The 56420-nt window shown below is 68.8% G+C and carries 50 protein-coding genes; 15 read left to right on the top strand and 35 right to left on the bottom strand.

Annotated features, from left to right (window positions below; all coding sequences use genetic code 11):
• The 9 genes from D8S75_RS00005 to D8S75_RS00045 all read right to left on the bottom strand — a co-directional run.
• Positions 1–104: GTP-binding protein (locus D8S75_RS00005; protein WP_229726451.1), on the bottom strand; the 104-nt coding region annotated here is incomplete at its 3' end.
• A gap of 225 nt (positions 105–329) precedes the next feature.
• A complete protein-coding gene (gene fusA / locus D8S75_RS00010) occupies positions 330–2432 on the bottom strand; it encodes an elongation factor G (protein ID WP_119963894.1) in 2103 nt (700 codons plus the stop codon).
• Positions 2433–2585: 153 nt separating this feature from the next.
• Complete coding sequence (gene rpsG / locus D8S75_RS00015; RefSeq protein ID WP_005798541.1) at positions 2586–3059, bottom strand: 30S ribosomal protein S7; 474 nt, start codon at positions 3057–3059, stop codon at positions 2586–2588.
• A gap of 168 nt (positions 3060–3227) precedes the next feature.
• Entirely contained in the window at positions 3228–3605 is a 378-nt protein-coding gene (rpsL, locus tag D8S75_RS00020; RefSeq protein ID WP_015012185.1) for a 30S ribosomal protein S12, read from the bottom strand.
• Positions 3606–3788: 183 nt separating this feature from the next.
• Positions 3789–4958: a D-alanyl-D-alanine carboxypeptidase family protein gene (locus D8S75_RS00025; RefSeq protein WP_119963895.1), complete on the bottom strand. Its 1170-nt coding sequence runs from the start codon at positions 4956–4958 to the stop codon at positions 3789–3791.
• Between the two features lie 64 nt (positions 4959–5022).
• A complete protein-coding gene (locus D8S75_RS00030; RefSeq protein ID WP_119963896.1) occupies positions 5023–5658 on the bottom strand; it encodes an alpha/beta hydrolase in 636 nt (211 codons plus the stop codon).
• Positions 5659–5742: 84 nt separating this feature from the next.
• On the bottom strand, positions 5743–6093 hold the full coding sequence (locus D8S75_RS00035) for a (2Fe-2S) ferredoxin domain-containing protein (RefSeq protein ID WP_119963897.1): 351 nt from the start codon (positions 6091–6093) through the stop codon (positions 5743–5745).
• A gap of 9 nt (positions 6094–6102) precedes the next feature.
• On the bottom strand, positions 6103–7200 hold the full coding sequence (locus tag D8S75_RS00040) for a VanZ family protein (RefSeq protein WP_119963898.1): 1098 nt from the start codon (positions 7198–7200) through the stop codon (positions 6103–6105).
• Positions 7201–7224: 24 nt separating this feature from the next.
• Entirely contained in the window at positions 7225–7653 is a 429-nt protein-coding gene (locus D8S75_RS00045) for a CopD family protein (protein ID WP_119963899.1), read from the bottom strand.
• A 220-nt stretch (positions 7654–7873) separates the two neighbouring features.
• Between D8S75_RS00045 and hemB the strand changes: the two genes are divergently transcribed.
• The 5 genes from hemB (at position 7874) to D8S75_RS00070 (ending at position 15790) form a co-directional block, all read left to right on the top strand.
• The gene (gene hemB, locus D8S75_RS00050) at positions 7874–8881 is read left to right on the top strand and encodes a porphobilinogen synthase (protein ID WP_119963900.1); all 1008 of its coding nucleotides are present in this window, start codon (positions 7874–7876) and stop codon (positions 8879–8881) included.
• Positions 8882–9059: 178 nt separating this feature from the next.
• On the top strand, positions 9060–10958 hold the full coding sequence (locus D8S75_RS00055; RefSeq protein ID WP_198673107.1) for a PAS domain S-box protein: 1899 nt from the start codon (positions 9060–9062) through the stop codon (positions 10956–10958).
• Positions 10955–11575: an ANTAR domain-containing response regulator gene (locus D8S75_RS00060; protein WP_119963902.1), complete on the top strand. Its 621-nt coding sequence runs from the start codon at positions 10955–10957 to the stop codon at positions 11573–11575. Before D8S75_RS00055 ends, D8S75_RS00060 begins: the two co-directional genes overlap by 4 nt.
• 268 nt (positions 11576–11843) lie before the next feature.
• Positions 11844–14117, top strand: a complete 2274-nt coding sequence (locus D8S75_RS00065; protein WP_119963903.1) for a putative bifunctional diguanylate cyclase/phosphodiesterase — start codon at positions 11844–11846, stop codon at positions 14115–14117.
• Complete coding sequence (locus tag D8S75_RS00070) at positions 14114–15790, top strand: methyl-accepting chemotaxis protein (RefSeq protein ID WP_119963904.1); 1677 nt, start codon at positions 14114–14116, stop codon at positions 15788–15790. Before D8S75_RS00065 ends, D8S75_RS00070 begins: the two co-directional genes overlap by 4 nt.
• A gap of 6 nt (positions 15791–15796) precedes the next feature.
• Here the strand turns inward: D8S75_RS00070 and D8S75_RS00075 are convergent, their stop codons facing one another.
• Positions 15797–17443 (bottom strand): methyl-accepting chemotaxis protein, encoded by a 1647-nt coding sequence (locus D8S75_RS00075; protein WP_269813986.1) that lies wholly within the window; start codon positions 17441–17443, stop codon positions 15797–15799.
• 183 nt (positions 17444–17626) lie between these two features.
• Between D8S75_RS00075 and D8S75_RS00080 the strand changes: the two genes are divergently transcribed.
• From D8S75_RS00080 to D8S75_RS00105, 5 genes are all read left to right on the top strand, one after another.
• Positions 17627–18262: a MarC family protein gene (locus D8S75_RS00080; protein WP_119963906.1), complete on the top strand. Its 636-nt coding sequence runs from the start codon at positions 17627–17629 to the stop codon at positions 18260–18262.
• 173 nt (positions 18263–18435) lie between these two features.
• Complete coding sequence (gene creB / locus D8S75_RS00085; protein ID WP_119963907.1) at positions 18436–19113, top strand: two-component system response regulator CreB; 678 nt, start codon at positions 18436–18438, stop codon at positions 19111–19113.
• Positions 19114–19193: 80 nt separating this feature from the next.
• Positions 19194–20639 carry a two-component system sensor histidine kinase CreC gene (gene creC / locus D8S75_RS00090; RefSeq protein WP_119963908.1) on the top strand — a complete coding sequence of 482 codons (1446 nt, stop codon included), beginning with the start codon at positions 19194–19196 and terminating at the stop codon, positions 20637–20639.
• Between the two features lie 232 nt (positions 20640–20871).
• Positions 20872–22260: a cell envelope integrity protein CreD gene (gene creD, locus D8S75_RS00100; protein WP_119963909.1), complete on the top strand. Its 1389-nt coding sequence runs from the start codon at positions 20872–20874 to the stop codon at positions 22258–22260.
• Complete coding sequence (locus tag D8S75_RS00105) at positions 22257–22559, top strand: hypothetical protein (protein ID WP_232828797.1); 303 nt, start codon at positions 22257–22259, stop codon at positions 22557–22559. Before creD ends, D8S75_RS00105 begins: the two co-directional genes overlap by 4 nt.
• A gap of 60 nt (positions 22560–22619) precedes the next feature.
• On the opposite strand, the gene D8S75_RS00110 is transcribed toward D8S75_RS00105, so the two are convergent.
• From D8S75_RS00110 to D8S75_RS00145, 8 genes are read right to left on the bottom strand one after another with little or no spacing between them, the layout of a single operon-like run.
• Complete coding sequence (locus D8S75_RS00110) at positions 22620–23264, bottom strand: nitrous oxide reductase accessory protein NosL (RefSeq protein ID WP_119963910.1); 645 nt, start codon at positions 23262–23264, stop codon at positions 22620–22622.
• Positions 23265–23286: 22 nt separating this feature from the next.
• A complete protein-coding gene (locus D8S75_RS00115; RefSeq protein WP_119963911.1) occupies positions 23287–23874 on the bottom strand; it encodes a nitrous oxide reductase accessory protein NosL in 588 nt (195 codons plus the stop codon).
• The gene (locus tag D8S75_RS00120) at positions 23871–24686 is read right to left on the bottom strand and encodes an ABC transporter permease (protein ID WP_119963912.1); all 816 of its coding nucleotides are present in this window, start codon (positions 24684–24686) and stop codon (positions 23871–23873) included. The genes D8S75_RS00115 and D8S75_RS00120 overlap by 4 nt, the downstream gene beginning before the upstream one ends.
• Positions 24687–24697: 11 nt before the next feature.
• Positions 24698–25627, bottom strand: a complete 930-nt coding sequence (locus tag D8S75_RS00125; RefSeq protein ID WP_119964353.1) for an ABC transporter ATP-binding protein — start codon at positions 25625–25627, stop codon at positions 24698–24700.
• Positions 25602–26858, bottom strand: coding sequence for a nitrous oxide reductase family maturation protein NosD (locus tag D8S75_RS00130; protein ID WP_232828839.1), 1257 nt, complete (start codon positions 26856–26858; stop codon positions 25602–25604). Before D8S75_RS00130 ends, D8S75_RS00125 begins: the two co-directional genes overlap by 26 nt.
• Before the next feature lie 17 nt (positions 26859–26875).
• The gene (locus D8S75_RS00135) at positions 26876–29500 is read right to left on the bottom strand and encodes a 4Fe-4S binding protein (RefSeq protein WP_119963914.1); all 2625 of its coding nucleotides are present in this window, start codon (positions 29498–29500) and stop codon (positions 26876–26878) included.
• Between the two features lie 59 nt (positions 29501–29559).
• Positions 29560–31488: a TAT-dependent nitrous-oxide reductase gene (gene nosZ, locus D8S75_RS00140; RefSeq protein ID WP_119963915.1), complete on the bottom strand. Its 1929-nt coding sequence runs from the start codon at positions 31486–31488 to the stop codon at positions 29560–29562.
• A gap of 15 nt (positions 31489–31503) precedes the next feature.
• Positions 31504–31851 carry a DUF2946 family protein gene (locus tag D8S75_RS00145; RefSeq protein ID WP_232828799.1) on the bottom strand — a complete coding sequence of 116 codons (348 nt, stop codon included), beginning with the start codon at positions 31849–31851 and terminating at the stop codon, positions 31504–31506.
• A 329-nt stretch (positions 31852–32180) separates the two neighbouring features.
• Here D8S75_RS00145 and D8S75_RS00150 point away from each other — a divergent pair, with 329 nt between their 5' ends.
• Positions 32181–32624, top strand: coding sequence for a c-type cytochrome (locus D8S75_RS00150; protein WP_119963917.1), 444 nt, complete (start codon positions 32181–32183; stop codon positions 32622–32624).
• A 14-nt stretch (positions 32625–32638) separates the two neighbouring features.
• Positions 32639–33673 carry an FAD:protein FMN transferase gene (locus tag D8S75_RS00155; protein WP_232828800.1) on the top strand — a complete coding sequence of 345 codons (1035 nt, stop codon included), beginning with the start codon at positions 32639–32641 and terminating at the stop codon, positions 33671–33673.
• Positions 33674–33731: 58 nt separating this feature from the next.
• Here D8S75_RS00155 and rsmA read toward each other — a convergent pair whose 3' ends face one another.
• Genes rsmA through D8S75_RS00170 form a run of 3 tightly spaced genes read right to left on the bottom strand, consistent with a single transcriptional unit; the run spans position 33732 to position 38328 of the window.
• Positions 33732–34490: a 16S rRNA (adenine(1518)-N(6)/adenine(1519)-N(6))-dimethyltransferase RsmA gene (gene rsmA, locus D8S75_RS00160; RefSeq protein WP_119963918.1), complete on the bottom strand. Its 759-nt coding sequence runs from the start codon at positions 34488–34490 to the stop codon at positions 33732–33734.
• A 7-nt stretch (positions 34491–34497) separates the two neighbouring features.
• The gene (locus D8S75_RS00165) at positions 34498–35877 is read right to left on the bottom strand and encodes a peptidylprolyl isomerase (RefSeq protein WP_119963919.1); all 1380 of its coding nucleotides are present in this window, start codon (positions 35875–35877) and stop codon (positions 34498–34500) included.
• A 15-nt stretch (positions 35878–35892) separates the two neighbouring features.
• The gene (locus D8S75_RS00170; protein ID WP_370807167.1) at positions 35893–38328 is read right to left on the bottom strand and encodes an LPS-assembly protein LptD; all 2436 of its coding nucleotides are present in this window, start codon (positions 38326–38328) and stop codon (positions 35893–35895) included.
• Between the two features lie 89 nt (positions 38329–38417).
• Between D8S75_RS00170 and D8S75_RS00175 the strand changes: the two genes are divergently transcribed.
• Positions 38418–39521 carry an aminoglycoside phosphotransferase family protein gene (locus tag D8S75_RS00175; protein WP_119963920.1) on the top strand — a complete coding sequence of 368 codons (1104 nt, stop codon included), beginning with the start codon at positions 38418–38420 and terminating at the stop codon, positions 39519–39521.
• A gap of 70 nt (positions 39522–39591) precedes the next feature.
• A complete protein-coding gene (locus tag D8S75_RS00180; RefSeq protein WP_119963921.1) occupies positions 39592–40317 on the top strand; it encodes a 16S rRNA (uracil(1498)-N(3))-methyltransferase in 726 nt (241 codons plus the stop codon).
• Between the two features lie 5 nt (positions 40318–40322).
• On the opposite strand, the gene D8S75_RS00185 is transcribed toward D8S75_RS00180, so the two are convergent.
• From D8S75_RS00185 to D8S75_RS00225, 9 genes are all read right to left on the bottom strand, one after another.
• Positions 40323–40637: an antibiotic biosynthesis monooxygenase family protein gene (locus D8S75_RS00185; RefSeq protein ID WP_119963922.1), complete on the bottom strand. Its 315-nt coding sequence runs from the start codon at positions 40635–40637 to the stop codon at positions 40323–40325.
• Position 40638: 1 nt separating this feature from the next.
• Positions 40639–41214 (bottom strand): DUF3617 domain-containing protein, encoded by a 576-nt coding sequence (locus D8S75_RS00190; protein WP_119963923.1) that lies wholly within the window; start codon positions 41212–41214, stop codon positions 40639–40641.
• 77 nt (positions 41215–41291) lie between these two features.
• A complete protein-coding gene (locus tag D8S75_RS17345; RefSeq protein WP_157982570.1) occupies positions 41292–41639 on the bottom strand; it encodes a hypothetical protein in 348 nt (115 codons plus the stop codon).
• A gap of 29 nt (positions 41640–41668) precedes the next feature.
• Positions 41669–43018 carry an NAD(P)/FAD-dependent oxidoreductase gene (locus D8S75_RS00200; protein WP_119963924.1) on the bottom strand — a complete coding sequence of 450 codons (1350 nt, stop codon included), beginning with the start codon at positions 43016–43018 and terminating at the stop codon, positions 41669–41671.
• Between the two features lie 63 nt (positions 43019–43081).
• A complete protein-coding gene (locus D8S75_RS00205; RefSeq protein ID WP_119963925.1) occupies positions 43082–44212 on the bottom strand; it encodes an NAD(P)/FAD-dependent oxidoreductase in 1131 nt (376 codons plus the stop codon).
• Positions 44213–44299: 87 nt separating this feature from the next.
• Complete coding sequence (locus tag D8S75_RS00210) at positions 44300–45673, bottom strand: TolC family outer membrane protein (protein WP_119963926.1); 1374 nt, start codon at positions 45671–45673, stop codon at positions 44300–44302.
• 79 nt (positions 45674–45752) lie between these two features.
• Positions 45753–46115, bottom strand: a complete 363-nt coding sequence (locus tag D8S75_RS00215; protein WP_119963927.1) for a carboxymuconolactone decarboxylase family protein — start codon at positions 46113–46115, stop codon at positions 45753–45755.
• Between the two features lie 71 nt (positions 46116–46186).
• Positions 46187–49441, bottom strand: coding sequence for an efflux RND transporter permease subunit (locus D8S75_RS00220; protein ID WP_119963928.1), 3255 nt, complete (start codon positions 49439–49441; stop codon positions 46187–46189).
• 10 nt (positions 49442–49451) lie between these two features.
• A complete protein-coding gene (locus D8S75_RS00225) occupies positions 49452–50507 on the bottom strand; it encodes an efflux RND transporter periplasmic adaptor subunit (RefSeq protein ID WP_232828801.1) in 1056 nt (351 codons plus the stop codon).
• Between the two features lie 190 nt (positions 50508–50697).
• On the opposite strand from D8S75_RS00225, the gene D8S75_RS00230 reads away from it, so the two are divergent.
• Positions 50698–51003: an ArsR/SmtB family transcription factor gene (locus D8S75_RS00230; RefSeq protein ID WP_306419004.1), complete on the top strand. Its 306-nt coding sequence runs from the start codon at positions 50698–50700 to the stop codon at positions 51001–51003.
• Here D8S75_RS00230 and D8S75_RS00235 read toward each other — a convergent pair.
• The 5 genes from D8S75_RS00235 to D8S75_RS00255 form a co-directional block, all read right to left on the bottom strand.
• A complete protein-coding gene (locus D8S75_RS00235) occupies positions 50977–52485 on the bottom strand; it encodes an efflux transporter outer membrane subunit (RefSeq protein ID WP_119963929.1) in 1509 nt (502 codons plus the stop codon). The genes D8S75_RS00230 and D8S75_RS00235 overlap by 27 nt on opposite strands.
• Before the next feature lie 15 nt (positions 52486–52500).
• Entirely contained in the window at positions 52501–53211 is a 711-nt protein-coding gene (locus D8S75_RS00240; RefSeq protein WP_119963930.1) for an ABC transporter ATP-binding protein, read from the bottom strand.
• Positions 53212–53381: 170 nt separating this feature from the next.
• On the bottom strand, positions 53382–54584 hold the full coding sequence (locus D8S75_RS00245) for an ABC transporter permease (RefSeq protein WP_119963931.1): 1203 nt from the start codon (positions 54582–54584) through the stop codon (positions 53382–53384).
• Positions 54581–55732, bottom strand: coding sequence for an efflux RND transporter periplasmic adaptor subunit (locus D8S75_RS00250; protein WP_119963932.1), 1152 nt, complete (start codon positions 55730–55732; stop codon positions 54581–54583). Before D8S75_RS00250 ends, D8S75_RS00245 begins: the two co-directional genes overlap by 4 nt.
• Complete coding sequence (locus D8S75_RS00255) at positions 55729–56340, bottom strand: TetR/AcrR family transcriptional regulator (RefSeq protein ID WP_119963933.1); 612 nt, start codon at positions 56338–56340, stop codon at positions 55729–55731. Before D8S75_RS00255 ends, D8S75_RS00250 begins: the two co-directional genes overlap by 4 nt.
• Positions 56341–56420 lie beyond the last annotated feature (80 nt).

Below are 56420 nucleotides of genomic sequence, written 5' to 3' on the forward strand. Positions count from 1 at the left end.
ACCGTGGCGATGGCCGCCGTCAGCGTCGTCTTGCCATGGTCCACGTGGCCGATCGTGCCCACGTTGACGTGGGGCTTGGTCCGTTCAAACTTACCTTTTGCCATTTCAATCTCTCCAAAGAGCAGCGCCTGTGTCGGGGTTTAACGTCTGCACCCGGTTGCTCACTCGTCCCGCACAGGGCAACAGGACGGCACCGGATCGCAGATTGCAAGAAACTTGCTACTGTTTTAATAGCTATTGGCGCTTGACAGACAAGCACCAACAGCCTATTTGACTCAAAATTGCAGAGAAAAGGCCCGCCGGAGCAGACCTTTCGCTCGGCGCGCCAATTACTTGGCGCGGGCAGCCATGATGGCTTCAGACACGTTGCGAGGGGCTTCGCTGTAGTGCTTGAATTCCATCGTGTAGGTGGCGCGGCCTTGCGTCGCGGAACGCAGCGAGGTCGAGTAGCCGAACATTTCCGACAGGGGCACTTCGGCCTTGATGGCCTTGCCGCCGCCGACCATGTCGTCCATGCCTTGCACCATGCCGCGACGGCTGGACAGGTCACCCATCACGGTACCGGCGTAGTCTTCGGGCGTTTCCACTTCCACGGCCATCATGGGTTCCAGGATGACGGGACCGGCCTTCTTGCAGCCTTCCTTGAAGCCGAAGATGGCAGCCATCTTGAACGCCAGTTCGTTCGAGTCCACATCGTGGTACGAACCGAAGTGCAGCGTGACCTTGACGTCCACCACGGGGTAGCCGGCCAGCACGCCTTGCGTGACGGCTTCGTTGATACCCTTTTCCACGGCCGGGATGAATTCGCGAGGAACCACGCCGCCCTTGATGGCGTCGACGAACTCGATGCCCTTGCCGGCTTCGTTCGGCTCGATCTTGAGCACGACGTGACCGTACTGACCCTTACCACCGGACTGGCGCACGAACTTGCCTTCGGCTTCTTCCACCGTCTTGCGAATGGTTTCGCGGTAGGCCACCTGGGGCTTGCCCACGTTGGCTTCCACGCCGAATTCGCGCTTCATGCGGTCCACGATGATTTCGAGGTGCAGTTCGCCCATGCCGGAAATGATGGTCTGGCCGGATTCTTCGTCGGTCTTCACGCGGAAGGACGGATCTTCGGCGGCCAGGCGCTGCAGGGCGATACCCATCTTTTCCTGGTCGGTCTTGGTCTTGGGTTCCACGGCCTGCGCGATCACGGGCTCGGGGAACACCATGCGCTCCAGCGTCACGATGGCATCGGGATCGCACAGGGTCTCACCCGTGGTCACATCCTTCAGGCCCACGCAGGCCGCGATGTCGCCAGCGCGGATTTCTTCCACTTCCAGGCGCTCGTTGGCGTGCATCTGCACGATACGGCCGATACGCTCCTTCTTGCCCTTGACGGGGTTGTAGACCGAGTCGCCCTTGGTCAGAACGCCGGAGTACACGCGCACGAAGGTCAGCTGGCCCACGAAGGGGTCGGTCATCAGCTTGAACGCCAGGGCGGAGAACTTCTCGCCATCATCGGCCTTGCGGCTGGTTTCCTGCTCGTCTTCGTCGAAGCCAGGCACCGGAGGCACATCGATGGGCGAAGGCAGGTAGTCGATCACGGCGTCCAGCATGCGCTGCACGCCCTTGTTCTTGAACGCGGTACCGCACAGCATGGGCTGGATTTCGGTGGCGATCGTGCGGGTGCGCAAACCCACCTTGATCTCTTCCTCGGAGAGGTCGCCCTCTTCCAGGTACTTGTTCATCAAGTCCTCGGACGCCTCGGCGGCGGCCTCGACCATCTTCTCGCGCCATTCCTTGGCGGATTCGACGAGGTCGGCCGGGATGTCCTGGTAATCGAACTTCATGCCTTGCGAGGCCTCGTCCCAGATGATGGCCTTCATCTTGAGCAGGTCGACCACGCCCTTGAAGCCTTCTTCGGCGCCGATCGGGATCACCACGGGCACGGGGTTGGCCTTCAGGCGCAGGCGCATCTGGTCATAGACCTTGAAGAAGTTGGCGCCGGTGCGGTCCATCTTGTTCACGAAGGCCAGACGGGGCACCTTGTACTTGTTGGCCTGGCGCCACACGGTTTCCGACTGGGGCTGCACGCCACCCACGGCGCAGTACACCATGCAGGCGCCGTCCAGCACGCGCATGGAACGCTCCACCTCGATGGTGAAGTCCACGTGGCCGGGGGTGTCGATGATGTTGAAGCGGTGCTCGGGGTAGGACATGTCCATGCCCTTCCAGAAGCAGGTCGTGGCAGCCGAGGTGATCGTGATGCCGCGCTCTTGTTCCTGCTCCATCCAGTCCATGGTGGCAGCGCCATCGTGCACTTCACCGATCTTGTGGTTCACACCGGTGTAGAACAGGATACGTTCGGTCGTCGTGGTCTTGCCGGCGTCAATGTGGGCCGAGATACCGATATTGCGGTAGCGCTCGATGGGGGTCTTGCGAGCCATGGTGAGTCCTTGGATGGGTCGTTTATTCAGGGGGCGGGGCGGCCATTGTGCGGCTGCGACCCGTCAATTTTGTGACCGCCTCAATCGCCACAAGGCTGCAGGCAGAAATGCCGGCAGCCTTGCGCTTGGCGACAAAAACGATCGCCGATTCGCTTAGAAGCGGAAGTGGCTGAACGCCTTGTTGGCTTCGGCCATGCGGTGCACTTCGTCACGCTTCTTCATGGCACCGCCACGGCCTTCGGTGGCCTCCAGCAGTTCGTTGGCCAGGCGCTGGGCCATCGACTTCTCGCCACGCTTGCGGGCGGCTTCCTTGATCCAGCGCATCGACAGGGCCAGGCGGCGCACGGGACGCACTTCCACGGGCACTTGGTAGTTCGCGCCACCGACGCGGCGGGACTTCACTTCGACCATGGGCTTCACGTTGTTGATGGCAACGGTGAAGGCTTCCAGGGGGTCCTTGTCGGGGTGCTTCTTCTCGATCAGTTCCAGGGCGCCGTAAATGATGCGCTCTGCAACTGCCTTCTTGCCGCCTTCCATGATCACGTTCATGAATTTGGACAGCTCTACATTGCCGAACTTGGGATCCGGCAGGATTTCACGTTTGGGGACTTCGCGACGACGTGGCATTTTTCACCTCTATCTTGCTTCAGTTGGCACCGTTTCCGGCACCGCGAGAGCCATACAGGACTCCCACTTACTCGACCCGCGCAGAACACCTGCGTTTGGGGTCACTACGCTGCTTCACCGCGCCACGCGGGAGACAGCACCGAAATTTTTTGCAAAAAAGCGCAGGGCTTATTTGGCCTTGGGCTTCTTGGCGCCGTACTTGGAGCGCGCCTGCTTGCGGTCTTTCACGCCTTGCAAGTCGAGCGAACCACGCACGATGTGGTAACGCACACCGGGCAAGTCCTTCACACGACCGCCGCGAACCAGCACCACGCTGTGTTCCTGCAGGTTGTGGCCTTCACCGCCGATGTAGGAAATGACTTCGAAACCGTTGGTCAGGCGCACCTTGGCGACCTTACGCAGAGCGGAGTTCGGCTTCTTGGGCGTCGTGGTGTACACACGGGTGCACACGCCGCGGCGCTGGGGAGAGTTTTCCATCGCGGGGCTCTTGGACTTGGTCTTTTCGACCTCGCGCCCCTGACGGACCAGTTGATTGATGGTTGGCATGAAATACGTCCCTAAACGTAAAAACGAAAACGTGAAACCCTTCGGAAATTCCGAAAAGCCTTCAAATGTAGCAGATAGCCCCGCCCGCATCAAGCCCGCGCATGGATTCGGCGGGCGCCCGGCACCCCCGAACAGGCCGCCGCCCGGCCAGTCTGCGCCGGGAGCGCCTCCATCCAGGGCCGATCACTTGATCCAGAGGCGGATGGCGTCCCAGGCGCGGCCCAGCACGCCGGCCTGCTCGACGCCGTCGAGCGCCAGGAGCGGCGCCTCGCGCAGCACCTCGTCACCCAGCGACACTTTGAGCGTGCCGACTTCCTGCCCCTTGCCAAAGGGCGCCACCAGCGGGTCGCGGCGGGAGATCTGCGTGGCGATCTTGCCGCCGCTGCCCGCCGGCACCGCCACCACGATGGCTTCGGGGCGGCCGATCTTCACCGTGGCGGCCTTGCCCTTCCAGACCGCTGGCGTATCCACGGCCTGGCCCGCATCGAACAGCTTGACGGCGTCGAAGGCGGTATAGCCCCAGTTCAGCAGCTTCTGGCTTTCGTTGGCGCGGGCGTTCTCGCTGGCGGCACCGAGCACGATGGAGACCAGGCGGCGCGTGCCCACATTGGGAAACTCACGCTTGGCCGTGGCCACGAGGCAGTAGCCGGCGGCGGCGGTGTGGCCGGTCTTGAGCCCGTCCACGCTCGGATCGCGGTACAGCAGCAGGTTGCGGTTGGCGCTGTTGGACGCCGGCGTGCCCTCGTAGCGGTACTGCTTGGTGGCGTAGTAGTGCATGTACTCGGGAAAGTCCTGCATCAGCCGCGTCGCCAGGATGGACAGGTCGCGCGCCGTGGTGGTGTGGCCCGCCTCGGTCAGGCCCTCGGGGTTGCGGTAGGCCGTGTTCTTCATGCCCAGGGCCTGGGCCTGGTCGTTCATGAGCTTGACGAAGTTCTCCACGGTGCCGCCCACGCCCTCGGCCAGCGCGACGGTGGCGTCGTTGCCCGATTGGACGATCATGCCCTTGAGCAGGTCGTCCACCGGCACCTGCATCTTGGGATCGATGAACATGCGCGAGCCAGGCATCTTCCAGGCGCGCGTGCTCACGGCGAACTTCTGCTGCAGCGTGATCTTCTTGGCGCGCAATGCATCGAACACCAGGTAGCCGGTCATGAGCTTGGTCAACGACGCCTGCTCGACCGGCGCATCGACATCCTTGGCCGCCAGGATCTGGCCCGCCGTCACATCCACCAGCATGTAGGCGCGGGCGGCGATTTCGGGGGGCTGGGGCGCCTGGGCCCGCGCCGCCAGGGCACAGGAAGCCACGCCCACGGCCAATGCCAGGGAGCGCAGCAGGGAAAAGATTCGGTTCATGGAGAAAAAGCCGTCAAAAAGGGAAGCATGCGCCGAGGCGGCGCGAGAGGGAAGGCGGCGGCGCTCACGCCACCGCTTGCAGGTGGCGAACCACCAATTCCTTGAGCAGGTGCAATTGTCCGTGAAAGAAATGCCCGCCACCGGGGATGACTGTGACAGGCAGTGTCTGCGGGCGCGCCCAGTCCATCACGGAGGCCAGCGGCACGGTGTCGTCCTGCTCGCCATGCACCACCAGGGTACGCAGGTGGGCGGGCGCGGGCACCGGCGCCACGGTGAAGCGGCTGGCCGCCGTGCCCACCAGCACCGCGCTGGCCACCTCGCGCTCGCCCCACAGGGCGGCGAGCGCATGGCTGGCGACGAAGGCGCCAAAGGAAAACCCCGCCAGGGCGATGGGCCCCTCGGGCGCCACCTGGCGCACCACGGCCAGCAGGTCCTGCAGCTCGGCGCGGCCTTCGTCGTGCACGCCGGCGCTGCCGCCCACGCCCCGGAAGTTGAAGCGCACGGCGCTCCAGCCGCACTGGACATAGGCGCGCGCCAGGGTCTGCACCACCTTGTTGTCCATCGTACCGCCGAACAGCGGGTGCGGGTGGGCGATGACGACCGTGCCGCGCGGGGCCATGCCCACGGCCGGGGCATCGCGGCGCGCCTCAATGGCGCCGGCCTCGCCCGTGAAGACCAGTTTTTCAGTGTGTGCGTTCACGAATTGCTACCAATTCAATAGCTGCTCGCGCCCGACCATCGGGCGCTGGAAGCCAAAAAAGCTTGAAACCGGATGGACTACGGATCAGCGCCCGAGTTCCGGCGGCGTGCGCAGGCGCTCCACCACCTGGCCGTTCTTCAGGTGCGACTCGACGATCTCGTCGATGTCCGATGCGTCCACGTAGCTGTACCAGACGCCCTCGGGATAGACCACGGCCACCGGGCCGGCGGCGCAGCGGTCCAGGCAGCCCGCCTTGTTCACGCGCACCTTGCCGGGGCCGGCCAGGCCGGCGGCCTTCACCAGCGCCTTGCAGCGGTCGAAGGCCTCCTGGGCGCCATGCTGGGCGCAGCAGGCCTCGCCGTTGGGGCGTTCGTTGAGGCAGAAGAAGATGTGGCGCTCGAAGTAGGCGGGCGCGGGCTGGGTGGTTTCGCTCATGCCCGTATTCTAGGAAGGGCGGGCGCGCCGCGAGGCGCGCAGGAGCACATAGACCAGCGTGGCATAAGGCCAGAGCCAGCCCAGCCACTGGCCCAGGCCATAGAAGCGGATGAAGCGGCCCTGCTCCCAGGCCTGCAGCGTCTGGGCGAAATAGGCGCTCGTGGGCGCGTCGTTGAGCAGGCCCAGGTGCAGGGTCAGCACCACCAGCAGCAGCACCGCGCTGGCGCGCGGCGGCAGCGCCAGCAGCAGGGCCGCCAGCACCAGCCCCACCCAGATGCCCACGCGCACCGGCATGCCCAGCCAGGCCCAGGCGTGCGCCGGCCCGTAGCTCAGCGCGGCCGACAGGGCCGTCGCCCCCACCCCGCCCACGATGATGGCCAGCACCAACACCACGCGCCGCCCCAGGTGCCGCACCATGCTGTAGGCCAGCAGACAGGGCACGAGCAGGCCCAGGGCCACGCACAGCAGTTCGGCCACGGGCGACAGCGGCAGCAACGGCGCATCGCGCACCGGCAGCCAGTCGAGGAAGGGCGTGCCCGCCAGCAGCTCGGCCAGCGCCGCCTCCAGGCGCTCGAACACCTGGCCCAGGCCGAAAGGCTCGGCCGCCGGAAACAGCAGCGCCCAGGGCCACAACGTCAGCAGCACCAGGGCGCCGCGCGCATCGGGCGCGAACCAGCGGTCGCGGAAACGGCTCCAGCGGTCGATGGCCCCCAGGCGCTCCAGCAGGGCCGCGCTCAGAGCGCCCGCCAAGGTGCCCGCCGAGTTCAGCGCCAGGTCGAGGTTGGACGGCACGCGCTGGGGCAGGTAGATCTGCAGGAATTCCAGCAGCATCGACAGCAGGGCGCCCGCCGCCAGCGCCAGCGGCACGGCCAGCAGCCCCCGACCGGTGCGCAGCAGCGCCAGCGCCAGCAGAAAACCCAGCGGCGCATAGCCCACCACGTTGGTGGCGACGTCAAAGCCGGTCCAGTACGGCGGCGGCAGCGGTGCGGCCAGGAAGACCCAGGGCGAAATCCCCTGGTCGCGCCAGCCGATGAAGGGGAACAGGCTGGCGAAGACGATCAGCGCGGCATAGACCCAGGCGAGCGGCCAGGCGGAGGTCTTGTGCATGGCCAGACTCCCCGATGGCCCGCGCTAGAAGGGCTTGACCACCACCAGCACCACGGCGGCTACCAGCATCAGCACCGGAGCCTCGTTGAACCAGCGGAACCAGACATGGCTGCGCCGGCAGGTGCCGGCCGCGAACTGGCGCAGCAGCACGCCACAGGCGTGGTGGTAGCCCAGCACCAGCAGCACCACGAACAGCTTGGCGTGCAGCCAGCCGTTGCCCGGGCCCTTGCCGATGCCGTAGCCCAGCCACAACCACAGGCCCAGAGCCACGGCGGGCACGGCCAGCAGCGTGGTGAAGCGCATGAGCTTGCGCGCCATCAGCAGCAGGCGCGCGCGCTCAGCCTCCGAGCCCGGCGTCACCATGGCCAGGTTCACGAAGATGCGCGGCAGGTAAAACAGACCGGCGAACCAGCTGGCCACGAAGACGATATGGAACGATTTGACCCAGAGCATGGCGCCGAGTGTAGTGGCCCACGGGCGCCGGCCCTGGCAAAAAAAGGCCCGGCGGGGATGCCGGGCCCATAAGCCCGTGGGCGCTTGCGCCGCCGGGCCCCGCTCAGGGAGGAAAAAGCGGGGGGCGGCCAGGCCGCCCGGCGCCAATCTAGCACCACGGGCTGCCCCCGGCAACACCGCCAGCGGCCGGGTCCGCGCCAGTTCGGGCACAATTTTCCCCATGCACCTCTCCAGCCCCACCCCCTTCCCCGCCAGCCGCCCGCGCCGCCTGCGCCGCGACGCCTTCACCCGCAACCTCGTGCGCGAGCACGCCGTCACGGCGAACGACCTGATCTACCCCGTGTTCGTGCTCGACGGCCAGAACCGCCGCGAGGCCGTGGGCTCCATGCCCGGCGTGGAACGCCTGAGCCTGGACCTGCTCCTGCCCGTGGCCGAGGACTGCGTCAAGCTCGGCATCCCCGTGATGGCGCTGTTCCCGGTGATCGACGCCAGCCTCAAGACGCCCGACGGCAAGGAAGCGCTCAACGAAGGCGGCCTGGTGCCGCGCGTGGTGCGCGCGCTGAAGAAGGAATTCCCCGACCTCGGCGTGATGACCGACGTGGCGCTCGACCCCTTCACCAGCCACGGCCAGGACGGCCTGCTCGACGAGACCGGCTACATCCTGAACGATGCCACGGTGGAAGTGCTGGTCGGCCAGGCGCTGACCCAGGCCGACGCCGGCGTGGACATCGTCGCGCCCAGCGACATGATGGACGGCCGCATCGGCGCCATCCGCGAAGCGCTGGAGGCCCATGGCCATGTGCACACGCGCATCATGGCCTACAGCGCCAAGTACGCCAGCGCCTTCTACGGCCCGTTCCGCGACGCCGTGGGCTCGGCCGCCAACCTGGGCAAGAGCAACAAGAAGGTCTACCAGATGGACCCCGGCAACAGCGACGAGGCGCTGCGCGAGGTGGCGATGGACATCGCCGAGGGCGCCGACATGGTCATGGTCAAGCCCGGCATGCCCTACCTGGACATCGTGCGCCGCGTGAAGGACGAGTTCCGCGTGCCCACCTTCGCCTACCAGGTGTCGGGCGAGTACGCCATGCTCAAGGCCGCAGCGCAGAACGGCTGGCTCGACCACGACGCGGTGATGCTGGAGAGCCTGCTCGCCTTCAAGCGCGCGGGCGCCGACGGCGTGCTGACCTACTTCGCCCGCGACGCCGCGCGTTTGCTACAAAAATAATAGCTATTGGCGCCTGCGGGGTGGGCGCCATGGTCAAAATTGACCTATGTCAACGCAGCGCGCCATTCCGCGCCGCGACAGGCCGCAAACAGGGGGGCTTAGGCTACGATGCCTTGCACCCCCGGCACCGCCCAGCCATTCCGGCGCGCCCCGGCCTCCCTCCCATACCCCGAACAGCATGCCCCCGCGCAGCACCTCCGCACCGGCCCGGCCGCTGGCTCTCACCGCGGCGGCATTGCTGTACATGGTGGTGGCCGAAACCACGGCGACCCCCCTGCCCGGGCTGGGCCTGGCACCGCTGATCCAGCCCGCCAGCGGCCTGGCCCTGGTCCTGCTGATCCTTGGCGGCCCCCGGCTGGCGCCGGCGATCTTCGCCGGCAGCCTGTTGAGCGGCCTGCTGGCGGGCGATGCGCCACTGGCGGCCCTGGCCGAGTCGCTGGGCATCCTCGCCGCCGCCCTGGTCGCCAGCCGGCTCATGCTGCGCCAGCCGAGCTTCGACAAGGACCACCCCAACTTCAGCGTGGTCCGGCATGTGCTGCTGTGGGTCTGCGGCGCCGGAGCGGGCGCCGGCGCGCTGGTGGCCAGCGCCGCCCTGCTGCTGTCGGGCGAAATCGCCCCGGGCGACTGCATGGGGTATTTCCTGCAGTGGTGGATGGGCTGCTCCCTGGGCTCCCTGCTGATCGCGCCCCTGGCCATGGCCTACCGGCGCGCGCTGCGTTTCGCCCAGCCCCTGCACCGCATGGACGAAGGCCTCCTGGTCTGGCTGCTCGCCAGTGTCGGCGCCGCCATCATCTTCGGCAACACGCAGGACCCGCTGCTGGCCCCGCTGGCCAACGCCTACTGGATGTTCCTGTTCGTGAGCTGGTCGGGCGCGCGCCTGGGCATGCTCTCCACGATGGGGCTGCTGTGCATGATCGCGCTGCAGGCCCTGTGGGGCAGCTACCAGCGCACCGGCTTCTTCGCCCGCGACATCGCCGCCAACCACGGTTTCGGCTACTGGTCCTACATGATGATCCTGACCGTCGTGGGCCTGTCGCTGGCGGCCTACCTGACGGAACGGCGGCGCCAGAAATCCTCGCTGCGCGTGGCCGCCATCGCTTTCGAATGCCAGGAGGGGATGCTGATCACCAACGAGCGGTCGGTGATCCTGCAGGCCAACCAGTCGTTCCTGCGCCTCTCGGGCTACGCGCTGTCCGAAGTGCTGGGCCGCACACCGCATTTCCTCCTCGCCCCCTCCACGCCCTGCGCCGAAGCACCGGCCACCGAGGCCACGGATTTCACCCCCGCGCAATACCTGCAGCGCCGCGAATGGCACCGGCGCAAATCGGGCGAAACCTACCCCGTGCAGATCACCCTGAGCCCGGTGCGGGACCACCATGCGCGCACCACGCACTACGTGCTCGCCCTGACCGACATCACCGATCTGCACGCACAGGAAGAGCAGCGCCGCAAGATGGAGCAGATCCACCGCGAGGCCCTGGTCCGCGAGGTGCACCACCGCATCAAGAACAACCTGCAGGGCGTCATGGGCATGCTGCGCACGCTCGACCACAAGCACCCCAGGCTGCACGGCCCGATCAACCAGGTCATCGGCCAGGTGCACAGCATCGCCGTAATCCATGGGCTGCAGGGCAGCACCACGGCCGACCGGGTGCGGCTGGGCGATCTCATCTGCGCCGTGGCCGGCGGTATCGAATCGCTCTGGGACACCCCCATCCACGTGGACACCCCCCACTGGTGGAAAGCCTGCCATGTCACCCCGGCCGAGGCCGTGCCCGTGGCCCTGGTGCTCAACGAACTGATCCTCAACGCCGTCAAGCATGGCGGCAAATCCCAGCAGGACGTGCGCGTGCGGCTGCACGACGGCCCGCAGGAGGGCTGCGTCCAGATCACCATCGCCAACCCCGGCCGCTGGCCCGAGCCCGCCAAGCCTTCGCAGGGCGGGCTGAGCCTGGTCGAGGCCCTGATGCCGCGCAGCGGCGCCCGGATGACCCGCATGCAGACAGGCGAATGGGCTGTCCTGCAGCTTGACCTCGGCCCTCCCGTCATCCACCTCGAATCCGCCACATCGCCATGAAGAACCCTCCACCCATCTCCCCCCAACCACCCCATCTGCTGCTGGTGGACGACGATCGCCTGATCCTCGCCACCCTCGCGAACGGCCTGCGCGACGCCGGCTACGAGGTCACCACCGCCGAGTCCGTGGACGACGCCGAAGCGCTGCTGACCAGCAGCCTGCGGCCCGACCTGGCCATCATCGACGTGCGCATGCCCGGGCGCGACGGCCTGGAGCTGGCCGAGCGCCTGCGCAGCCTCGACCACATCCCCTTCCTCATGCTCAGCGCCTACAGCGACGCCCTGACCGTCGAACGCGCCACGGACTTCGGCGCGCTGGGCTACATGGTCAAGCCCATCGACGTGGTGCAGATCCGACCCGCCGTGGAGGCCGCGCTGCGACGCGCCCGGGACCTGGACGAGCTGCGCCAGGCACGCGCCCAGCTGCAGAAGGCCCTGGACGGCGACCGCGACATCAACGTGGCCACCGGCATCACCATGATGCAGTACCGGCTGGCGCGCCCCGCGGCCTTCGAGCTGCTGCGGTCCTCCTCGCGCTCGCAAAGGCGCAAGCTCGCCGACCTGGCGCGCGAGGTCATCCAGCTGTGCGACACCCTGCAAAAGGACCCAAAGTCTTGACCGCTGTCATGGGGTTTTCACGTATTCCGGATAAAAATTCTCGTCCCAGAATTCATTTTCCTGTTCGCTGAGCCGCCTGTGCCCCCGGCCGCCCAGCACCACGAGGCCCCGAACACGCCTCGCGAGATCCATGGCCCCCCGGCCAGGGATTCATGCAAATGTTCGGCCCCGCCCCGCTTCTTCTCGCCACCAGCATGCAGGCAACAGCGCAGCGACGCCTCCAGAGCGCCGCCATGCAGGCCTGCGCGCACTCCCGCCGCCCCCAGCCATGAGCACGCCCCCGCTCCCGCTGAGCAGTTCCTGGAACGGCCCCCTGGATGCGCGCCCGGACATCGGGCACGCCCTGTTCTCGCGCTTTCGCATCGGCACCCGCCTGGCGGCCATGATGGCGCTGGCCGTCCTGGTGACGGTGGTCCTGGCCACCGCCGGCATCCAGGGACTGGCGACCGCCAACGAAAGCCTGCGCGCCGTCCATGAGGACCGCATGAAGCCGGTGCGCACGCTTTCTCAGATCGCGCACCTCATGCTGTCCAACCAGCACCAGCTGCAGATGGCCCTGGCGCAGACCGCGACACAGGGCGCCCCCAGCAGGATCATGCTGAACCCGGATCTCGCGCGCAGCGCGGCCCAGGCCATCGAGCACAACGTGATCGCCATCGACCGGCTGTGGAGCCTCTACACCGCCGGCCCCCGGACCCCGCAGGAGCTGGCGCTGTCCGACCGTTTCGCCAGCCGCCGTGCGCACTACCTGCGCGAGGCCGTCATGCCGGCGCTCGCGGCCCTGCGTTCCCTGGACTACCAGGACACCCAGCGCCTGGCGGCCCTGGTCCGTCAGCTCTACGAGCGCGCCAGCCCGGACGTCCAGGCCCTGATCGACATGCAGTTCAACCAGGCCCGCGCGGCCTATGAAGCCGGCGTGCAACGCTACGAGCAGACGCGCAGGCTGGCCATCGGCGCGCTGCTGCTGTCCATGGCCGTGCTGGGCTTTCTCGGCGTGATGCTGATCCGCTCCATCGTCCGCCCGCTGCGCCAGGTGACCGAGGTGTTCCGCCACATCGCCGATGGCAGGCTCGACACCCCCATCCATGTGCAGGGCAAGGACGAAATCAGCACGGTGCTGACAGAGCTGCGCTCCATGCAGCACCGCCTGGCCGCGAACGAAAAGGCCATCCACCAGCTTGCCTACTACGACCCGCTGACCGATTTGCCCAACCGGCGGCTGCTGCGCGACCGTCTGCAGGCCGCGCTGACCGCCAGCCGCCAGGACGACCGGCACCGTGCCGTGCTGCTGCTCGACCTGGACAACTTCAAGACCATCAACGACACCCTGGGCCACGAGATCGGCGACCAGCATCTGCTGGAAGTGGCGCAGCGCCTGCGCATGGCCGTGCATGCGCCCCACTCCATCGCGCGCATCGGCGGGGATGAGTTCGTCGTCCTGATGGATCTCCTGTCGCCCACCGAGACCGAGGCCCTGGCGCAGGCCGAGGCCCTGGCCAGCCAACTGCTGGCCGCCGTGTCCCGGCCCTGCCCGCTGGCCGGGCAGATCTACCATGGCAGCGCCAGCATCGGCATCTGCCTGTTCAAGAACCACAATTCCAGCATCAAGGAACTGCTCAAGCGCGCCGATGCGGCCATGTACCAGGCCAAGAACGCGGGGCGCAACGGCCACTGCCTCTTCAATCCTTCCATGCAGGTCCAGCTGGAAACCCGCACGGCCCTGGAAACGGCCCTGCGCGGGGCCGTGGAGGCCGGCCAGCTCCAGTTGCATTACCAGGCCCAGGTCAGCGCCACCGGCCGGCCCGTCGGCGCGGAAGTGCTGCTGCGCTGGAACCATCCGGTGCATGGCCCGGTGGCGCCAGCCGAGTTCATCCCCATCGCCGAGGCGTCGGGCCTCATCCTGCCCATAGGCGCCTGGGTGCTGGAGCAGGCCTGCGCCCAGCTCGCTACCTGGAGCACGCAGGCAGCGACCCGGCACCTGGAACTGGCGGTCAACGTGAGCGCACGCCAGTTCCGGCACCCCGGCTTCGTGGACCAGGTCTGCCGGTCGCTCCAGCAGTCCGGGGCCAACCCAGGCAAGCTGGTGCTGGAGCTGACGGAAAGCCTGGTGCTCGACGACATCGCCGACACCGTGGACAAGATGCAGACCTTGCGACAGCACGGCGTGCGCTTCGCGCTGGACGACTTCGGCACGGGCTATTCGTCGCTCGCGCAGCTCAAGCGCCTGCCCCTGGAACACCTCAAGATCGACCGCAGCTTCGTCGAAGACATTGTTTCCGACGCAAGCGATGCCGCCATTGTCCAGACCATCATCGACATGGCCCGCAACCTGGGGCTGAACGTGATTGCCGAGGGCGTGGAAACCCCGGCACAACGCCAGGCCCTGCTGGAGCTGCAATGCCTGGTCTTCCAGGGCTACCTGTTCAGCCATCCCCTGCCGATCGCCCGATTCGCGCAATGGCTGGAGCAGCATGCCTCCCCTTTCGTTCCCGCCACTGCAACGCCCGCTCCTTGGGCCACACCCTCCGGAGAGTTCACATGAATCGCTTCAAGATTTCCACCCGCGTCGCAGCCCTCGCTGGCCTTCTTTCCCTGCTGCTGCTGGCCATCGGCAGCCTGGGGCTGTGGGGCATCTCCCAGTCCAACAAGGCCCTGCACTCCATGTACGAGGACCGGCTCACCACCACGGCGGACATCGGACAGATCCAGTCGCTGCTATTGCGCAACCGCCTGGCCCTTGCCGTGGCACTGGTCACACCGGACGAGGCAACGATCAAGGCCAGCACGGCGGAAGTGGAAGCCAACATCGCTGCCATCACCCGCATATGGGATAACTATCTGGCGCGTCCGCACAGCCCGCAGGAGGAACAACTGGCCAAGGCCTTCACCGATAACCGGGGGCGCTTCGTGCGCGAAGGCCTGCGGCCCACCGTGGCGGCACTGCGCGCCGGCGATATTCCTGGCGCCAACCGCATCGTCATCGAACAGGTGCGCCCGCTCTATCTCCCCGTGGGAGAAGGTATCAACGCCCTGCTCCAGCTCCAGTTCGACGAAGGCAAGAAGGCCTACGAACAGGGCGACGCCCAATACGCCATGATCCGCGCGGCTGCCGTCGCCTCCATCGTCCTCGGCCTGCTGTTCGCCGCCCTGTTCGCCACCACGCTGGTGCGCGGCATCTCCCACTCGCTCGGCCATGCCATCGAGGTGGCCGAAACCATCGCCAAGGGCGATCTCAGCCACCCCGTCCAGGCCGATGGTCGGGACGAGGCCGCCCAGGTGCTGCATGCGCTCGATGCCATGCAGAAGCAGCTGACCGGCATCGTCGGCACCATCCGCGAAGGCAGCGAGAGCGTGGCCAGCGCCTCCAGCCAGATCTTCATGGGCAACCACGACCTGGCCAGCCGCACCGAGCAGCAGGCCAGCGCGCTGGAACAGACCGCCGCCGCCATGGAGCAGCTCAACGCCACCGTGCAGCAGAACGCCGACAACTCCCGCCAGGCCCAGCAACTGGCGGCCAACGCCAGCGCCGTCGCCCTGCGCGGGGGCGAGGTGATGGGACAGGTGGTGAACACCATGCAAGAAATCCACACCTCATCGGGCAAGATCGCCGACATCATCGGCGTGATCGACGGCATCGCCTTCCAGACCAACATCCTGGCGCTCAACGCCGCCGTGGAGGCGGCGCGCGCGGGCGAGCAAGGCCGGGGCTTCGCCGTGGTGGCCTCCGAGGTGCGCAGCCTGGCCAGCCGCTCGGCCGAGGCCGCCAAGGAGATCAAGGCGCTCATCAGCTCCAGCGTGGAGCGCGTGGGCAAGGGCACCGAACTGGTGAACACGGCCGGTCAGACCATGGAGGAAGCCGTGGCCGCGATCCAGCGCGTGACCACGCTGATGACCGACATCAGCGCTGCCAGTGTCGAGCAAAGCAGCGGCATGGGCCAGATCGGCGAGGCCGTGCAGCACCTGGACCAGACCACGCAGCAGAACGCCGCGCTGGTGGAAGAGCTGTCAGCCGCCGCGCGCAGCCTGCAGGACCAGGCCAAGGCCCAGGTTCAGACCATCGCCGTGTTCACGCTGGCGGGCGACACCCCCAGCCACCAGCCCTCCAGGCCCGCCCAGCCGGTGCCAACGGCCTTGCCGGCACAGGCCGCGCACAGCGCACTGCCAGCACCGGCACGGGGGGTCATGCAGCCACGCCTGGCCGCAGCGGCCAGCTGACCGGCGTCAGACCGCCAGCCTGGGCAGCCCTGGCCGCAGGGCCGGCACCGCCGTCCTGGTTTCCAGGGCGGGCGCAGGCACCTGCGGGCTCTCGGCATGCGAGGGCTCGTCACCCAGGCGAAACACCTCCACGGAGCGGACCAGCTCCTGCGCCTGTCCCCGCAGGCTGCTGGCGGCCGCGGCCATTTCCTCCACCAGCGCGGCGTTCTGCTGCGTGGTCTGGTCCATCTGGATGACGGCCTCGCCGACCTGATCCACCCCTTGGCTCTGCTCGGTGCTGGCGGCGCTGATCTCTCCCATCAGGTCGGTCACCCGGCGGATGGCGGCCACCACTTCCTGCATCGTCGCCCCGGCCTGATCGACCAGTTGGGAGCCGGCCTCGACCCGTTCCACGCTCGTGCCGATGAGCGTCTTGATCTCCTTGGCGGCCTCGGCCGAGCGGCTGGCCAGGCTGCGCACCTCGGAGGCCACCACGGCGAAGCCCCGGCCCTGATCGCCCGCGCGCGCCGCCTCCACGGCGGCGTTGAGCGCCAGGATGTTGGTCTGGAAGGCGATACCGTCGATCACGCCAATGATGTCGGCGATCCTGCGCGAGCTGTCGTTGATGCCCTTCATGGTCTCGACGACCTCGCCCACCACCGCGCCGCCGCGCTCGGCCACCGTGGTGGCCGACATGGCGAGCTGGTTGGCCTGGCGCGCGTTGTCGGCATTCTGGCGCACGGTGGAATTGAGCTGCTCCATGGAAGCCGCCGTCTGCTCCAGGGCGCTGGCCTGCTGCTCGGTGCGCGCGCTCAGGTCGTGGTTCGCCTGGGCGATCTGGGCGCTGGCCGAGGCCACGCTCTCCGACCCGGAGCGCACGTTCGACACCACCTTGCGCAGACTTTCCATCATCTGCTGCAGGGAGCGCAGCAGCTGCGCCGTCTCGTTGCGCCCCTGCACCTGGAGCGCCATGCCCAGGTTGCCGGCGGCCACCGCATGCGACACCTCCACCGCCTGCCGCAGGGGGCCGGTGATGGCACGGATGATCCATGCCGCCAGGACCGCCGCCACGAGCAAGGCCAGCAAGATGGTGGCCCAGACGGTGTTCTGGATCGACACCACGTCGGCCTGGGCGCTGTCGACCGATTGGCCCAGCAGCTCCGTCTGGAAGCCGATCAGGGCTTCCACCGCGCTGAAATAGGCATCGAGCACGGGCCGGACATCCTTGAGAAGGTAGCGGCGCGCGTCCTCGGCATTGCCCTGCTCCACCAAGGCAAGGTAGCGCTCCTGGGCCTCGATGTAGCGGGCACGCTGCGCCTCGATGGCCGCCAACAGCTCCTTGCCCCGGGGCGCGATGATCTCGGCCTTGAGGCGGGCGAGTGCTTCACCCACCTTCTGCCGCGACGCCAGCACCGCCTGCCGCTGGCGCTGGACCTCGTCGCCGCTCTCGGCGAGCACCATGTTGCGCATCCCGATGGCGATCTGCCCGAGGTGGCCCTTGATATCGTTGAGCACGGCGACGCGCGGAATACGCTCATCGGTCACGACACGAAAATCCTCTCGGATAGCAGCGCTTTTCCAGAGCGCCACGGCCCCGAGGGCCATGATCAGCACACCCATCAGGGCGAAACCCAGGACCAGCCTGGTCGAGATTTTCATATCGCTCGGCTTCATGGAACACCTCCTCGCGGGGACAGGGCTTAGGGTGGAAGTACGGTTTGTAACGCCGTTTTTTTTCACGCACAAGTTATTTCTGCGACAACGGCATGACAGCAAAACTCGCCCACGCAACGCCCCGCCCAGGTGCCCACCAGCGGTTTTCCCGCTAGGATCGCACCACGCATCCGGAGAACCACGTTGGACCTCAAGCCCCTCATCACCCTGTTGGCCATCGTCAACCCGCTGGCCATCGTGCCGTTCTTCATCCACTACACGCAGGGCTTCTCGGAACAACAGCGCCTGCGCACCATCCGCACGGCCTCGTTCGCCGCGTTCTGCGTGATCGCCGCCTGCGCGCTGCTGGGCCTGCAGATCCTGGACTTCTTCAGCATCTCGCTGCAGAGCTTCCAGGTCGGCGGCGGCATGCTGCTGCTCATCAGCGCCATGAACATGCTCAACGCCCAGCCCGCCGAGGCCAAGCCCCACACGCATGAGCTGGAGGAAGGCGCCGAGAAGGCCGCCGCCGGCGCCAGCATCGCCGTGGTGCCGCTCACCATTCCGCTGCTCACCGGCCCGGCCACCATGTCCACCGTGGTGATCTACGCCGACCGCGCCCAGACCTTCTGGCAGCACGCCGCGTTGGTGGGCTATGGCGTGGTCATCGCCGCCGCCACGGCGGTGTGCTTCTCGCTGGCCGAACCGATCGCGCGCATCCTGGGCAAGACCGGCATCAACGTCATGACCCGGCTCATGGGCCTGATCCTCGCCGCGCTGGCCGTGGAGGTGATGGCCGAGGGCCTGGTCAAGCTGTTCCCGGTCCTGGTCGCGCGCTAGAGATGCAATACCCCCCTGTGTCGCTTCGCTCCTTCCCCTTCACTCGCCTCGCTGCGCGGTGCGGGAGGGGGGACGCCGCCAGCGCGGCGGGGCGGCCCTTGCGCGGCGGCCGCTGGCTTGGCCGCGCCAGTCTCAGGCATCCGTGGTGACGCGCCGCACCGTGGAGAACTGAAATGTCCGCCCATGTGCTGCTGCTGGAGGACGACCCGGCCATCGCCCGCACGGTCGCCTACGCGCTGGAGCGCGAGGGCCTGCGCACCACGCACAGCCTGCTGCTGCAGGACGCGCGCAACCTGCTGCGCCACGGCGCGTTCGACCTGCTGGTGCTCGATGTCGGCCTGCCCGACGGCAGCGGCCTGGACCTGTGCCGCGAGGTGCGCGCCGCCGGCGGAACGCCGGTGCTGATGCTCAGCGCGCACGGCGAGGAGATCGACCGCGTGCTGGGCCTGGAACTGGGCGCCGACGACTACCTCGCCAAGCCCTTCAGCCCGCGCGAGCTGGCCGCGCGCGTGAAGGCGCTGCTGCGCCGCGCCGCCGTGCAGGCGCCGGCGCCCTTGGCCCGCACCGCGCCCTTCCTCGACGACCGCGCCGGCCAGCGCATGGTCCTGCACGGCCGGCCGCTGGCGCTCACGCGGCGCGAATACCGCCTGCTGGCCTGCCTGCTGGCGGGCGCGGGCCGCATCCATGCGCGCGACACCCTGCTGGCCGCCGCCTGGGGCGACGAGAGCGACAGCCAGGACCGCACCGTGGATACCCACATCAAGACCCTGCGCGCCAAGCTGCGCGAGGCCGACCCCACGCGCGAGTACATCAGCACGCACCGGGGCATGGGCTACTGCCTGGATGTTTGAAGCCAAATTGGCCTCCAGCGCTTATCCAGCAGGCGCTGGCAGCTATGTTTTTTGATAAGCCCCTTTTTCCTCGGTAAGCCATGCGCCTCGGCATCCGCCTGCTGTTCGCCTTCTTCGTCATCAACGGCATCGCGGCCTTCTTCGTGCTGCGCGTGTTCACGGCGGAAATCAAGCCCAGCGTGCGCGAGGTGATGGAGGACATGATGGTGGACACCGCCAACCTCCTCGCCGAACTGGCCAGCGACGACCTTGCCACGGGCCGGCTGCAGGGCGGCGGCGCCACCAGCGCCTTTGCCCGCCAGGTGCGCCAATACGCCTCCCGCCCCGTCGACGCCGCGATCTGGGGCTTTGCCAAGCAGTCGCTCGACTACCGCATCTACGTCACCGACGCCGCCGGGCGCGTGCTGTTCGACTCCGAGAACCAGGCCGTGGGCCAGGACTTCTCGCAGTGGCGCGATGTGGCCCGCACCCTGCGCGGCGAGTACGGCGCGCGCATGAGCCGCGAGACTCCGGCCGACGACGCCAGCGGCGTCATGCATGTCGCCGCGCCCATCCAGGTGCAGGGGCGCATCGCGGGCGTGCTCACCGTGGCGAAGCCCGTGCGCACGGTGCAGCGCTTCATCGACCGCGCCGAGCGCAAGGTGCTGATGGGCGGGCTGCTGCTGCTGGCGCTCTCGGCCGCCGTGGGCGTGGCCGTGACGCTGTGGATGGTGTGGAACGTGCGCCGCCTGCGCGACTACGCGCTGAGCGTGCAGGGCCCCGCCGACGGCGAGCACGACACGGCCGCCCCCACCGCGCTGGCCGTGCCCTCGGTACCGGGCGAGCTGGGCGACCTGGCGCGCGCCATGGACCGCATGCGCGCGCGGCTGGAGGGGCGCGACTACATCGAGGGCTACGTGCGCGCGCTGACGCACGAGCTCAAGAGCCCCGTGGCCGCCATCCGTGGCGCCGGCGAGTTGCTGCAGGAAGACCTGCCCGCCGCGGACCGGGCGCAGTTCGCCACCCAGGTGGTGCAGCAGAGCGAGCGCCTGCAGCGCCTCGTCGACCGCCTGCTGGAGCTGAGCAAGCTGGAACAGCGCCAGCACGCCGAGGCGCGCCACCCCGTGGCCCTGCAGGACTGCGCCCGCACCGCCATCGCGCACACCCAGGCGCGCGCGGCGCAGCGCGGCGTGGTGCTGGCGCTCGCCGGCCAGGGCGTCAGCGGCCCGTGGGAGGCCGAGCTCATCACCCTGGCGCTGACCAACCTGCTCGACAACGCGGTGGACTTCGCGCCCGAGGGCAGCACGGTGCAGGTGGCGCTGGACGGCGCGCGCGCCGTCGTGCAGGACGCCGGCCCCGGCGTGCCCGACTACGCCCTGCCGCGCCTGGGCGAGCGCTTCTTCACCACGGCCCGCCCGAACGGCGAGCGCAGCGGCTCGGGCCTGGGCTTGGCCATCGTGCGGCGCGTGATGGCGCTGCACGGCGGCCACATGGAGGTACGCAACACCCTGCCCGGCCTGCGCGTGGAGCTGGTGTTTCCCGCGTGATGCGGAACACCCCCCCGGGTCGCTTCGCTCCTTCCCCCCGCTCTCGCACCGCTGCGGCGGGGCGGCCCTTGCACGGCGGCCGCTGACCCAGGCCGCACCGGCATCGCGCGCCATGAGCGCTCCAACACGGCGCTGAAGAACGGATACACGGATTTCACCTTCGCCTCACAAACTTCATGGTTCCCTCACGGCCGGGGTGAACACTGGCTCCACATTCACCGTGGAGGACGCCTTGAAACACCCCTTGTTCACCAAACTGGCCGCGCTGGCCGGCATCACCCTGCTGCTGCTCATCGGCCTGGGCCTCGTCGAGGACGTGGTGCGCGACCGGCAGCGCTACCGCCACCAGGCCGCGCAGGGCGTGGCCGCCAGCCTGGCCGGGCCGCAGACGCTGATGGGGCCGATGATCCACAGCGCCTGCGTGGAGAGCTGGGAGACGGAAACCGGCAAGGGCGAAGACCGGCGCATGGTGGAGCAGCGCCGCGAGTTCCTGCTCACCGCCATGCCCGAGCAACTGCGGCTGCGCAGCGGCGCGGCCATGGAAGAACGGGCGCGCGGTCTGCACAAGGTCAACACCTACACGCTCCAAACCCGGATCGCCGCGCAGTGGGCCCCGCTGGCCAGCCTGCAGCCGCAGGCCACGGTGAAGGGCTCGCGCCTGCAGTGCGGCGTGCCCATCCTGATGCTGGCCGTGGGCGATGCGCGCGGCATCCGAACGGCGCAGCTGCAGCTGGGCGAGCAGCAGCTTGCGCTCAAGCCCGGCACCTTCCACCCCACCTACAGCCGGGGCGTGCACGCCGTGCTGCCCGAGTCGGTGCGCGGCCAGGCCGATGGCCTGGCCGTCACGCTGGACCTGGAGCTGGTGGGCACCGAGCGCCTGTCCATCGTGCCGCTGGGCAGCCGCACCGAGGTACAGATGGACAGCGGCTGGCCGCACCCCTCGTTTTCCGGGCGCTTCCTGCCGTCCGAGCGCGAGGTGCGCACGGACGGCTTCACGGCGCGCTGGCGCCTGTCGTCGCTGGCCAGCACGGCGCAGCAGGACATCGGCCAGGGCAAGCCGGTGTGCGAGGCACCCGACGAAGAAGCCGCCGTGCCACCGCCCGGCGGCGCGCGCGACTGCGCCGATAGCTTCAGCGTGGCCTTCATCGACCCGGTGAACCCCTATGCGCTGGCGGACCGCGCCACCAAGTACGGCGTGCTGTTCATAGCACTGACCTTCGTGGCCGTCGGCCTGTTCGAACTGATGCAGCGCCTGCGCGTGCACCCGGTGCAGTACCTGCTGGTGGGCAGCGCGCTGTGCAGCTTCTTCCTGCTGCTGGTGAGCCTGTCGGAACACCTGCCGTTCGGCGTCTCCTATGCGCTGGCGGCCACGGCCTGCGTGCTGCTGCTGGGCTACTACGCCCGCCACATGCTGGGCAGCCTGCGGCGCGGCCTGCCGTTCGGCGCGGGCATGGCGCTGCTCTACGGCCTGCTGTACCTGCTGCTGCTGGAGCAGACGGCGCTGGTGGTCGGCGCCGTGGCCCTGTTCGCCGTGCTGGCCGCCGTGATGGTGCTCACGCGGCGCATCGATTGGTACGGCCTGGGCGCTCCCCGCGCCGCCGCCCGTCCGGAGGCCGCATGAGCCGCCCCGATGCCTGGCCCATGGCCGACGCCTGGGCGCGCCACCTGGCGGCCCCCATGCCCGCGCCGCAGGCACCACTGACGCAGGCCGAGGCCCTGCGCGTGCAGCGCCACCGCGACCGTCTGCTGGCCGCCCTGCGCGCGCAAGACCGTGGCGCGCTGCGCGGCGCCCAGCAGGCCGTGCTGCAGGCGGCCTACGCCCAGCCGGCCACACCGGCCTTGCGTGGCGCGCTGCGCCTGCTGGCATGGCGCATGGCCGCGCTGCTGCCGCCCCGGCGTAGCGGGCACCTGGAAATTTAAGAGAAAAGGCCTTTGGCGCCCATGAATAAAGCGCCAACCGCTATTAATTAAATAGCGATTTCAGTGCGAATGGCCGGTGGGCACGGCCAGTTGCTCGATGAGGCCGGCGTCGATGGCGCGGAAGGGCAGGACGTCGCCGCCGCGCTGGGCGGCGAACTGGCGCGCCGCCTCCTGCGAGGCGAAGGCGGGCAGGTTGCCGGCGCGCATGGGGCCCTTGGCCGAGGAGCCGTGCACATAGAAGGCGCTGCGCGCGTCGGCCCAGGATTTGCTGGACACATCGGTGACGTAGCGCGCCACGATCTCGTCGGCGCTGCGCCCCGGGCTGTAGCGCGCCACATCGTTCAGGTACATGAACAGGCTCAGCGGCGAGTCGAAGAACTGCGCATCGCCGTTGGCGAAGATGACCTGCGCGGCCCAACCGGGCGAGCGCGCCGGGTACATGCCGCAGACCGGGCAGCGCACGTCGGCCGGCACGGCGCGGGCAGCTTCCATCGGCAGGCCCGAGGCCGGGTCGTAGGGCGTGGGCGGCGCGACGACGCAGACATCGGGGTCCAGCACCGGAGCGGCCTCGGGCGCCCACGCCGACTGGATGATCGGCAGGCTCCACCACGCCATCGCCGCCACGGCAATGGCGAGGGCCACCGCCCCGCCACGCCACAGGCGGCGCGCCGAAGAAGGAAGGAGGGGGGGCCCGGGCAGCTGCATGGAGGGGATCGATCCGTCCGGTTTACATCCGCGTGTCGTGCAGCGCGCCGCCGCTCAGGTCCACCATGTCGGCGGTGATCTCGCCGAAGCGCAGCACCTTGCCACCATGCGCGGCGGCGAACTTCGCCGCGTCGGCCTCCTGGGCGAAGCTGCCGATGGTCGGGCCCATGGAGCCGTGGCGCTTGCTGCCGAGCACGAAGAAGGCGGTCTTGGCATCGATCCAGTGGCCCTGCGGGTGGTCCCAGTCGGCCTTGCCCATGTCCTGCACGTAGATGGCGCGCGCCGCGCGCACCTGCTCGCCCGCCAGCAGGGTGGAGAACAGTTCCACGGTGTCGCAGAAGAAGCTGGGCTTGTCCTGCGCGGCATAGTGCACCTGGGCCTTGGGGCCGGGGTAGTCGGCCAGCAGCATGCCGTCGAGCTCGCAGCTGGTGGAGCGGTCGATCTCGATGGGCGCGAGCGACTGGGCCTCGCTGGCGCGTTCGCCGCAGCCCGCCAAGGTGCCCAGCGCGCCAAGAGCCGCCAGCGCGGCCAGGCCCAGCATCTGGCGGCGTTCGCCACAGGCCTCGCCGGCGGCAGTGTGGCGGCGGCGGCAGGAACAGGTGTAGGTCATGGTTTGAATCTCCAGTTGGCCAGGGCCAGCGGCACGATGATCCAGGCCAGCATGACGCCACCCATGTTGGCGGGGCTGCCCATGGACGGCGGCACGACGCTGGCCAGGCCGTAGAGCGTGCGCACGTCGTCGAGCGAGAACACGTTGAGGATGCGGAAGACGTCGGCCGGGTTGAGCAGCAGCAGCCAGGCGAAGGCCTCGCCGCCGAAGCGCCCGCCCGTGCCCACCAGCACGCCGAGCAGCAGCAGGTCGAACACCAGCACGAAGAAGAACCAGGTGGCGATGGCCAGGCCCGAGGCGCGCGTGCGGTCGCGCGCCAGCACGGACAGCAGCACCGCCAGGCTCAGGAAGGCCAGCCCCAGCAGCACCGAGCTGAGCATGAAGCCGAAGTAGTGGTACATCCCGGTCCAGCTCATTTGCCGCGACAGCAGCACCGCCACCATGCCAAAGCCCGCCAGCGTGGACAGCGTGAGCGCGGCCGCCAGGCCGAGGTATTTGCCCAGCAGCAGCTCGAAGCGGGTGATGGGCAGGGCCAGCAACAGGTCGAGCGAGCCGCGCTCGCGCTCGCCCACGATGGCGTCGAAGCCCAGCAGCAGCGCGATCAGCGGGATCAGGTAGATCACCAGGCTGACCAGGCTGGCGATGGTGAATTCGATCGAACGGAAGCCCACGCTGCCCTGCTGCGCGCCGCCGAAATAGGCGATGACGAGCGAGAACACGGTGAACACCAGCGCCACCGCGAGCACCCAGCGGTTGCGCATGCGGTCGCGGAATTCCTTCGCGGCAATGGTGAGGATCTGCGTCAATTCCATGGGGCCATCTTTCAAGCGAATCCGAAGAACACGTCTTCGAGCGACGGCTCCAGCATTTTCAGGTCGCGCACGCGCGCGCCGAACGGCGCCAGGGCCGCGAGCACGGCCATCTTCTGCGCGCGCGGGCAGGCCAGGCGCAGCCCGTCAGGCAGCGCCTCGGGCGGGGTTCCGGTCACCTGCGCCAGCACCTGGGCCACGGCGGGAACATCCTCGGCACCGAGCTGCAGCTCGAACACCAGCGGCATCTGCGTCTGCTCGCGCAGGGCATGCACGCTGCCCACGGCCTGGATCTTGCCGGCCGACATGATGGCCAGGCGGTCCACGCGCTCCTGCAGTTCGGCCAGGATGTGCGAGGTGATGATGACCGTCACGCCCTCGGCCTGCAGGCCGCGCAGCGTGGCGTAGAAGTCGCGGATGGCCTGGGGGTCCAGGCCGTTGGTGGGCTCGTCGAGGAACAGCACGCGCGGCGCGCCCAGCAGGGCCTGGGCAAAACCCAGGCGCTGGCGCATGCCCTTGGAGTATTCGCGCACCGGGCGGTCGAGCGCGTGCGCCAGGCCCACGCGCTCCAGCACGGGCTGGCACTGCGCCAGCGGCGCGTGCTTGAGCCGGGCGAAGAAACGCAGGGTTTCCAGACCGCTGAGGTTGTCGTAGAGCACGACGTTCTCGGGCAGGTAGCCCAGGTGGCGCCGCGCGGCACGAAAGCCTCGCCCGCGCACGGAGGCGCCGCCGACCAGGATCTCGCCCCGCGTGGCGGCCACCAGGCCGAGCATCATCTTGAACAGCGTGCTCTTGCCCGCGCCGTTGTGCCCGATCAGGCCGAAGATCTCGCCGCGCGGGATGTCCAGGTCCACGCCATCGACGGCCTGCAGCGCGCCATAGTGCTTGCTCACGCCGCGCAGCGAGACCGCCGCGCCGTCACTGGCTGGAAAAGTGCTTGCCACGCCATTCACTCCATTGTTGGTTGCTCGGTTGCATGCGCGGCTTGGGGTCCACCACCGAAGGCACGCGCAGCACCGGGAACTGCTGGCCCACCAAGCGCAGCGCCTGCACCGCGGGGCTGGCCAGCAGCAGTTTCATGCTGGGGTGCTTCCAGGTCAGGCGGTCGACCATGTCGTTGGCTTCGTAGGGCACGTCGCCCACGCCGTTGCCGTCGCGGTCCCAGCCGAGGTAGTTGCTCCAGTGGTTGCCGCCCTTGACACCCCAGCGCTCGTCGCGCGAGCCCACGTAGCGCACCTGCTCGCGGTTGGAGATGAAGTCGTTGCCCTCCACCTCGTTGCGCGTGGAGCCGGCCGACAGGTGCACGCCCACGACGTTGTCCACCACCAGATTGCCGTTGAGCTTGATGTACTCCACGTCGTAGATGAAGAAGCCCCGGTTGTTGCCCGCCACGATGTTGTTCTCAATGACGGAGTCCTGCAGGGTGCGCAGCATGATGCCGTGATCGGAGTTACCCCAGGCGCGGTTGTTGCGCACCACCTGGTCGCGCACCTCCATGAGGGCCAGGCCGCCCCGGTTGTAGTACGTGTCGTTGTCTTCCCACAGGTTGTAGTAGGAATTCATGTAGTGCGTGCCGTAGCGGCTGTGGTGCAGCTTGTTGCCCCGGAACACGGCATGGTGCGACACATCGACGTACAGCGCGTCGCGCACGAAGCTGATGTTGTTGTTGAAGATGCGCGCGCCCTTGGTGTTGTAGAGCTGGATGCCGTTGCCGCGCTGCGACGAGCCGTATTCACGCTTGCCGGTGATGGTGTTGTGCTCGATGAGCACGTCGTCGGCCTTCTCGATCCACAGGCCGAACAGGTTGTAGGTGAGGTCGCAGCGCCGCACGATGGCGCGGTGCGCCCCGGTGTACAGGTAGATGCCGGCGTTCTGGTCCTTCAGGCTGTCGCCCGAATCGCGCACGATCAGGCCTTCGATCACCACGTCGGGCGCCGTGACCCGGATGGTGTCGCCCTGGTTGCCGCCGCTGAGCGTGGGCCGGTCGATGCCGCGCAGCGTGAGAGGCTTGTCGATCAGCAGGTTGGCGCGGTACAGGCCGCGCGCCACCTCGATCACATCGCCCGGCGCGGCGGCCTTGACGGCGGCCGCCAGATCCTGGCCCGGCCGGACCGACACGGTGGCCGCCCAAGCCGGAAGCACAGTGCCCAGACACAGCAGCGCCGCGCCTGCCATGCGCGCCAAGACACCCGTCATAGGCTCAGCAAGCCCAGCGTCTTGAGCGTCAGGAACAGGGCCGCGCCAATCAGCAGATTCTTGAAACCAACGTAGCTCATCATGTCCATCACGCTGGCCGCGCGGTAGTTGCCGCGCCACCAGACACCATCCTTCACATAACGGCGGCCCGACAGCCGGATCAGCACTTCGTACACGCTCCAGCCGAACCACCAGCCAATGATGGCCCCCGAGGACAGGCTGCCCATCGCGGCCATCACCCATGCCACCGTCGCGGCCACCGCCAGCGAGAAGCCCGCCACCTGCAGCGCGCGCTGGCTGTGCCAGCCTTCCGTGCTCCAGGGCCAGATGTGGTCACGCACCTCCAGCATGATCCACTTCAGGCGGGATTCACCCGCCTTGTGGAAGGGTGCCACAGGTTCAGTAGGCATGCGCGGGTCGGGGCCATTGGCCGCCTTGGCGCTGATCTGGTCGGCGAAGCCGGTGACCGGGTGGATCGGGATGAAATAGCCGTGGGCTCCGATCGGCGTGATCTCCAGGCCGTCCTTTTCGCGGCGCTTGCGCTCCTTGGCCAGCGGCGGGCAGCCCTTCACGTCGGTGTACAGCACCATGCAGTCGAGGCAGTGCAGGCACTCGCGGTGGTCGATGCGGCCGTCGGCATCGATGGCCTGCGCGCCACAGCCCACGGCGCAGGCCTTGCAGCTGTTGCAGTCCTGCTTGCGCTTAAGGCCGAACCAGCGGAAGGTGCTGGGCATGGCCAGCGAGGCGCCCAGCGGGCAGATGTACTTGCAGTAGGGCCGCTCGATGAAGATCGACACACCCAGGATGGCCGCCACGAACAGGCCGTAGGGCCAGGCGCGGTTCATCACGCCGACCAGGAAGGTGGTCTTGAAGGGCTCGACCTCGGCCAGCTTCTCGGCCAAGCCCATGGAGAACATGGACACCGCGAGCAGGAAGAAGAAGACGGCGTACTTGATCCACTTGAGCCGGTCATGCCATTTCTGTGGCAGTTGGGTCTGGAAACGCTTCAAGCCGAGGGCCTTGGCGATCTTGAAGATCGCCTCCTGCAGCGAGCCGAACGGGCACATCCAGCCGCAGAACAGGCCGCGCCCGAACAGGAACACGGTGACGATGATGAAGATCCAGAACAGGAAGATGAACGGATCGGACAGGAACAGCGACCAGGTCCACTGGAACAGCAGCGCATGGAACCAGGTGAGCACCTGCGTGATGGAGGGCTGTGCCATGTAGCCAAAGCCGATCCAGAAGATGCTGATGGCCCAGAAGGTGTACTTGAAGCCGTTGACCGGCCACTTGTTCTTGTGCGTCGACAGGCGGGTGAGCTTTTCACGCATGGCATACACCACCGTCACCATGACCAGCAGCAGGGCGAACAGGCCGATGGGAAGGGCTTGGGATTTCCACACGCGCACCCACGGGGCGTCCGGCTCTTCCACCTTGGGACGTCCTCCCTCCAGGGTGCTGGCAGGCAGCCAGTACTTGGACTCGAACACGGCAAAGCTGCGATGCCCGGTCGCACGGTCGACGCGGTTGCCCAGGAAGGCCAGCTTCCAGGGGTAGGCGGCCGAGAAGGCCGCCGAACGGATCACGAAGATGGCCGATTCGTTGTATCTCGGCGCTCCGGCAGCCTCCACGCCGTAGAGGTTGTAGTAGTCCAGGTCCCGGAAGGTGAAGGAATCCGCGCCCTGCTTGACCTGCACGCGGTCATAGATGCCGCCGCGCACGAAGCCCGAACCCTTGAAGGATTCGGCGCCGGCCGTGCGGATCACGAAGAAGGCGTTTTCCTCCGGCTTGAGGCGCGAACGCAGGTTGGCGTAGCCGCCTTCGCCGAGCAGGCTGCGCCCCAGATCGGGGTGGTTGAGGTCGCCGAACCACAGTTCGATGAACGGCTCGGGGCCGCGCGGCAGTCCCACCTGCTCAGGCTTGACCAGCAGTTGCTGCACCACGCCCATCTTGACAAGCTGCGCCCAGTCGTAGCGCTGGCCGGAAACCGCGAAGCGCGCGGGATCGCGCACGGTGGGCTCGATGATGCCCGTCTGCCGCGCCACGGCGGCGCCCGACATCATCATCACCTGGTTCTGCGCGATCACGGTCACCGTGGCACCAGAGATGGCGTCCACGCCGATCACTTCTTCCTCGGGCCGGGAGGGACCGACCTCGATCGTGTCCTTGACCGACTTGCCCAGGTACTGGTTGTTGAAGTTCACCAGGGCCGACTCGGGAATACCGAGCAGCAGGATGGGTTCGGAGTGCTTGAGCACCTGCACGCCGACGAAATGGCCTTTCAGGTCCATGCCTATCAGCGTCACCACCGGCTTGCCCGAGTAGGCGGGCGTGTCGGTGATGTCGGTCGAGAGCATCACGTAGCCGAGCAGCTTCTTCTCGGCGGTATCGTTGTCATAGGCCTCCACATACGGTGGCTGCCCCTTGCGTTCGGAGAAATGCTTGGCCCCGGGAAAGACTTCCGTGCAGGGCAGCAGCGCGCACATGTCCTTGGCGGTCGAAAGCTCCGCGGGCAACTCTGCCTCGTACGCCCCCGCCTGAACACGCGGTGCGAACAGCGACAGCACCAGAAAAAAAGCGATCCCAAGGATCGCGAACCGTTGGCCTAGCAAATACATCACGCTTTCCTATAAGGGAGGCCGGCGCCCCTGCGCCGGGCCTCCCGATAAACCGCCTATCAGGCTTCCACGATCATGCGGGTACGCATTTCAAGGTGGAGCGCGTGGCAGAAGTGGGTGCAATAGCACCAGAACACGCCTGGCTGGTCGGCGATGAAGGTCACCGAAGCCGTTTCCAGCGGGTTGACGATGAAGTTGACGTTGTAGTTCGGAATGGCGAAGCCGTGCGTCAAGTCCTCGATCTTGTCCAGGTTGGTCAGGATCAGCGTGACTTCGTCACCCTTCTTGACCTTGAACTCGCGCATGCTGAAAGCCGGCGCCTGGGACGTCATCTTGACGGTGACCTTCTTGCCATTGCGGAACACACCGGTGTCCTTGGCATCCTTGATGGCCAGCGGGAAGTCGTCCAGGCTATAGACTTGCTTGGGCTTGAGCAGGTCGCGCTTGAAGATGATGAAGTCATGCGGCTCGCCACGCACGGGGTGGTCGGCCAGCAGCACCATCTTTTCGCCCGAGATGTCGATCAGCTGTTCGTTCTCGGGGTGCAGCGGGCCCACGGGCAGGAAGCGGTCCTTGGAGAACTTGCAACCCACGGCCAGGTACTTGCCATCGGCGGCCACGGTCTCGGACTGCGAGGCGTTGATGTGGCCCGGCTGGTAATGCACGTCCAGGCGATCCACCACGTACTTGGCGTTCTTGTCGCCAGCGTGGAACTTGATGGCGGCTTCCACGTTCCACTTGACCACCTGGCTGTCCAGGAACAGCGTGGTGTAGGCATTGCCACGGCCGTCGAAGGCGGTGTGCAGCGGGCCCAGGCCCACTTCCACCTCGGCGACGATGGCGGCATCGAGCTTTTCCAGCTTGCCGTCGAACCAGTCCAGCACCTTGGCCAGTTCAATGGTGGTGACGGTGGGCGAGAGCTTGCCGGCGCAGATGAAATACTTCTGGTCCGGGCTGGCGTTCACGCCGTGCGGGTTCTTGGGAACCGACACATAGGCGGTCAGCGCGGTCTTGGGGTCCTTGTTGGCTTCATGCGTGCCATCCACCACGGGCACCTTGGAAGTACCGATGGTCTTGAACTTGCCCGCCTTGACGGCTTCCTCGATGCGAGCGATGTTGAAGAACAGGCAGGCGTCGCGCTCGGCGGACATCATGTCCTCGTACTTCGCGCCCATCTCGGTGTTGTACTGGTTGGTGGCGGCCAGCTTGCCGTCATACGAGGTAGCCACCAGATCGCAGTTGCCGTCGATCAGGACTTGCCAGCGCACTTCCATCGTCTCGGCGTCCACGCACGAGAACAGCGAGCGGTACTTGCTCGAATCTTCGATGCCAGCGTTGGGCAGGGGAATGGCGAATTCACCACCGCAGAACACGCGGGTGGTGTAGTTGATGGCCGGATCGACCGGGTCACGCTTGTCCGGGAAGATGCCGTGGAAGCCCTGCACGTTGGGCAGCTGGGTGATCTTGTCGCAGACGAAGTAATCGAGGCGGATACGGGCGATACGGCTGTTGATCTTGTCGTTGATCCAAGCGTAACGGCCGTCGTAGTTGCCGTCCTTGTAGGAAGCATGGGTGTGGTGGGTATCGGCGACCGTGTAGCGCAGGCTGCCGTCGGCCTTGGTGCCCATGACCTTCTTGGATTCGTTCGTGACGCCCCAGCCCACCAGCGCATCCGGCGTGAAGCAGGGGATGCGGTGGATTTCGCGGCCCGAGGGCAGGCCCAGCACGCGCATGTCGCCGGTATGACCGCCGCTCCACAGACCGTAGTAGGAGTCCAGTTCACCGGGCTTGAGGTGGGTATTGGCGCCGCCGTGCGCCGCAGGGGCGGCCGGTGCCGGAGCAGCAGGTGCCGCGGCCGGTGCTGCGGCGGGCTTGTCGTTGCACGCGGCAACGCCGACAGCCAGACCCGCTACCGCAGCGGTATTGATGAAACGGCGACGGCCCATGCCGGCAGTTTCGGTGCTCAGATCTTCTCTCTTATCGCTCATGGTGATATACCTCTCTTAGGATTGGCTCAGGAAAAACGGAGGGGCCCGCGCGGGGGGTGGTGCCGCCATGGCGGCCACGGGATGCACGCAGGACGAGGGCAGGGGCTGGCGCGCCAGCGGCGGTACTGCCGGCAGCCGGGCTTGCGGAGGCTCTGGTGGCGCGGCCGCCAGCAGACAAAGGGGGCAGTCCATGCCCGCGGCACCGGATTCCACGGCGCCATCCTTGGCATGAATGAGGAGCTTGGTGATACCCGTGCTGGAGCAGACGACATCCATGGCCTTGGGCAGTGCGATGGACGATGCAGCCGCCACCCCCAGGTACAGCGCGAACCATGCGAGCACGCACCAACGCAGTCGTGCCATGGATCTAAGGGTTTTCATGGTTGGGCAGTATAGGAGGGCAAAGACGCCTGTCCTTGACATTAGTCACCCTCGGTGAGCATGACCACAAAAGCAGCAGGCTTAATTCTTGTTTTACATTATGGTCTGCGCGTTCGGTGCTGGACAACCCTTTCTCGGGCTCCCAGCAAAGACTTTCAACCTACCCGCAACACCGCCCGATTTGCCCCGAACGGCATGCCGCCTTACCCCTGGCACCCGGCGCTACCGCTTCCTGCGGGAAGCGCCTTTCGTCCAGACGTGGCATGCTTCGCACCCTCCTAGTTTTATTCATTCCACGAGGCTTCCCCCCCATGCAAAAAACAACCACCGTTCTCGCCGCCGCCGCCCTGGCCCTGTTCCTGACCGCCTGCGGCGACAAGAAGCCCGCCGAAGCGCCTGCAGCCCCGGCGCCCGCCCCCGCCGCACCGGCGCCTGCCGCCGCCCCAGCGGCCGAGGCTCCTGCGGCCGCGCCTGCCGCACCGGCCGCCCCCGTGGCCGACAGCGGCGCCGGCAAGGCCGCCTACGGCAAGACCTGCGCCATGTGCCACGGCGCTGGCGTGGCTGGCGCACCCAAGCCCGGCGACAAGGCCGATTGGGGCCCGCGCATCGCCCAGGGCAAGGACACGCTGTACAAGCACGCCATCGAAGGCTTCACCGGCGCCAAGGGCATGATGCCCGCGCGCGGCGGCAACAGCACCATGTCCGACGACGACGTGAAGGCCGCCGTCGACTACATGGTCGGCCTCTCCAGCTGATCCCGGGGACGGCCATGCACGGCACGAACCCTGCCCGGGGCCTGACCAGGCGGCGCATGGCCATGGCGCTGCCCCTGCTGGGCGCCGCCGCCTGGATTCCGGCGGCTGCCGCCGCCCCGGCGGCAGCCGAGCGCAGCCACCGCGTGCTCATGGGCACGCAGGTGGACATGGTCACCAGCGGCCCGGACGCGCGCGCGCTCCAGGCCGCCATGGACCTGGCCTGGCGGGAAATGGAGCGCCTCGCGGCGCTGATGACCCGCTACAGCCCGGACAGCACCCTCAGCGCCATCAACCGCGCGGCCGGCAAGCATGCCGTGGCCGTGCCACCCGAGGTCATGGCCGTGCTCAAGGCGGCGCAAGGCATTGCCGCGCAGACGCACGGCGCCTTCGACGCCACCGTGGGTTCGCTCAAGGCCTGGCACTTCGACGAGGGCCAGAACACCCTGCCCTCGCCCCAGGAAATCGAGGCCCAACGCCGCCTGGTGGGCTACCGTGGCCTGGTGCTGGACGAGCGCGCCGCCACGGCCTTCCTGAAGCAGCCCGGCATGGCGCTTGACCTCGGCGGCGCGGCCAAGCTGCCCATCCTGGAAGCCGGCACGCGCGTGCTGCGCCAGCAGGGCGTGGACAACGCCATGCTCAACGGCGGCGGCGACGTGCTCATCGCCGGCAAGCTTCACGACCGCCCCTGGCGCGTGGGCCTGCGCGATCCGCGCGCGCCCGAGCGCCTGATCGGCGTGCTGGCGCTCGAAGGCCAGGCCATCGTGGCGTCGTCGGGCGATTACGAGCGCTTTTTCATGGCCCAGGGCGAACGCCAGCACCACATCCTGAACCCCGCCACCGGCCGCCCGACACAGGGCCCGCGCGGCGTGAGCCTGCTGGCCAAGGACGCGGCCAGCGTCAATGGCCTGGGCACCGCCATCATGGTGCTGGGCAGCGATGGCGCCCGCGCGCTGCTGAAGGACAAGCCTGGCGTGCAGGCCCTCGTGGTCGATCGCGACCACAGCGTCTGGCAGACACCCGGCATGGCCGCCGCAGTGCAAGCCGCCTGAACGGCACCGCACCTAGCCAGCCAAAGGCCCTTCCGCTCGCAGCGGCAGGGCCTTTTTTTCACAGGCTGGCCGCGAGCGCCGTGTATTCATGCACTGGCACTTCCTCGGCGCGGCGCTGCACGTCGAATGCGCCAGCATGGCCACGCGCTTCCAGCCACCGGCCCAGAGTGTGGCGCAGCAGCTTGCGCCGCTGGCTGAAGGCCACCTGCACCAGCTCCTCCAGCAACGCGGCATCGAGCGCCACGGGTTCGGTACGCGGCACCATGCGCACGACGGCGCTGTCCACGCGCGGCGGCGGGTCGAAGCTCTCGGGCGGAACGAACAGCACGTTCTCCATGGCGTAGCGCCACTGCAGCATGACGGACAGGCGCCCGTAGTCCCCGGTGGCCGGCTGGGCCACCATGCGGTCGATCACTTCCTTCTGCAGCATGAAGTGCTGATCGGCGACCACGTCCACATACCGCAGCAGGTGGAACAGGATGGGCGTGGAGATGTTGTAGGGCAGGTTGCCGACCACTCTCAATTTAGGAGCACCTAGCGCTTGCGCCACCTGGGCAAAGTCCACTTTCAGCACATCAGATTCGATGACATCGAGCTGGCCGTGCAGGCGCAGGCGCGCGGCCAGGTCGCGGTCGAGTTCGACCACCGTCAGGCGCCCCAGGCGCTCGACCAGCGGCTGCGTGAGCGCGGCCAGGCCGGGCCCGATTTCCACCATGGGGTCGCCCGGTTGCGGCGCGATGGCCTGGACGATGGCATCGATGATGCCGTGGTCGGACAGGAAATGCTGGCCGAAGCGTTTGCGCGGAATGTGCTTCATGCGTGCGTCATTGCGGGGGGTCGCGGAATTCGACGTAGGCGCGGCCCCGCACCTCCTGCGCCCAGGTGGCGTAGGCTTCCTCGATCTTCTTCTGGCGCACGGCGTGGCGCACCATTTCGCGCTGCTCGCGCGGGTTCAGCCGGGCCTCGCGCCGCTCCAGCAGCTGGATCAGGTGCACGCCAAAGCGCGACACCAGCGGCTCGGCGATCTCGCCGGGCTGCAGGCGGTTCATGGCCTCCTCGAACTCGGGCACATAGTTGCCGGGGTTGGACCAGCCCAGGTCGCCGCCCTGCTTGGCGCTGCCGTCCTGCGAATGCTCGCGGGCCAGAGCGGCGAAGTCCGCCTGCCCCGCCTGGATGCGGCGGCGGTACTCCTGCAGGCGCTCGGCGGCGGCCCGCTCGCTGAGCTGCGCGCCGGTGCGCAGCAGGATGTGCCGCGCATGGCTCTGCGTCACCGTGGCCGGAAGGCCTGCGCGGGTCTTCTCGAACACCTTGAGCACATGGAAGCCCGCGCCCGAGCGCACCGGCCCGGCCACGCCCCCCACGGACAGTGCCTGCGTGGCTTCGACGAACAGATCGGGGTAGCGGTCGGCCGTGCGCAGCCCCATCAGGCCGCCGGCCGCGGCGTCGCGGGCATCGGAAAATTCGCGCGCCAGCGCGGCAAAATCCCCGCCCGCCCGCGCCTTGTCCGCCACGGCCTGGGCCCGCGCCTGGGCAGAGGCCACTTGCGCGGGGCTGGCGCCCTCGGGCACCGAGACCAGCACATGGCCCAGGCTCAGCTCCAACTGGGCCTGGTCGGTTCCCGCGGACTGCTCGCGCAGGAACTGGTCGATCTCCTGTTCGCTCACGCGCACGCGCGCGTCAACCTCGCGCTCGCGCAGGCGCTGCTGCATCAGCTGGCGGCGCAGCTCCTGGCGGAACTGCTCGCGCGAGATGCCATCGGCCGCCAGGCGGCGGTACATCTCGGCGGTGGACACCTCGTTCTGCCGCGCCACGCTCTGCTCGGCCTGGTCCACGGACAGCTCGTCCACGGCGATGCCGCCCTCACGCGCCAACTGGCTCTGGACGCGCTCCAGGATGAGCTGTTCCAGCGCCTCGCGCGCCAGCAACTCGCGCGGCGGCTGGGCGCCACCCTGGCTGGCCACCTGGCGCTGCAGGCGCGCCAGACGCTGGCGCACCTCGTGGTTGGTCACCGGCTCGGAATTGACCACGGCCACGATGAAATCAGCCTGCCGCGCCGCGCCCCCGGCGTCGGCAGGCGCGGACATCACGGGCGCCGGCAGGCGCGCGCCGCCGGCGCCAGGAAGGCGCACGCCCTGCGCACCCGCGCCCTGCGACGCAAAGGAAGCCAGGCACACGAGGCCGATGGCGAAAGCACGTGGGTTCATGGTGGGAACGTTGACTTAGTCGTAGTTGCTGAAACGGCTGGGCGTGCTGACCTGGTCGCGCAGGTAGCGGTAGCCGGGGATATTCTGCTTGAGGCTGCTGAGCGGGTTCGAACCCAGGCTCAGGCGCGAGAAGCCGACGAATTCGATCTGGAACAGCAGGCGCGTGTTGGCGCTGGTCAGGCTGTTCTGCAGGCGTTCGAGCACCACCCGGCCGATCCAGCAGCAGCTGTCGTACTCGATGCCGACCACGGTGTCGACCAGCTTGCGGTCCTGCAGGCTGTAGTTCAGGCGGCCCACGCTGTACCAGCGCCCGCCCTGCCCGCGCGCTCCCGCGGACTCCGCGCCCTTGCCGCCCCACAGGCCATCGAGCGGCCATTGCCAGCCCACGTCCACCTGCTCGCTGGTGCCGCGCTGCAGCCGGTAGGCCATACTCAGCACCCGGTAATCCCCGGGCTGGTAGCGCCCGCCGATGGTCGCGCGGATGGAGCGGCCCGTCTTGGGGTTGAACTGCAGCGTGGAGTCCATGCTCCACTGGGGCGTCCAGGTCACCCCGGCGCCCAGCATCACGTCGGACAGGCGCTCGCTCACGGCGGGCACGCCGGGCAGGGTGACCTGCTGGTCGGAAAAGCGCAGGCGCTGCGCCACGCCAAAGCGCGCCGCCTCGGCGCCCGTCGCCGGATCGAGCAGGCGCGTGGTCACGCCCAGCGTGAGCAGGTTGTTGTCGGCGATGCGGTCCTGGCCGCCGAAGGCGTTCTCGGTGTAGATGGTGGCGAAGTTGAAATCGTTCGCCGCCGTGTCGTACACCGGCAGCAGGCTCTGGTCGCGGTACGGCGTGTAGGTGTAGAACGCGCGCGGCTCCAGGGTCTGCAGGAAGGCGCGGCCGAAATACTGCGTGTCGCGCTCGAAGAACAGGCCGCTGTCCACGCTGAAGGTGGGCAGCACGCGGCTGGCCGAGCGCGCGCCGTTGGCCAGCACGCTGTCGAACTGGTAATGGCTGGCGTGCATCTGCAGGCGCGGCGTGACGAAGCCGGCCGGCGCCAGGAAAGGCCGGCTGATCTGCGCCAGCGCGTAGCTGCGCTGGGCGTTGGGCTGGCCGGTGCGGCTGCGGTCGGCCTGGAAGCGCGTGGCATCCAGCTCCACGCGCGCGTCGAAGCCGCCCGCCAGCTGGGTGGGAACGTAGCGCCACTGCCACTGGGGCAGGCGGTCGTAGGGCGGGACGATGGGCGCCGTCACGTCCTGCAGGGTCTGCCACTTGAGGGCGCGCACCTGCATCGAGAAGTCGCCGCCAGCCCAGGAGAGCTGCGCGTCGCCGGGCAGCAGGCGCTGCGCCAGCTGGGTGAGCTGTTGCGAGCCGCGCGCGAAATCGCGCCAGTAGTTGTCGTCGCTCACGCGGTGCAGGTTGAGGTTCAGGCCCAACCCGCCCACGGCGCTGGGAATCACGCCGCTGTGCTGCAGCGCGTAGCTCCAGCGCGTGCGATCGCGCACGCGGTCGCTGGGCAGGATGTCGGCGCGCAACTGCCCCTGGTAGGAGGGTTCTAGGTAGCGGAACTCGCCGCCGAGCTGCAGGCCGCGCTTGGCCATGAGGGCCGCCTGCAGGGTGGCGTCGCGGTTGGGCGCGATGTTCCAGTAGTAAGGCTGCGCGTATTCAAAGCCGTTGACGCTGTCCAGGCCCACGGTGGGCGGCAGCAGGCCGGACTTGCGCTTGTCCGACAGCGGGAAGCTGATGTACGGAATGGGCAGCAGCGGCACGCCCTGGAACTCCAGCACCGCGTTCTCGGCCCAGCCCGACTCGTCTTCCTGGTCGATGCGGATGCGGTCGGCGCGCAGCACCCAGTCGGGCCGCCAGGCCTCGCCTTCCTCGCGCGTGCAGGTGGTGTACGTCGCGTGGTGGATCTCGGCCCGGTCGCGGTCGATGAAATCCACGCGCACGGCGTCGCCGTGGGCGCCGTTGCGCAGGAACTGGTAGCGCGCATCGGTGAAGAAGCCCTCGAAGGCGTCCACGCGCAGCTCCAGCGCCGTACCCTGGTACACATTACCGGCGCGGTTGATGCGCACCTGCCCCGACGCACGGGCCAGATCGTCGGGCACGGTGTACTCCATGCGCCGTGCGCGGATCACGGTGTCACCCCGGCGCAGCTCGGCGTCGCCCTCGATCACGGCGCGCACGTCGGGCTGGCCCGTGATGTGCTCGCCCGAGATGAACACCGGCAACTGCGGCCGCACGGCCTCGGGAATGGTTTCGCTGAGCACCGGGCTGGCTCGGAGCTGCGCGAGCGGTGCGTCCCAGGCGCTGGTCTGCGCCAGCACAGCCAGCGGCAGCCCGCACAGCATGCCGGCCGCCAGCCGGGCCAGCGCCTTGCGCGGATACGCCGGCGCGCCCACCCGCACCACGGCAGGGAGCGGAGCAGGCAGCCAAAGGGAGGGGCGGAGCAGGTCGGGCAAAGGCGTCATCGGTCCAGGGCATCGGCCGCGCGCGGCGCCCCACGGCGCCTGCCGGCCACCCGCGCCGCACCGGCCGGGTTTGTAGAATCCGATTATCCATGAGCCACCTCCCTTCCCCCGCTCCCACCGCCGTTTCCTGGCCCGACGCCGCGCGCCACGCCGCCTTCGATGCCTGGCTGGCCTCTCTGGCGCCCGCGCACGGTCTGCTGCCGCAAAGCCTGCGCCCCGCCTCCGCCGACGCCAGCTTCCGCCGCTACCTGCGCCTGGACACCACCACGCCGGGCCAGAGCTGCATCGTGATGGACGCGCCGCCCGACAAGGAGAACTGCGCTCCCTTCGTGCAGGTGCAGGCGCTGATGCAACAGGCCGGCCTGAACGTGCCGCGCATCCTGGCCTTCGACGCCGTGCATGGTTTCATGCTGCTGTCCGACCTGGGCCCGCGCACGCTCATGCAGGCGCTCAATCCCGAGGCGCCACAGGACGCCTTCCACTGGTACCAACAGGCCACCGACCTGCTGATCGACTGGCAGCTGGCCTCGCGCCCCGGCGTGCTGCCGCCCTACGACGCCCCCCTGCTGCAGCGCGAACTGGCGCTGTTCCCCGACTGGTACCTAGCGCGCCACCGCCAGGTCGCGTTGACGGAGGCGCAACAGCAGATGCTCGCGCGCACCTTCGCCGCCATCGTGGCGAACAACCTGGAGGCTCCGCAGGTCTTCGTGCACCGCGACTTCATGCCGCGCAACCTGATGCAGCCCGTGACGCCGGACGCGCCGCTGGGCGTGCTCGACTTCCAGGACGCGGTGTACGGCCCCATCACCTACGACATCGCCAGCCTGATGCGCGACGCCTTCCTGAGCTGGGACGAGGATTTCGTCATCGACATCACCGTGCGCTACTGGGAAAAGGCGCGCAAGGCCGGCCTGCTGGGCGCGAACAGCGCCAGTGGCTGGGGCGCGGACTTCGGCGACTTCTACCGCAGCGTGGAATGGATGGGCCTGCAGCGCCACCTGAAGGTGGCCGGCATCTTCGCGCGCCTCACGTTGCGCGACGGCAAGCCGCAGTACCTCGCCGACACGCCCCGTTTCATCGCTTACATCCGTTCCACGGCCAGCCGCTACCGCGAGCTGGCGCCGCTGCTGCGGCTGGTCAACGAGGTCGAGCAGATCCAGGAAACCGTCGGCTTCGCCTATGGCCGGGTCTAGCAATAATTTGAGCAAAATTGGCTTTCAGCGCAATGAATACGAGCGCCAATAGCTATCATTTTAATAGCAAATGCCCCGCTTTCACTGCCCTGCCCTGCTGATCCCCGGCGAAGAAATCGCCCTGCCCCCCGGCGCCGCGCGCCATGTGCAGGTGCTGCGCATGCAGCCGGGCGAGGCCATCACGCTGTTCCATGGCGGCGCTGACGGCCCCGGCGGCGAGTTCGAGGCCACCATCACCCGCATGGGCCGCAGCGAGGTGCGGGTCAGCGTGGGCACCCACCACGCCGTGGAGCGCGAAGCGCCGCGCGCCGTGCACCTGCTGGCCGGCATCACCGCCAACGAACGCATGGACTGGCTGGTGGAAAAAGCCACCGAACTGGGCGTGGCCAGCATCACGCCACTGCTGGCCGAGCGCAGCGTGCTCAAGCTCAAGGGCGAGCGCGCCGAGAAAAAGCTCGCCCACTGGCAGGCCGTGGCCGTGGCCGCCTGCGAGCAGTGCGGGCGCAACCGCGTGCCGCCCATCCACCCGGCCGTCAGCCTGGCGGACTGGCTGCAGTCCCCCGGGAACGACGGCACGCGCCTACTGCTTTCGTTGCGCCCCGGCACCCAGGGGCTGCGCGCGGCGACGCCCGGCCACGAGGCGCTGGTCTTTCTCTCGGGTCCCGAGGGCGGACTCGGCCCTGCCGAGGAAGACCTGGCGCTGGCCCACGGCTTCGCGCCCGTGACCCTGGGCACGCGCGTGCTGCGCGCCGAAACCGCCCCGCTGGCGGCCCTGGCGGCGCTGACGCTGGAGTAGCGCGGCTACATCCCGTAGTCGCGCTCCACGCGCGCGATACGGGTCTTGAAGCCGGCGTACCACTTCTCATGGCCCAGGCGCTGGGCCACCAGGTGCTCGGCGTTCTGCTTCCAGGCGGCGATGGACTCCAGGTCGGCCCAGTACGAGACCGTGATACCCAGGCCGTCGCGCGCCGATTCCGCGCCCAGGAAACCCGGCTGCTGCGCGGCCAGCTCCACCATGCGCTCGGCCATGGCGCCGTAGCCCTGGTCGCCCTCGGTGCGCAGGCTGGTGAAGATCACCGCGTAGTACGGCGGCGCGGGGGTGTTCGCGAACGCCATCTCAGCGGGCCGGCTTCGGCGGCTGCATGGGCTGGATGGCGCCGCAGTTGTCCGACAGCCATTTGCCCGACTGCGCCATGTCGATCTGCTCGGGCTTGCCCTGGGCCTGGGTCTTGAACTTGAACTGCCCGGTGTAGGCCGTGGGCCCCTGCATGGTGACCGTGCCCTCGCCGCTCGATGGCGGCTGGCCCTGGCCGCCCTTGCAGCTGAAGGCCACCTTCATGGTGCTGGCGTCGACGCGCTGCACCTTCTGCGTGCAGCCTTCCTGCTGCGGGATGTTGTCGAGGTCGGCCTGCTCCTTGGTGACGCAGATCTTGACCGTCTGGCCCTTGGGCCCCATGCCCACGCCCTGCTGGGCCATCATTTGCTCCATCTGCTTGCGCTGCTCGGGCGGCATGCTGGCCAGCGACTTCTGCATCTCGGCCATGGCGGCCTCCATCTGGCCGCTCTGGCTCTTCATGGAGACGCTGTGCTCCCACAGGCCGGGACGCATTTTCTGCTGCGCCTGGACGGGAGCCGCCGTGGCCGCGAGCAGCGCCAGCGTGGCGGCGGAAACGATGGAACGCGGAATCTGCATGGCGTGCCTTTCCTCGAAAACGGGTGGTGAAGCAGTCGCACAGTATCCCGCATGGCGCGCCGCCGCGCCATGCCCGCTCAGGCGCGGGCCGCGCGCCCCGGCGGCGGGCGCAGCAAGGCCACGACCGGCCAGGCGAACAGCGCCGCCAGCAGGCCCAGCCCCAGAGCGATCGCCAGCAGGTTGGCCCAATCCACCCAGTAGCCCATGTTGGCGAAGGCCGACTGGGTCAGCGCAGGCACGGTGAAGAAGAGGGCCACGGCCGCCAGCGCGCCCACCACCAGCGCCGGGCGCAGCGCCCGCCCGCCCAGGCGCGCGCGCGCGGCCCACAGCAGCCCCAGCCACAGAGCGAGCGCAAGCGCCAGCGCGGGCCACGCGGAGAGGGCGATTTCGTACACGATGTTCATTGCCAGCCAGATTTCGTACATGGTGTGTCTCCTGTGAATCGCGGGAATCGTCAGACCCGCCCTTTGAGCACGGACAGGTAGGCCGGCTTGAGCAGGCGCACCTTCATGAGCCAGGCGAAATAGCTCTCCTGCAGCGGCTCGATCATGGGCAGCGAAGGCACGAGCCGGCCCTCGTAATCGAACTCGATCAGCATGGCCGAGCCCTCGCGCACGATCAGCGGGCAGGAGGTGTAGCCGTCGAACTTCTGGCCGGGCTCGCGCCCGGCGATCACGTCCGCCAGATGCCGGGCGACGATGGGGGCGCTTTTCTTCACCGTGGCGGCCGTCTTGCCGCGCGGCGTGCCGTTGATGTCGCCCAGGCCGAACACGTTGGGGTAGCGGCGGTGGCGCAGCGTGTCCTTGTCCACCTCCAGCCAGCCGCCCGCGGCCATGGGGCCTTCCTTCCAGGCGAGGTCGGAGTTCTTCACCGCGTCGGGCGCGCGCATGGGCGGTACGACATGGATGAAGTCGTAGGGCACCTCGGTGGCCGCGCCCTCGGGGTCCACGAAGGTCGCGCGCCGCGCGCCGATGTCGATGGCCTTGAGCTTGCGCGTGAATTGCACCTGCACGCCCAGGGCCTGCCAGCGTTCGAGCACGTTGTCGTTCACGGCCTTGACGCCAAACACATTGGGCAGGGCCGAGTAGAACGTGACCTGCGACCGGCCCAGCGTGCCCGCCTGGGCCAGGCGGTCGCGCACCATGAAGGTCATCTTCAGCGGCGCGCCCGCGCATTTGAGCGGCGTGGCGGGCAGCGTCATCACGGCCTGGCCGCCCTTCTGGCGGAACCGGTTCATGGCGGCCCAGGTGGCCACGGCGGCCTCGGAGCTGGGGTACACGCTGGCCAGGCCGTTCTGGCCGATGGCGGCCACGTCCATGCCTTCGATCTGCGCCCAGTCCTGGTGCGTGCCGACGGCCACCACGAGGTAGTCGTAAGCGATGCGCCGGCCCTGGGCGGTGACGACGGCGTTGGCGGCCGGGTCGAACTCGGCCACCATGTCGCGCACCCACTCCACGCCGGCGGGCTGCAGATCGGCATTGCGGTCGATCACCTTGCCCACGGGCCAGACACCGCTGCCCACCAGGGTGTAGCCGGGCTGGTAGTTGTGCACCTCCTTGGCGTCGATGATCGTGATCTTGGCGCCGTCGAGCAGGCCCTGCAGCCGGTGCGCCACGGCGATGCCCGCCAGCCCGCTACCCGCGACAACGATGTGCGCCTGGGTGGCAACGCGCGCGGCCTGCGCCGGGCTTCCGTGCAGCCCCAGGCCCAGCGCCGTGCCCGTGCCGGCGGCGCCCGCCAGCCAGGCCCGGCGTGTGGAGAAGTGCGGGGCACCGGGGGTGCCGAGGGAATCACGCTGTTTCATGCTGGTCTCCTGTCGTTGTGGTGATGTCAGGCATGGGCGCAGGCGGCGCGGGGCCGCGCGCCCCTAGCGGTAGCGCTGCAGGTAGCGCCACTCAAAGGCGCGCTTGGCCCAGTGGAAGGCGCGCGAAGGTGGCAGCACCACATTGCGCCGGGGCGTGCGCCAGACCAGCGTGCCCTGGTCCAGCGCGTCGATGATGCAGGCCAGCTCGGGTTCGAAGCCGGCGGTCTGTGGCCGGCCCGCGAGGCCGTCGAGCAGGTTCCGCGCGGCCGCGCGGGCCTGCAGATCGGCCATGTGGGCCTGCTTGGGCATCCAGTCGGGTCCGGGGAAGCTGCCCGAGTCACCCACCACGTAGACATGCTCCCAGCCTTCCACGCGGCACTGCGCGTCGGCGCGCAGCAGGCCGCCGGGCGAGCGCGGCAGCTCGGTCTGGTCGAACCAGGCGTTGCCCGTCATGCCGGGCATGAACAGGATCAGGTCGGCGGTGAATTCACCGCCCTCGGTGACCACCTTGCCGGGCTCGAAGCGCTGCATCTTGTGGCCCAGGTGGGTGCGGATGCCGCGCCGCGCCATCTCGGCCAGCAGGTGCCGCACGGCCTGGGGGCCGAGGCGGTTGCCCGGCTCCTGGGTGGGGTTGAAGAACACCAGCTCGAAGCGCTCGCGCCGGCCCTCGCGGCGCAACTGCGTGTCGATGCCGAACAGGAACTCGAACATCGGCCCGCCGCGCACCGCCATGGGTTCGTTGGGGTTGCCTGCGAAGCCCACGGCGATGGTGCCGCCCTGCAGGGCGCGCAGCCGGTCGCGGATCTGCTCGGCAGCGGCGATGCCCTCGCAGGGCGTGATGGCGTGCTCGATGCCGGGCAGTTTCTTGAGGAAGCGCCCGCCGGTGGCGACGACGAGCGCATCATTCCGCACTTCGCCCGCCGTGGTGAGCACGGTGCGGCCCCCATCCTGCAGGCCGGTGACCTCGGCGGCGACATGGCGCACGCGCAGGCGCTCGAAGAACGGCGCCAGCGGCACGATGAGCTGTTCGCGCGTGCGCAGGCCGCTCGGAATCCAGATGATGCCGGGCAGGTAGTGCAGCTCGGCGCGCGGCGACACCAGCGTGATCTCGGCGCCCGCATCGCGCTGGCGCAGCTCGCGCACGGTGGACAGCGCGCCAAAACCGGCGCCCAGGATGGTGATGCGGTGGGCCATGGGCGGTGCTCTCCGGGTTTGAATAAAAACAGGCTTTAACGCTTATGGGTAGTGCGTTACAAGCTACTAAATAAATAGCGCACGATGTCAGGGCGCCGCCAGCAGCTGCTGGTTGGCCTCGCGCAGCGTGTCTTCATCGAGCCGCCCGGCCCGCTGCGCCAGGCGCAGGCGGTCGAGCAGCAGGCCGGCGCGGGCCTGGGCCAGCGCCAGGCGGGCGGCGGCGGTGTCGTTCTCGGCGCCCAGCAGGTCGAGCACGGTGCGGTGCCCCACCTCCAGGCCGGTGCGGGTGGCGTCCAGCCGCGCCTCGCTGGCCTGGAGGGCCTCGTTCAGCGCCTGCACGCGCTCGGCCCCCAGGCGCAGGCCCAGCCAGGCCGCATGCACCTGCTGCGCCACCTGCTCGCGCGTGCTCTGCACCTGGGCCTGGGCCTTGTCGAGCAGGCGCAGGGCCTCCTCTTCCTTGGCACTGCGCCAGCCGCCGGTGGACAGCGGCACCGTGAGCTGCACGCCCACCAGGGCGTTCACGCTCTTGTTGCGCGCGCTGCCGTGGTCGCCGCTGCCGTGCAGGCGGTCCTGGCCGGCCTGGGCCACCAGGTCCACGGTGGCCGAGGCGCCGCGGCGGTGCTTTTCGGCCTCGGCGCGCGCGATGTCGGCGGCGAGCTGCTGCAGGCGGATGGCCGGGTTGGCGGCCTCGGCCTCCTGCTGCCAGGCCTCCAGCGCGCGCGGCGCCACGGCCGCCACGGCGCCGGGCAGGCGCACGGCCAGCGCCGTGGGCGCCAGGCCGGTGCTGTCGGCCAGCGCGCGGCGCTTCACGTCCAGGTCGGTCTGCGCCGCCCACTGCTCCGCGCGCAGCGCGGCCAGGCGAGCGCGCGCCTCGTGGACGTCGGTGACGGGCGCGCTGCCCATGTCGAAGCGGTCCTGCGCCTCGGTGGTCGCCTTCTGCACGGCCTGGAGCTGCCGGTCGAGCACCTGCAAGGCCTCCTGCGCCACGGCCACGTCGAAATAGCGCTGCGCGGTGCGCAGCATCAGCGCCTGCTGCGCGGCCTGCCATTCCAGGTCGGCCATGTCGGCCTGCAGGCCGAGCTGCTGTTGCTGCGCGCGGCGCTGCGGGTTGTAGAGCGGCTGGCTGGCCTGCAGCGCCCAGCGCGTGGCGGTGCCGCCGGTGACCGAGGTGCCGAAGTTCACGCCGCTCGACGTGCCCAGGCCGGGCGCCGAGAACTGCGCGCCGCGCATCTCGCTCTCGCCCGTGGCCAGGCCGGCGGTGGCGGTGAAGGCCACGCCCGGCCGCCACAGCGCGGCGGCCTGGTCGCGCCGGGGCTGGGCCGTGGCCTGCGCGGCGCGCGCCACGGCCAGCTCGCGGTCGTTCTGCTGCGCGGCCTGCCAGGCCTGCAGCAGGTCGGTGGCCCAGGCGGCCGGTGCGCTGCAGGCCAGCGCCAGCAGGGTGATTCGCAAGGTTCGTCGCATCGTGGTTACCTCCAGCGTGCCCACAGGGCCTGCACCCAGCGCACGAAGTTCGCGCCGTGGCGGGCCCAGCAGAGGCAGCTCATGCCGTGGCTTTCGCGGCCAGGGCGCTGAATTCGTCGAAAGCGGCCGAGGTCTTGGCGGCGTACATCAGCGACGGGCCGCCCCCCATGTAGACCGCCATGGCCAGCGTTTCGGCCAGTTCGGCGCGCGTGGCGCCGAGCTTGACCAGGGCCTGGGTGTGGAAGCCCACGCAGGGGTCGCAGCGCGCGGCCACCGACAGCGCCACGGCGATCAGCTCCTTGGTCTTCTTGTCCAGCGCGCCCTCGGCGCAGGCCGCCTTGCCCAGCGCGCTGAAGGCCTGCAGGGTGTCCGGAATCTCACCGCGCAGACGGCCGAGTTCGGCGGAGATGCCCCGGGTGAGGTCGGTGTAGGAAGTGGTCATGGTGTGTTCCTGAGAGTTTCAGATGAAATAAGGCTTTAGCCCTTGCTGGTATTGCGCGAGCAGCTATCGTTTTAATGCACCGCATCCGCCACAGGCGTACCGTGCAGCGCGCCGAGTCGGTGGCGGTAGGCCACGTAGTAGAGGATGGGGATCACCACCAGCGTGAGCACGGTGGAGACCGAGATCCCGAAGATCAGCGAGATCGCCAGGCCGTTGAAGATCGGGTCGTCCAGGATGAAGAAGGCGCCGAGCATGGCCGCCAGCCCGGTCAGCAGGATGGGCTGGGCGCGCGTGATGGCCGACTGGACAATGGCGTCCTTGAACGGCATCCCCTCCCGCACCTGCAGGTTGATGAAGTCCACCAGCAGGATGGAGTTGCGCACGATGATGCCGGCCAGCGCGATCATGCCGATCATGCTGGTGGCCGTGTACTGCGCGCCCAGCAGCGCGTGGCCCGGCATCACGCCGATGATGGTCAGCGGGATCGGCGCCATGATGATGAGCGGCGTGAGGTAGCTGCCGAACTGCGCCACCACCAGCAGGTAGATCAGGATGAGGCCCACGGCATAGGCGGCGCCCATGTCGCGGAAGGTCTCGTAGGTGATCTGCCATTCGCCGTCCCACTTGAGGCCGTAGCCGCGCCAGGCGTCGCTGGGCTGGCGGATGAAGAATTCCTCGATCTTGCCGCCATCGGGCGTGGTGATCTCGGCGATCTTGGCGCGCGCCTGGAACATGCCGTAGAGCGGGCTGTCCACCTTGCCGGCCATGTCGGCGACGACGAAGTTCACGGGCAGCAGGTCCTTGTGGAACACGGGCTGCTCGCGGAGCTGGTCGCTCACCGTCACCAGCTCGCGGATCGGCACCAGCGCGCCCGAGGCCGAGCGCACGCGCAACTGCAGCAGCGCGGCCAGGTCGCCGTGCATCTGCGGCGGCAGCTGCAGCGTGGCGGCGGCCGGGTACTTGCTCTGGTCGTGCACATAGGCCGTGGCCTCGCCCGCCAGGCCCGCGCGCAGCGTGGTCACGATGGCCTGCTGCGGCACGCCCAGCATGGCGGCCTTGCGGCGGTCCACCAGCAGTAGGGTGCGCGGCGCGTCCTGGATGCTGGAGTCGTCCACGTCCACCAGGCCCGGCGTCTGCTCGAACACCGCGCGCACGGCCTTCGCCACCTGGCGCCGGCCCTCGGCGTCGGGGCCATAGATCTCGGCCACGATGGGCGCGAGCACGGGCGGGCCCGGCGGCACCTCGACCACCTTCACGTTGGCGCCATGGCGCTGGCCAATGGCCTGCAGCGCCGGGCGCACGCGCGTGGCGATGGCGTGGCTCTGGTCCTTGCGCTTCGATTTGTCCACCAGGTTGACCTGGATGTCACCCACCTCGCCACCCGCGCGCAGGTAGTACTGGCGCACCAGGCCGTTGAAATTGATGGGCGCGGCCGTGCCGGCGTAGGCTTGGTAGTCGGTCACCTCGGGCACCGTGGCCAGGTGCGCGCCCAGCTCGCGCAGCACGGCGGCGGTGCGCTCCACCGGGGTGCCGGCGGGCATGTCCACCACCACCTGGAATTCGGACTTGTTGTCGAACGGCAGCATCTTGAGCAGCACCAGCCCGGTGGCCGGGAGCGCCACCGACACGGCGATGAGCGCGGCGATGCCCAGGCCCAGCCAGCGGCGGTTGCGCGTGCCAGTTTTTTCGTCGAGCAGCGGCGTGAAGACGCGCGTGAACAGCGGGGTGATGCGCGCCGACATGCCCGTGGGCGCGGCCTGCGCGCCGTGCGCGTCGCCCTGGTGCGCCTTCATCCACAGGCGCGCCAGCCAGGGCGTGACGACAAAGGCGATGGCCAGCGACAGCAGCATGCCCATGCTGGCGTTGATGGGGATGGGGCTCATGTACGGCCCCATGAGCCCGCTCACGAAGGCCATGGGCAGCAGGGCGGCGATGACGGTGAGCGTGGCCAGGATGGTGGGGCCGCCCACTTCGTCCACCGCGCCGGGGATGATCTGTGCCAGCGTTTTGCCGGGGTGCAACTGCTGGTGGCGGTGGATGTTCTCGACCACGACGATGGCGTCGTCCACCAGGATGCCGATGGAGAAGATCAGCGCGAACAGCGACACCCGGTTGAGCGTGAAGCCCCAGGCCCAGGAGGCGAACAACGTGACGGTGAGCGTGAGCACCACGGCCGTGCCCACGATGGCGGCCTCGCGCCGGCCCAGGGCGATGAACACCAGCGCCACCACGGAGGCCGTGGCGAACAGCAGCTTCTGGATGAGCTTCTGGGCCTTGTCGTCGGCCGTGGCGCCGTAGTTGCGCGTCTCGCTCACCTGCACGTCGGCTGGAATCACGGTGTTGCGCAGCTCGTTCACGCGCGCCATCACGGCATTGGCCACGTCGATGGCGTTCTCGCCCGGCTTCTTGGTGAGGGCGAGGGTGACGGCGGGCGACTCGGCCGCGTTCGCGCCGGCCGTGCCGTGCCACACATAGCGGCTGGGCGGCGGCGCGCCATCGCGCACGCTGGCCACCTCGCGCAGGAACACGGGCTTGCCGGCGCGCACGCCCACCACCAGTTCGGCCACCTCGTCGGCATTGCGCAGAAAGGGGCCCGACTCGATGGCCACCGAACGGTTGGCCCCAAGCAGCTCGCCCACGGGCAGGCCCAGGTTGGCCGACAGCAGGGCCTGGCGCAAATCGGCCACGGTGACGCCCATGCCGGCCATGCGCGCCGGGTCCATCTCCACCATCACCGCGCGGCCCGGGCCGCCGAGGGTGGTGACCTCGCGCGTGCCCGGCACGCGCTTGAGGTCGGCCTCGACGCTGTGCGCCACGCGCTCCAGGTCGTAGGGGCCGCTCTGCGGGTTGGCGCTGTGCAGCGTGAGGGTGACGATGGGCACGTCGTCGATGCCCTTGGGCTTGATGATCGGGTCGAGCACGCCCAGGCCCTTGGGCAGCCAGTCGGCGTTGGAATTCACGGTGTCGTACAAGCGCACCAGCGCCTCGGTGCGCGGCACGCCCACCTTGAACTGCACGGTGACGATGGCCACGCCGGGGCGGGAAACCGACATCACGTGCTCGGTGCCCGCGATCTGCGACAGCACCTGCTCTGCGGGGATGGCCACCATCTGCTCCACATCGCGCACGCCCGCGCCAGGGAACGGGATGATGACGTTGGCCATGGTCACGTTGATCTGCGGCTCCTCCTCGCGCGGCGTCACCAGCACCGCGAAGATGCCCAGCAGCAGCGCCACCAGCGCCAGCAGCGGCGTGATCTGCGCGGACTGGAAGAAGGCCGCGATGCGGCCCGAGATGCCCAGGGTCTGCCCGTTCTGGTCCTGCATGGCCGGCCTTTCAGCGTGCGCGCAGCGCGGACTGCGGATCGGCGATCACGGGCTCGCCCGGCGCCACGCCGCTGAGCACTTCGACGCGGTCGCCCTCGGCGCGCCCCAGGCGCACCTGGCGCAGCAGCGGCTTGCCGCCCTCGCCCTGCACGTAGACGCCCGTCAGCTCGGCGCGGCGCACGATGGCGCCCAGGGGCACGGTGACGCTCGGGCCGCCCTGCGCCGCACCCTGCAGCCACAGGCGCGCGAACATACCGGGCACGGCGCCCTGCGGGCCGGCGCCCAGCTCGGCGCGCACCTGCACCGTGTGCGTGGCCGGGTCCACCGTGGGCAGCACCTGCACGCGCTCGGCGCGCGGCCACTGCCGGTCTGCGGGCAGGCCGGGCAGCTCGACCCGCACCGCGTCGCCTTGCACGCTGCCCGCCGCCGATTGCGGCACGGCCGCGGTCACGCGCAGCGCGCCGGGGTCGTACAACGTGAGCAGCGGGCGGCCGGGCATGGCCATGTCCCCCAGTGCCACGGGCACCTCCGCCACCACGCCCGCGTAGGGCGCGCGCACGGTGTGCAGACCGGTCTGGGTGCGCGCGGCACCGGCCTGGGCCATTTGCGCGGCCACCTGCGCGCTGGTGGCCTTGAATTCGGACTCGGCCCGGTCCAGCGCCGCCTGGCTGATGTACTTCTTCTGGTGCAGCTGCTTCTGGCGCTCGTACTCGCGCGTGGCGACATCCAGCGCTGCGCGGGCCGCCTGCACCTGGGCATCGCTGGCGGCGGCGCTCTGGTCGGCCGCGCGGGCATCGATGCGCAGCAGCAACTGCCCGGCCTTGACCTGGTCGCCCGCCTTGACGTTGAGCTCGACCACGGCGCCAGGCACCTGCGCGGCGATCACGGTCTGGCGCACGGCTTCGACCACGGCGTCGTAGGCGGTGCGGCCCTGCAGCGCCACGGCCTGCGCGGGCACGGCGCCCGGTTCTGCCGCCTCGGCAGCGCCCGCCAGCGCGAGCGGCAGCGCCATGGTCAGGGGCAACGCGACAGCCAGGGTCTGGAAGAACGTCGGGATCTTCTGCATGGTCATTCTTTCTTGTCGTGCCCTGCCTAGCAGACAGGGCTGGTCCATCCGGTTTGTTTACGGTATTATTTGCGCAAATAATTAAATAGTCAATGACTTGATTATTTTCCCGAAAGGCTCGGATGCCAAGCACCCCCCTTCTTCTGACTGCCGCCTCGGGTCCCGACTCCCGGATGCGTTGCTGGACGAGGTGGCGGCGCATTTCCGGGTGTTGGGTGAGCCCACCCGTCTGCTGATCCTGCAGTCGCTGGGGCAGGAGGAGCGGAACGTCGGTGAACTGGCGCGGCTGTGCGGCTGCAGCCTGGCGAATGTGTCGCGCCACCTGGCGCTGCTGGCGCGCCACGGACTGGTGTTGCGCCAAATGCGGGGCCCGAACGCCTGCTACCGCCGGGCCGATGGCGTGGTGGATGTGCTGTGCGACCGGGTGTGCGAGCACATTGGCCGCCACTTCGAGCGCCGGCGGGCTGGATCAGCGCCCGTCCAGGGCGGCGACTGACGCCGCACCCTCCCAGCCCGCGCCCACGGCCTGGAACAACAAGGCACTGTCGGCCAGGCGTTGCGCCTGCGCCGCCACCAGGTTGCTGCGCACCTGCACCGCCTGCTGCTGCGCCACCAGCAGCTGCAGGTAGCTGGCGGAACCCAGCGCGTGCTGGCGCTCCATGGACTGCAGGCTGCCCTGGGCGGCGGCATCGGCGCGTGCCAGCGCGGCCAGCGCCTCGGCATCGCCTTCGACCGCACGCATGGCGTCTGCCACGCCGCGCAGGGCGTCGAGCACCACCACCTGGTAGTTGGCCGCGGCCGCGTCGAGGGCGGCCAGCGCCGCGCGCCGTTCGGCCGGCAGGGCCGGATTGAACAGAGGCTGCGTGAGCTGCCCGACCAGCGTCCACACCGCCGACCCGCCGCCGAACAGCGCGCCGGTGCTCAGCGCCTGGCTGCCCAGGCTGGCGCTGAGGCGGATCTGCGGGTACAGGCGCGCCACGGCCACGCCATGGTCGGCGCTGGCGGCCTGCATCAGGGCCTGCGCGGCCTGGATATCGGGCCGTTGGCGCACCAGCTCCGACGGCACGACCAGCGGCAGGGCCTCGGGCAGCCGGAAGTCGCCCAGCGTGAACGCTGGCGGCGCGGCGGCGCCGGGCGCGCGGCCCGCCAGCATGGCCAGCAGGTGGCCCGCCTGCTGCTGCTGCTTGCGCAGCAGGGGCAGACCGGAGCGGGTTTGCTCCCACTGCGCCTGCAAGGCCAAGGCTTCATCGGGCACGGCCTGGCCCAATCGCACGCGCTCGCGGGCCAGCGCCCATTGCCGCTCCTGGTTGTCCGCGAGCGCCTGCAGCGCCTCGCCCTGTGCCGCCAGCCGCGCCTGCGCGATGGCGGCCGTGGCCACGCTGGCCGCCAGGCCCAGGCGCGCGGCTTCGAGCTGGTAGCGCCGGTGCTCGGTGCGGGCGGCCACGGCTTCGAGCGCACGCCGGTTGCCGCCCGCCAGATCGAGCTGGTACTGCACGCCCACGCTGGCGCTGTGCAGGCTGAATTCACGGCCCGGCCCGGTTTGCCCCTGCGCGCTGGGCGACGTGCGCTGGCGCTGGCTGCCCAGCGCGAGGTCGGCGCGCGGCAGCTCCAGTGCCGCAGTCTGGGCCGATTGCAGCTCCTGCGCCTGGCGCAGCGTGGCTTGCGCGGCGGCCAGCGTGGGGCTGGCGGCGAGTGCCTCGTCGATCAGCGCGTCGAGAGGCTGCGACCCGAGCTGGCGCCACCAGGGCGCGCCCAGATCCATGCGCTCGCTCCAATGCTGCGCACCGCCCAGCGGGGCGGCGGCCGATGCCGTCTGCGCGCGGACAGGCGTGGTCAGCGCCCCCGCGTCTGCGGGTGGCTCCGGGGGCCGGAAGTCCGGCCCGGCAGCGCAGCCCGCGAGCAAGGCGGCCCCGGTCCACACGGCCCAGCGGCTGGCGGGCACCATGGCCTGGAAACGGTTCCACGGGTACTTCAACATGCAGGCCTCCTGGTGTCAGACAAATGCGCGCCCTTCGCCCGCTTCCTCGTGCGTGACGCCGTCGCGGATGTGGTAAATGCGCCGGAAGGTGGGGATGATCTTTTCGTCGTGCGTGACGACGATGATGGCGGTCTCGAAGCGGCGGGCCATGTCGTTGAGGATGCGGATCACGGCCAGCGCGCGCTCGCTGTCGAGCGGCGCCGTGGGCTCGTCGGCCAGGATGACCGGCGGGCGGTTCACCAGCCCGCGCGCGATGGCCACGCGCTGCTGCTCGCCGCCCGAAAGCTGTGCCGGCATGGCGCGGGCCCGGTGCTGCACGTCCAGCGCCTGCAGCAACTCCAGCGCGCGTTGGCGCGCTTCCTTGTTGGGCACGCCGGCCAGCATGGGCAGCAGCGCGACGTTGTCGGTCACGTCGAGGAACGGAATCAGGTAGGGCGCCTGGAAGACAAAGCCGATGCGGTCGCGCCGCAGCGCGCGCAGGTCGCGGGTTTTCCAGCCGTTGTCGTAGATCACCTCATCGCCCAGCGTCATGCGCCCGGCACTCGGTTCGATCACCGCGCCCAGGCACTTGAGCAAGGTGCTCTTGCCCGAGCCCGAGGGGCCGATCAGCCCGACCACCTCGCCGGGCGCGACGGCCATGTTGACGTCCTTGAGCGCGTCCACGGCGGTATCGCCCTGGCCATAGCGCTTGCGCAGCCCTTTAATCCGTATTCCTGCGTGTTCCATGTCAGCGATCCAAGGCGCATTGCGCAAGCCACAACATATAAAACGGGCGCGGCCCAAGACCAGCGGACGCCGCGCAAGGGCCGCCCCGCCGTGCTGGCGTCGTCCATCGTCCCGGCGAAGCCGAGAGAAGGAGGAAAGCGCGCAGCGGCTCAGGGGGATGTCGTCGCACTTCAGCCTCCCACCGCTTCGGCCGGATCGACGCGCAAGGCCGCCCGGATGGCGATCCCGCTGGCCAGCACGCAGATGACCAGGATGACCACCAGTCCGGTGACCGTGTCCTGCGGGATCAGCAGCACGTATTTGGGAAAGGCCGGCGCCATGAAGGTGGCGGTAATCTTGCCCACCACAAAACCGATCAGCCCCAGGCCCAGCGCCTGCTGCACGATCATGCCGGCGATGGTGCGGTTCTTCGTGCCAATGAGCTTGAGCACGGCGATCTCGCGGATCTTGCCCAGTGTGAGCGTGTAGATGATGAAGGCCACGATGGCCGCGCTGACCACGGCCAGGATGGCCAGGAACATGCCGATCTGCTTGGCAGAGGTGGCGATGAGCTTGCCCACCAAGATCTCCTCCATCTGGGGCCGGGTGTAGGCCGTGAGGTGCTTCCAGCGGCGGATCGACTGCGCCACCTCCTCCGGGTCGTACCCGGGCCGGGTGCGCACCAGCACGGCGTTCACAGTGGGGTTGCTGCTCTGCGAGGCGATCACTGCCTCCAGCAACCCGGGCACGCCGGGTCGGTTAAAGGCGGGGTTCTCCTCGGTGCGCCGACGGCCTTGCCAGATGGCGTCGTTGTCCTTAAGGAACTGCGCCGCCTGCGCGTCCTTGAGCGGGATGAACACCATGGGGTCGCCGCTGGACGAAACCATGCGCCGCGTCAGGCCCACCACGGTGTAGAAGTTGCGCCGGATCTGGATCCGCGCGCCCAGCGCCAGCCCGCTGGCGATGTCGGCCACGGCCTCATAGTGGCTGCGCGTGATGTGGCGTCCGGCCACAAGGTACGGCGGCCAGCCCGGCGCGCCCGCATCGCCGGGCGCGATACCGACCACCATGGCGCGCACGTCGCTACCGTCCTTGCGCACCTGCATGGTGAGGTAGGTGACATTGGCCGCCTCCAAGACACCCGGCAACGCCACGATGCCGCGCCAGGTGCTGTCATGCACGCTGGAGGATTCGGCGTAGGGGCCCAGCGTGCCCTGCTGCACCACCCAGAGATCGGCGCCGCTGTTGTCCAGCAGCGCGCGACCATCGTCCACCATTCCCCGGTAGACACCTGCCATGGTCAGCGTCACGCCGATGAGCAGGCCCAGGCCGACGCCGGTGAAGACGAACTTGCCCCAGGCATGCAGGATGTCGCGCCCGGCCAGGCTGATCATCGTGCCGCTCCAGCGATGTGCTCGACCACCTTGAGCGTGCTGCCCTCGTTCAGGGTCTTGGCGCTGTGGACCACGACGCGCTCGCCCTCCTTCAGGCCTGCGCGCACCTGCACATGGCCGTCCAGATCAGCAGCCCCGGTCTGCACGGGCGTGAAGTGCGTTTGCCCACCGTCGAGCCGCCACACCCCCATCTGCCCGTTCACGCGCCGCAACGCGGCATTGGGAATGGCAGGTGCGGCCGGCACCTCGGACAAGGCCACCGTGACCTCGGCCAGCTCGCCCAGCGGCGGCAGCGCCCGTGGCGTGCTGTCCAACGTGACCTTGGCGAGTGTTTCTTCGGTAACGGCGTCGGCCAGGGGCTCGACGCGCAGCACGCGGCCCGGCCATACCTTGTCGCCCGTAGAGCGTAGCGACACGCGAGCGGGCAGTCCGGCGGTCAGGCCGCTGGCACTGCCCTGGTCAAAGCGCGCATGGATCCACACGCTGGACGGATCGATCACCTCGACCACGGTCTGTCCGGGGACCACGGCGCTACCCGGTTCCACCAGACGTGCTGTCACCTGGCCGGCGGCAGGCGCCAACAACCGGAGGCTGGCCCGTTGCGCGCGCAGGGCGGCCTGCTCCGCGCGCAGGCGCTCGGCCTCGGCACGCGCCGCCTCCAGTGCAGCGTTGGCCACCAGCAAGTCCTGCTGGCGCGCGGCGGCCAGCTCCTCACTGGTGGACCGGGCTGCCAGCAGGTCGCGGTAGCGCTGAGCCTGCGCCTGTGCGTGCTGCTGGCGAGCCTGCGCCTCCTGCAGGCTCGCCTGTGCGCGCCGCGCGGCGGCCTCTTGCGCGCGCAGGCGTTCGTCCAGGTCCACGGGGTCCATCTCGCCCAGCTGCTGGCCGGGTTTCACGCTCTCACCCACCTCCACATCGAGCCTCCGCAGCCGGCCCGCGACCGTGGGGCCGATCCGGTAGGTACGTTGCGCCGCCACGGTGCCGATACCGAACAGTGACGGCGTGACCGACCGGCTCTCCACTGTTGCCACCGTGACATCCACCGGGGCCAGCGGGCCCGAACGCAGTGCCAAGTAGACGAACAGCGCAAGCAGCGGCAGCACGACGGCCAGCACGGCCAGCGTGCGTTGTTGCATGGGAAGACGGTTCATGGCGCGCTCCGGATGCCACGTTGGTAGATGGCAAAGACACGGGGGGCGTCGCGGCGGATGCGGCCCACGTCGCCCGCGAGCATGGATTGCATGACCAGTCCCTGAATGGTGCCGATGAACAGGGTGGCTGCCGCCCCGTCATCGAGGGCCGGGTCAAGCTCGCCGCGTTGGCGGCCCTCCTCCATCAGTCGACGCAGACGCTCGCCATAGCGCACCAGCAAGGTCTGCACCATGCGCTTGGGCAGGGTTTCGCCAGCGCGCTGCAATTCGCCAAACATCATGCGCGGCACGCCCGGATGCTGCGTGACGAAATCGGCATGGGCCATGAACATCGCCTGCAGGGACGCGATCGCTGTGGCGTGTCCCTGCGCCGCCCGATCGATGCGCGCCAGCAGTTGCTCGGCCACCCATTCCATGACAGCCTGGAGAATGGCGTCCTTGCTGGAGAAGTGACGAAACAGCGCACCTTGGGTGACCTGCATGTGCTGCGCGATGGCGGTGGTTGTGATCTCACTCGGGTTCTGCGTGGCCGCCAATTCCACGAAGGCGTCCACAGTGGCTGCCCGCCGCTCTTCGGCGGGCAGGTGCTTGGCATGGGTAGGGGCCATGGTGTCGATCGAATGTAAGTAATCTATTACTATCTTATAGATTCAACCTCTTTTTTCAATCAGACGTGGCAGATCCATGG

This window comes from Simplicispira lacusdiani (assembly GCF_003604195.1).
In the GTDB taxonomy this organism is placed as follows: domain Bacteria; phylum Pseudomonadota; class Gammaproteobacteria; order Burkholderiales; family Burkholderiaceae_C; genus Simplicispira; species Simplicispira lacusdiani.

Excerpts from the sequence above, each read along its gene's own strand:
- fusA (WP_119963894.1), bottom strand. The coding sequence starts at position 2,432 with ATGGCTCGCAAGACCCCCATCGAGCGCTACCGCAATATCGGTATCTCG.
- rpsG (WP_005798541.1), bottom strand. The coding sequence starts at position 3,059 with ATGCCACGTCGTCGCGAAGTCCCCAAACGTGAAATCCTGCCGGATCCC.
- rpsL (WP_015012185.1), bottom strand. The coding sequence starts at position 3,605 with ATGCCAACCATCAATCAACTGGTCCGTCAGGGGCGCGAGGTCGAAAAG.
- D8S75_RS00025 (WP_119963895.1), bottom strand. The coding sequence starts at position 4,958 with ATGAACCGAATCTTTTCCCTGCTGCGCTCCCTGGCATTGGCCGTGGGC.
- D8S75_RS00035 (WP_119963897.1), bottom strand. The coding sequence starts at position 6,093 with ATGAGCGAAACCACCCAGCCCGCGCCCGCCTACTTCGAGCGCCACATC.
- D8S75_RS00040 (WP_119963898.1), bottom strand. The coding sequence starts at position 7,200 with ATGCACAAGACCTCCGCCTGGCCGCTCGCCTGGGTCTATGCCGCGCTG.
- D8S75_RS00045 (WP_119963899.1), bottom strand. The coding sequence starts at position 7,653 with ATGCTCTGGGTCAAATCGTTCCATATCGTCTTCGTGGCCAGCTGGTTC.
- hemB (WP_119963900.1), top strand. The coding sequence starts at position 7,874 with ATGCACCTCTCCAGCCCCACCCCCTTCCCCGCCAGCCGCCCGCGCCGC.
- D8S75_RS00055 (WP_198673107.1), top strand. The coding sequence starts at position 9,060 with ATGCCCCCGCGCAGCACCTCCGCACCGGCCCGGCCGCTGGCTCTCACC.
- D8S75_RS00060 (WP_119963902.1), top strand. The coding sequence starts at position 10,955 with ATGAAGAACCCTCCACCCATCTCCCCCCAACCACCCCATCTGCTGCTG.
- D8S75_RS00065 (WP_119963903.1), top strand. The coding sequence starts at position 11,844 with ATGAGCACGCCCCCGCTCCCGCTGAGCAGTTCCTGGAACGGCCCCCTG.
- D8S75_RS00070 (WP_119963904.1), top strand. The coding sequence starts at position 14,114 with ATGAATCGCTTCAAGATTTCCACCCGCGTCGCAGCCCTCGCTGGCCTT.
- D8S75_RS00075 (WP_269813986.1), bottom strand. The coding sequence starts at position 17,443 with ATGAAGCCGAGCGATATGAAAATCTCGACCAGGCTGGTCCTGGGTTTC.
- creB (WP_119963907.1), top strand. The coding sequence starts at position 18,436 with ATGTCCGCCCATGTGCTGCTGCTGGAGGACGACCCGGCCATCGCCCGC.
- creC (WP_119963908.1), top strand. The coding sequence starts at position 19,194 with ATGCGCCTCGGCATCCGCCTGCTGTTCGCCTTCTTCGTCATCAACGGC.
- D8S75_RS00105 (WP_232828797.1), top strand. The coding sequence starts at position 22,257 with ATGAGCCGCCCCGATGCCTGGCCCATGGCCGACGCCTGGGCGCGCCAC.
- D8S75_RS00110 (WP_119963910.1), bottom strand. The coding sequence starts at position 23,264 with ATGCAGCTGCCCGGGCCCCCCCTCCTTCCTTCTTCGGCGCGCCGCCTG.
- D8S75_RS00115 (WP_119963911.1), bottom strand. The coding sequence starts at position 23,874 with ATGACCTACACCTGTTCCTGCCGCCGCCGCCACACTGCCGCCGGCGAG.
- D8S75_RS00120 (WP_119963912.1), bottom strand. The coding sequence starts at position 24,686 with ATGGAATTGACGCAGATCCTCACCATTGCCGCGAAGGAATTCCGCGAC.
- D8S75_RS00130 (WP_232828839.1), bottom strand. The coding sequence starts at position 26,858 with ATGGCAGGCGCGGCGCTGCTGTGTCTGGGCACTGTGCTTCCGGCTTGG.
- D8S75_RS00135 (WP_119963914.1), bottom strand. The coding sequence starts at position 29,500 with ATGTATTTGCTAGGCCAACGGTTCGCGATCCTTGGGATCGCTTTTTTT.
- nosZ (WP_119963915.1), bottom strand. The coding sequence starts at position 31,488 with ATGAGCGATAAGAGAGAAGATCTGAGCACCGAAACTGCCGGCATGGGC.
- D8S75_RS00145 (WP_232828799.1), bottom strand. The coding sequence starts at position 31,851 with ATGGCACGACTGCGTTGGTGCGTGCTCGCATGGTTCGCGCTGTACCTG.
- D8S75_RS00150 (WP_119963917.1), top strand. The coding sequence starts at position 32,181 with ATGCAAAAAACAACCACCGTTCTCGCCGCCGCCGCCCTGGCCCTGTTC.
- D8S75_RS00155 (WP_232828800.1), top strand. The coding sequence starts at position 32,639 with ATGCACGGCACGAACCCTGCCCGGGGCCTGACCAGGCGGCGCATGGCC.
- rsmA (WP_119963918.1), bottom strand. The coding sequence starts at position 34,490 with ATGAAGCACATTCCGCGCAAACGCTTCGGCCAGCATTTCCTGTCCGAC.
- D8S75_RS00165 (WP_119963919.1), bottom strand. The coding sequence starts at position 35,877 with ATGAACCCACGTGCTTTCGCCATCGGCCTCGTGTGCCTGGCTTCCTTT.
- D8S75_RS00170 (WP_370807167.1), bottom strand. The coding sequence starts at position 38,328 with ATGACGCCTTTGCCCGACCTGCTCCGCCCCTCCCTTTGGCTGCCTGCT.
- D8S75_RS00175 (WP_119963920.1), top strand. The coding sequence starts at position 38,418 with ATGAGCCACCTCCCTTCCCCCGCTCCCACCGCCGTTTCCTGGCCCGAC.
- D8S75_RS00180 (WP_119963921.1), top strand. The coding sequence starts at position 39,592 with ATGCCCCGCTTTCACTGCCCTGCCCTGCTGATCCCCGGCGAAGAAATC.
- D8S75_RS00185 (WP_119963922.1), bottom strand. The coding sequence starts at position 40,637 with ATGGCGTTCGCGAACACCCCCGCGCCGCCGTACTACGCGGTGATCTTC.
- D8S75_RS00190 (WP_119963923.1), bottom strand. The coding sequence starts at position 41,214 with ATGCAGATTCCGCGTTCCATCGTTTCCGCCGCCACGCTGGCGCTGCTC.
- D8S75_RS17345 (WP_157982570.1), bottom strand. The coding sequence starts at position 41,639 with ATGTACGAAATCTGGCTGGCAATGAACATCGTGTACGAAATCGCCCTC.
- D8S75_RS00200 (WP_119963924.1), bottom strand. The coding sequence starts at position 43,018 with ATGAAACAGCGTGATTCCCTCGGCACCCCCGGTGCCCCGCACTTCTCC.
- D8S75_RS00205 (WP_119963925.1), bottom strand. The coding sequence starts at position 44,212 with ATGGCCCACCGCATCACCATCCTGGGCGCCGGTTTTGGCGCGCTGTCC.
- D8S75_RS00210 (WP_119963926.1), bottom strand. The coding sequence starts at position 45,673 with ATGCGACGAACCTTGCGAATCACCCTGCTGGCGCTGGCCTGCAGCGCA.
- D8S75_RS00215 (WP_119963927.1), bottom strand. The coding sequence starts at position 46,115 with ATGACCACTTCCTACACCGACCTCACCCGGGGCATCTCCGCCGAACTC.
- D8S75_RS00220 (WP_119963928.1), bottom strand. The coding sequence starts at position 49,441 with ATGCAGGACCAGAACGGGCAGACCCTGGGCATCTCGGGCCGCATCGCG.
- D8S75_RS00225 (WP_232828801.1), bottom strand. The coding sequence starts at position 50,507 with ATGCAGAAGATCCCGACGTTCTTCCAGACCCTGGCTGTCGCGTTGCCC.
- D8S75_RS00235 (WP_119963929.1), bottom strand. The coding sequence starts at position 52,485 with ATGTTGAAGTACCCGTGGAACCGTTTCCAGGCCATGGTGCCCGCCAGC.
- D8S75_RS00240 (WP_119963930.1), bottom strand. The coding sequence starts at position 53,211 with ATGGAACACGCAGGAATACGGATTAAAGGGCTGCGCAAGCGCTATGGC.
- D8S75_RS00245 (WP_119963931.1), bottom strand. The coding sequence starts at position 54,584 with ATGATCAGCCTGGCCGGGCGCGACATCCTGCATGCCTGGGGCAAGTTC.
- D8S75_RS00250 (WP_119963932.1), bottom strand. The coding sequence starts at position 55,732 with ATGAACCGTCTTCCCATGCAACAACGCACGCTGGCCGTGCTGGCCGTC.
- D8S75_RS00255 (WP_119963933.1), bottom strand. The coding sequence starts at position 56,340 with ATGGCCCCTACCCATGCCAAGCACCTGCCCGCCGAAGAGCGGCGGGCA.